We start from the raw sequence: 56,151 nt of genomic DNA on the forward strand, positions 1-56,151 counted from the left end.
TTGCTCCCACTCGTGCTTAAAGCACCGCGGACTCACAGCTTGCCATTCACCCCTCTCACCCCAGAGTCTATTCCCTTACCTAGACACAAGCGGGCTTGCCCGCGATTAGATCTGTCAGGCGCTGCCACTCTCCGGCTGAATCAGCGCCACCAGCGTCCACCCCGGCCCCGGCTTTAGCACGGTTTCCGGCGACACCACATGCACCCAGCCGCTGTCATCGCGCATGAACAGCAGCGTTGCGCGGTTGCCATGTAACGCACGGTAATCGTCCCAGCCAAACCCGTCCGTCAACGTCGTGCTGTACAGGTCGGCACCCTGACCCAATTGGCTGGCGAGTCTGGCGTAAGTCAGCGCCTCGCTCCCCAGTTGATTGCCGCGATGTTCGAGGCTGGCGCGGTGCTTGTCGCTGCGCCGGCTTTCCTGACCGCTGGCCAGCCCGAACAACCGCTGATGGCCAAAGTCATGACGAAAGCGCATGGCTGCCAGCGTATTGAGTTCGCCCGACGGTGACAGCGCCAGCAAATGCCCCAGTCCGACCAGGTCCAGATGCGCGTCGGCGTGCTGCGATGCCGGATTGCCGAAGTAGGTCGGCAAGCCATCCATGCGCGCCGCGCGGATGTTTTCCCAACTTGAATCTGTAAGCAGCACCCGGCTGCCCAGCTGTTGCAGCGACTTGCCGAGCAAGCGTGCAGGCCCGTTCGCCCCGACGATCAGGAAGCCACTGGGCGCCGGCTCTGCTACTTTCAACAGACGCGCCAGTGGCCGGGCAGTAGCGCTTTGCAGCACGACGGTGCCGATGATCACCGCGAAAGTCAGCGGCACCAGCAACAGCGCACCTTCATGGCCCGCTTCATCCAGGCGAATCGCAAAGATCGCCGAGACCGCCGCCGCGACGATCCCGCGCGGGGCAATCCAGCACAACAATGCGCGCTCACGCCAACTCAGACTCGAACCGGCGGTACTCAACACCACGTTCAGCGGTCTCGCAATCAACTGGATCACCAGCAACAGAATCAGTACCAGTGGTCCGAGACCGATCAACGCGTTCAGATCCAGTCGCGCCGCCAGCAAAATGAACAGCCCGGAAATCAGCAGCACGCTGAGATTTTCCTTGAAGTGCAGGATGTGCCGCACGTCCACGCCCTTCATGTTCGCCAGCCACATGCCCATCAGCGTCACCGCCAGCAGACCGGATTCGTGCATGACCTGGTTGGCGGCGATGAATATTCCCAGCACCGCGGCGAGCGATGCCAGATTGTGCAAATACTCCGGCAGCCATTGGCGCCGGATGATCGTACCGAGCAACCAGCCACCGGCGACACCGAACGCACTGCCGCAGACAATCACCCCGCCAAACGTCAGCAGGCTCTGTTCCAGGCCATGGCCTTCGGCCCGAGCGATGATGAAGCTGTAGACCACCACCGCGAGCAGCGCGCCGATCGGGTCGATCACAATGCCTTCCCAGCGCAGGATGTTGGCGATCGAAGCCTTTGGCCGCACCACCCGTAGCATCGGCACGATCACGGTCGGCCCGGTGACCAGGGTCAGGCTGCCAAAGAGGATGGCGAGCAGCCAGTCGAAGCCCAGTAGCCAGTGGGTCGCGACAGCAATCACGACCCAGGTCGAGAGCGCTCCGATGGTGACCAGGCGATGCACGACGCTGCCAATCTCGCGCCATTCCGACAGGTGCAGGGTCAGGCTGCCTTCAAACAAAATCAGCGCTACCGCCAGCGACACCAGTGGCATCAGCAACGGACCGAACATTTCCTGCGGGTCGAGCCATCCCAGCACGGGGCCCGCCAGAATGCCGGTCAGCAGCAGAAACAGAATCGCCGGCAGCTTCAGGCGCCAGGCGAGCCATTGGCAGCCCAGCGCGGCGGCACCGATACCACCGAAAGCCAACAGAATTTGCTGCTCGTTCATTGAAGCTCCCTGTTCCTTGAAATAGCGGGCTATGAAAGACTAGCGGCCATTTCAACCGTTCACTCTTTATTTGCGCGCAGTGCCAAGCCTGCGTGTCTCGAGCGCCCATGCCTGCCATCGACCACCCACTGATCGACCAGTTTCTCGACGCCCTCTGGCTGGAAAAAGGTCTCTCCGACAACACTCGCGATGCCTACCGCAGCGATCTCGCGCTGTTCAACGGCTGGTTGCAGGACAAAGGTCTCGAGCTGATCAATGCCGGTCGCGAACTGATCCTCGATCACCTGGCCTGGCGTCTGGAACAGAACTACAAACCCCGTTCCACTGCGCGATTTCTCTCCGGTGTGCGTGGCTTTTATCGCTACCTGCTGCGGGAAAAACTGATTTCGGTCGATCCGACCTTGCGCGTGGATATGCCGCAACTCGGTCGGCCGCTGCCCAAATCCTTGTCGGAAGCCGATGTTGAAGCACTGCTGAAGGCGCCAGACCTCAGCGAAGCCATCGGCCAGCGCGACCGCGCCATGCTCGAAGTCCTCTACGCCTGCGGCCTGCGTGTCACCGAGCTGATCAGCCTCACCTTGGAGCAGGTCAACCTGCGCCAGGGCGTGTTACGGGTGATGGGCAAGGGCAGCAAGGAACGGCTGGTGCCGATGGGTGAGGAAGCGATCGTCTGGGTCGAGCGCTACCTGCGCGACGGTCGTGGCGAGCTGCTGGGCGGGCGCCCCAGCGATGTGCTGTTTCCCAGCCAGCGCGGCGAGCAGATGACCCGCCAGACCTTCTGGCACCGTATCAAGCATCAGGCCAAGGTCGCCGGGATCGGCAAGTCGCTGTCGCCGCACACCCTGCGTCACGCGTTTGCCACACACTTGCTCAACCATGGCGCCGACTTGCGGGTGGTGCAGATGCTGTTGGGCCACAGCGACCTGTCGACCACGCAGATCTACACTCACGTCGCCCGGGCACGTTTGCAGGATCTGCATGCCAAACATCACCCGCGCGGCTGAGCGCCATTTGTCTTGCGACAGGCGCATTCGGCCACGGGAGCCTTATGTGGTAGGCTTTGCCGGTTTGCACGATGGGCGGTTATGACCCGGTGTTCCGGCACGGGCGTTCTGATCGTTCCATTTGCCCGCCTTCAGGAGTTCTCATGCGTCTGACCCAGATTTTCGCCGCCGCAGCCATTGCGTTGGTCAGCACCTTTGCCGTCGCCGATGACGCGGCCGACAAAGCGATTCGCCAAAGCCTGGAAAACCTCCAGCTCGATGTGCCGGTGGACACCATCACCGCCAGCCCGCTGCCGGGCCTGTATGAAGTCAAGCTCAAGGGCAGCCGCGTGCTCTACGCCAGCGCCGACGGCCAGTACATCGTTCAGGGCTACATGTTCCAGCTCAAGGACGGCAAACCGGTCAACCTGACCGAGAAGACCGAGCGCCTGGGCATTTCCAAACTGATCAATGCGATCCCGGTGGCCGAGACCGTGGTTTACCCGGCCGTGGGCGAAACCAAATCGCACATCACCGTTTTCACCGACACCACGTGCCCGTACTGCCACAAGCTGCACGCCGAAGTGCCCGAGCTGAACAAGCGCGGCATCGAAGTGCGTTACGTGGCGTTCCCGCGTCAGGGCCTGGGCTCGCCGGGTGACGAGCAACTGCAAGCCGTGTGGTGCTCGAAAGACAAGAAAGCCGCCATGGACAAAATGGTCGATGGCAAGGAAATCAAGGCCGCCAAGTGCGAGAACCCGGTTTCCAAGCAGTTCGCCCTCGGTCAGTCGATCGGCGTGAACGGCACACCGGCCATCGTTTTGGCCGACGGACAAGTCATTCCGGGCTACCAGCCTGCGCCACAAGTCGCCAAACTGGCGCTGGGCGCGAAGTAATTCGCATCGTCACGCTCAGGCGTTGACGAGCGTGGTCCGGCGGCAGGATTGCCGGGCCATCAACAGAGAGCCGCGAACCTGCGGTTGTTTTCACGGCCGGCCTCGTGTCGGCCGTTTTATGGGGAGTTCACAGTGAAACCGGTCAAAGTAGGCATCTGTGGGTTAGGGACCGTCGGTGGCGGAACCTTCAACGTACTTCAGCGCAACGCCGAGGAAATTGCTCGTCGTGCCGGGCGTGGAATCGAAGTGGCACAAATTGCCATGCGCACGCCAAAGCCTCAGTTCCAGACGACCGGTATTGCGATTACCAACGATGTCTTCGAAGTGGCCACGAACCCTGAGATCGACATCGTCATAGAGCTGATGGGCGGCTACACCGTTGCCCGCGAGCTGGTACTCAAGGCCATCGAGAATGGCAAGCATGTGGTCACCGCGAACAAGGCTCTGATTGCCGTTCACGGTAATGAAATTTTCGCCAAGGCACGCGAGAAAGGCGTGATCGTGGCATTCGAAGCGGCGGTAGCCGGCGGCATTCCGGTGATCAAGGCGATCCGTGAAGGCCTGTCCGCCAACCGTATCAACTGGGTCGCCGGGATCATCAACGGCACCGGTAACTTCATCCTCACCGAAATGCGCGAGAAGGGTCGCACCTTCGAAGACGTGCTGGCCGAGGCTCAAGCGCTGGGCTACGCCGAAGCCGATCCGACGTTCGACGTCGAAGGTATCGACGCCGCGCACAAGCTGACGATCCTGGCTTCGATCGCATTCGGTATACCGCTGCAGTTCGACAAGGCTTACACCGAGGGCATCACCAAGCTGACCACCGCCGACGTGAACTACGCTGAAGCGCTGGGCTACCGCATCAAGCACCTGGGCGTGGCACGCAGCACCGCCGCCGGTATCGAGCTGCGCGTACACCCGACGCTGATCCCGGCTGATCGTCTGATTGCCAACGTCAACGGCGTGATGAACGCGGTGATGGTCAACGGTGACGCTGCCGGTTCGACCCTGTTCTACGGCGCCGGCGCCGGCATGGAGCCAACTGCTTCGTCGGTGATCGCGGATCTGGTGGACGTGGTTCGCGCCATGACCTCCGACCCGGAGAACCGCGTGCCGCACCTGGCCTTCCAGCCGGACTCGCTGTCGGCCCATCCGATCCTGCCGATCGAAGCCTGCGAAAGCGCCTACTACCTGCGCATCCAGGCCAAGGACCACCCGGGCGTACTCGCTCAGGTGGCGAGCATCCTCTCGGAGCGCGGTATCAACATCGAGTCGATCATGCAGAAGGAAGTCGAGGAACACGACGGCCTGGTGCCGATGATCCTGCTGACCCACCGCGTGCTGGAACAGCACATCAACGATGCGATCGCCGCCCTCGAAGCGCTGGCGGGCGTGGTCGGTCCGGTTGTGCGGATCCGCGTCGAGCACTTGAACTAAGCCGATCTCCTTCACCGGTCCCGCCAGCGGGGCCGGTGTCGTGAACACTGTCCATTGGAGTCAGTCATGCGTTACATCAGTACCCGCGGCCAGGCACCGGCCCTGAATTTCGAAGACGTCCTGCTGGCCGGTCTCGCGACCGACGGCGGTCTGTACGTCCCGGAAAACCTGCCACGTTTCACCCAGGAAGAAATCGCTTCCTGGGCCGGCCTGCCGTACCACGAGCTGGCTTTTCGCGTCATGCGCCCGTTCGTCACCGGCAGCATTCCGGACGCCGATTTCAAAAAGATTCTTGAAGAAACCTACGGTGTGTTCGCCCACAACGCCGTGGCGCCGCTGCGTCAGCTGAACGGCAACGAATGGGTGCTGGAGCTGTTCCACGGCCCGACCCTGGCGTTCAAGGACTTCGCCCTGCAACTGCTCGGTCGCCTGCTCGACTACGTGCTGGAAAAGCGCGGCGAGCGCGTTGTCATCGTCGGCGCCACCTCCGGTGACACCGGTTCGGCCGCCATCGAAGGCTGCAAGCACTGCGAAAACGTCGACATCTTCATCCTGCACCCGCACAACCGTGTGTCCGAAGTGCAGCGTCGGCAGATGACCACCATCCTCGGTGAGAACATCCACAACATCGCCATCGAAGGCAACTTCGATGACTGCCAGGAAATGGTCAAGGCCAGCTTCGCCGACCAGAGCTTCCTCAAGGGCACCCGTCTGGTGGCAGTGAACTCGATCAACTGGGCGCGGATCATGGCCCAGATCGTTTACTACTTCCACGCAGCGCTGCAATTGGGCGGCCCCGCGCGTTCGGTGTCGTTCTCGGTGCCGACCGGCAACTTCGGCGACATCTTCGCCGGTTACCTGGCGCGCAACATGGGCCTGCCGATCAACCAGTTGATCGTCGCCACCAACCGCAACGACATCCTGCACCGCTTCATGAGCGGCAACCAGTACGTCAAGGAAACCCTGCACGCCACGCTGTCGCCGTCGATGGACATCATGGTCTCGTCGAACTTCGAACGCCTGCTGTTCGACCTGCACGGTCGCAACGGCGCGGCGATTGCCGGCCTGATGGATTCGTTCAAGCAGGGCGGCGGCTTCAGCGTCGAACAGGAACGCTGGACCGAGGCACGCAAACTGTTCGACTCGCTGGCTGTGGACGATGCGCAAACCTGCGAAACCATCGCCGAAGTCTACGAGCAGACCGGTGAAGTGCTGGATCCGCACACCGCCATCGGCGTCAAAGCCGCTCGCGAATGCCGCCGCAGCCTGGACATCCCGATGGTGATTCTGGGCACGGCGCATCCAGTCAAGTTCCCGGACGCGGTGGAGAAAGCCGGTGTAGGAAAAGCTCTCGAACTACCTGCACATCTTTCTGATTTGTTTGAGAGAGAAGAGCGCTGCACTGTGCTGGCGAACGAGCTCAAAGCCGTGCAAGCCTTTGTCAGCCAGCATGGCAACCGCGGCAAGCCTCTTTAAGCCCGCAAAGCTGTCACATTTTGAAGCCCGTCTCCTGACGGGCTTTCTTGTTTTTGCATGCCACACTGCGCGCGTTTCGCCCACCAAGGACGGGCGAGTCGATGACGAAGGATGTGGCAATGCGGTTTTTTTCAGGATTGAAACCAGCTCTGTGCTGGTTGTTTTTATTGGGTTGCTTCGGGTTGTCGCAGTGGATCGAAGCAGCCCATCTGACGAAGCATTCCGATGCGCTGGAGGCGGTTCAGCCCATCGAGCTGAATGAGCATGAGCGTCAGTGGATTCGAGATAACCCACGGGTGACCGTCGCCTCGGTGCAATACCCGTTGTATCTGTTTCAGGACGAGCATGGCCAGTGGAGCGGCTTGAACAACGATGTACTCAAGCACATCAGCGCCATGACCGGATTGCAGTTCGTCCATCAGGAGTCGTTTTCCACCGACCACATGCTGGAACGACTCCAGAGTGGCGTGGCCGACATCAGCACGACGTTGGCAATGAACGACGAGCGCAAGGCGTTTCTGGAGTTCAGTCACGCGTTTGGCGGTGCCGGGTGGGTGTTCGTCGGTCATTCGGGCGAGCCGGCAATACGGTCGCTCGAGATGCTGGCCAAGCGAGTCCTGGTGCTGCCGGCCCGACATGCGCTGGAGGACAGCATTCGACGTGACTACCCGTCGATCGAGATCCGCTCGGTCAAGACCTATGCCGAGGCTCGGGCGCTGGTCGAAAGTGGCGAGGCTTACGCCACCATCGAAAACGAGATCGGCGCTCAGCTGTTTCCCTCCGGCCTGCTCAGGGTCGGTGGTCTCGTCGAGGGCAAGTGGGAGGCCGACCATCTGGCGGTACGTAAGGGGCTACCCGAGCTTGTGAGCATCCTCAACAAAGCCTTGGGCGCTTTCTCGGCGGCCGAACTGCGTGCCATGCGCCTGAAGTGGCTGGACGGAGTCTCACCTGCGCCGGCACCGTCGTTCCGCGCTCGGCTGATCGAGTGGGGATGCTGGGGGATGGGTGCACTCGGGGTGTTAGGCCTGCTTTCGCTGCTGTGGAATCGTCGACTCGCTACCGAAATAAAACAGCGCAGGGAGGCTGAAAAGGGCCTGGGTGATCAACTGGCCTTTCAACACGCATTGATCGATGCGATGCCTGACCCTGTGTTCGTTCGCGATCTGCAGGGCCGGTTGATCATGTGCAACCGCAGTTATGAAGATGCGCTGTCGGTCCGGCTGGAGCAGGTGCAGGGCCGGATGCTGTTCGAATTCGATGCACTGCCACAGGCCACGGCATTGATGCTGCATGACGAATTCATGGCGCAACTGGGTACGCGTAAAACACGCTTCAGCAAGCGGCAACTGATGTTCAAGAGCGGGCCCCGTCAGATCTATCAATGGACGGTGCCGTTTTACAGTGTCGATGGAAAACTGCGCGGCCTGCTCGGGGGCTGGACGGACATCACCGAGCGGCGGAAGGAGAGCGGGTGTCGATGTCTGCATTAAAGATGGGAAAAGTCCTATAAAACGCGGCTACTTTTCTGATGGGAGGCTTAGGACGAACACCCTAGAGTGACAAGCCACTGCGGCGTGAATCCGCGATTGTCGTTCCAGAGGTCGTCCCATGCGCTCGCTCAAGATCCTGATTCTCGAACCCAACCCGTTCCAGTTGATGGCGTTGCACCAGATGCTCAACGCCATCGGTATCTACGATGTGCTGACCGCACCGTCGCTGGGTTCGGCAAAGCGTTCACTGGAGCGCCGCGGGGCCGTCGACATCGCCGTGTGTAATCCACAGTTGCAGAGCGGCGACGGGTTGGCGCTGATCCGGCATCTGGCCGACCGGCAAGCAACGCGGGCACTGATTATGGTGGGGGCTGTGGCGCCCGCCATGCTGGATGATCTGGAAGCCTTGCTGGGCGAGCACCGGATCACCTTGCTGGGCCGCCTTCACACGCCGGTCTCGGCGGTGTTGATGAGGGCGTTGCTGGACACCTACATGACCATCCCCCGGCATTCCGTCGACGCTTGAGCCCCATGGTTATTTTTCTGTCATCTTCACCATGCATGCTCCGATAGGCCGGTGACGCTCCGGGAGAGGCCGGCGACGAGCAGAACTTTCCTCTCGGGCCGGTGGTCATTTACTGTGAACACGCCCCAGACACTGTGTTTTCGGACTATTGAGTGGAGATCGAGATGGAAAGTATCAGTCTATTGCTCGGTGAGGCTCTGAGCCCGTATCAGGTGACGTTGACCCCTCGCGGTCGCCACGGCGAATGCCTGGTGACCTTGAAGAACGGCAGCGGCGCGATCGTGGTGGAGCGCGAATTCAATCAGGCGCAATTGAGCGACAAGCGCCAACTGACGGATGTGGTCGACGGCCTGCACCGTGACATCCTGATTGCAGAAGGCCGGCTGGAACCCTGTGTGATCGCCGCGTTGCGAAACGCAGCCCTCGACAAGCACCCGTCCCTCTGAAAACTGATTTTTCAATTGTGGGAACCTTCCTGCATCCCGATCAGTCAGACCCCGTAACAGCAGGATCAAGCATTGTGCTCCGGTGCTTGTCGCTTGCTGCTACGGGTCTTTGATACAGACCACGTTTAACCCCGAGTCGTCTCCCCACTTCTCGGGGTTTCTTTTTGCCCGGATTTCACTGCGCGGCTTGCTGCTCGAAGAAAATCCGTGCCTGTTCCAGATAGTCCTGGCGCCGCTCGGGGTCGAGCCAGTCGGCGTAGAGCTGGTTGAGGTGGTCGTGGGGCAGGGTGCGCAACAGTTGGTTGATCTCCGTGATCGCCTGCCGGCCCGCCGTGGTGTCGGTGCAGCCGACATGGCCCGAGAGGTACTTGCCCGTGCCGCGAATCGGGAAGAACAGCAGTTCGTCTTCGGCGATCTCGGCCTGGCGCGCCTGGTAACGGATTTCCGGCCAGTAACCCAACACCACCTGCAAACGCCCCAGACGCTGCATCGACAGCAGGCTGCTGAGCGCATCGTTGCCGTAGTGGGGCGTCAGCGCGCCGGTTGGTGCCTTATGCAGCAATGTATCGATGTACTCGCCATAACTGCGTTCCGCCACCACTCCGACTTTTCGCTCGCCGTTGGCCAGAAACGCCGACAGATCGACTTCATCCTCGACCAGAAACGGCTCCAGCACTTCGCGATCTCTCTGACGCACCACCAGACCATTGCTGACCGCGCGAAACGCAGGGATGGAGAACGCGATCCACTGTGCCCGCTCCTTGTTCCAGATCAGCGACGGATCGCAGGCGAAGGGATGCTCATGAAGCATTTGAATGCCACGGGCGCGATTGACCCGCATCAAGGTGTGATCGTATTGCGGCATGCCGGCAATCAGCATCGGCATCAATTGATCGATAACGCCCTGGCCCTTTTTCGGGCCTTCGAAGATCGTCAGTGGCGGCAGGTCGCGAAGCAGCCAGATCAACGTCGGTTTGGCCTGCGCCCACGCCGGCAGCACCAGCAGAAATAGCAGGCCGAACAACCGCCAGGTCCACCAATGGTGGGCGCGGTTCGAGGCCGAGGGCATCAGGCGCTTCAGCTCAGATGGCTCCGTCTTCGCGCAGCCGGGCGATCTGCTTCTCGTCGTAGCCAAGATCGTGGAGTACCTGCGCATTGTGTTCACCGAGCTGCGGTCCGACCCATTCGGACGTGCCGGGTGTATCAGAGAGTTTCGGCACGATGCCCGGCATCTTGAAGGGTTTGCCGTCCGGCAGTTTGGCGTGCAGAAACATTTCCCGGGCCAGGTACTGCGGATCGTTGAACATGTCTTCGGCACTGAAGATCCGGCTGGCGGGCACTTCGGCCTGGTTCAGCAGATCCAGCACGGTTTGCAGCGGCAGCGAATTCACCCAGCGGTCGATCACCCCATACAACTCGTCACGACGGCTGTCGCGCCCGTCATTGCTGGCCAGCGCCGGGTCATTGGCCAGATCTTCACGGCCGATGATCAGCATGAAGCGCTTGAAGATCGCATCGCCGTTGGCGCCGATCTGCACGTGTTTGCCGTCGGCGCTGGTGTGGATCGAGGAGGGCGTGATGCCCGGCATGATGTTGCCGGTACGCTCGCGAATGAAGCCGAACACATCGAACTCCGGCACCATGCTTTCCATCATGGCGAAGATCGCTTCGTACAGCGCGACATCGACCACCTGACCGAGACCGCCGTTGACCTCGCGATGACGCAGGGCCATCAACGCACCGATCACCCCCCACAAAGCCGCAATCGAATCGCCAATGGAAATCCCGGTGCGCACCGGCGGCCGGTCTTCGAAACCGGTGATGTAACGCAGGCCGCCCATGGATTCGCCGACTGCGCCGAACCCAGGCTGATCCTTCATCGGACCGGTCTGGCCGAAACCGGACAGGCGCACCATCACCAGTTTCGGGTTCAGCGCGTGTAGGGTTTCCCAGCTCAGGCCGAGTTTTTCCAGGACGCCGGGGCGGAAGTTCTCGATCAGGATGTCGGCTTCGCCCAGCAGTTTTTTCAGGATCGCCAGGCCATCGGGGTGTTTCAGGTTCAGCGTCAGGGACTTTTTGTTGCGTGCCTGGACGAACCACCACAGCGAGGTGCCTTCGTACAACTTGCGCCATTTGCGCAGCGGATCCCCGCCGTCCGGCGACTCGATCTTGATCACTTCGGCGCCGAATTCGCCGCAGATGCGCGAAGCAAACGGCCCGGCAATCAAAGTACCCAATTCAATGACTTTCAGACCGCTGAGCGGTTTGTTGGCGAACGGCATGCGAGATCCTGTAGGACAAGGCTGAGCAGATACAGCGTTTTAACATAGCCGGCTGTCAGTCGCGCAAGGTTGATCGCCATCAATTCGTGGATTGCCTACAGCATCGGTTAGACTTGCCGACTTTCCTCGTATCAAGAAGCCCGTTCATGGCCCAGCCGTCCACTACCTACAAATTCGAACTGAACCTCACCGATCTCGACCGCAGCGTCTACGAGAACGTGAAGCAGACCATCGCCCGTCACCCTTCGGAAACCGAAGAACGCATGACCGTACGCCTGTTGGCCTACGCGCTCTGGTACAACGAGCAACTGTCGTTCGGTCGTGGTCTGTCGGACGTGGATGAACCTGCGCTATGGGAAAAGAGCCTGGATGACCGCGTTCTGCACTGGATCGAAGTCGGCCAGCCAGATGCGGATCGCCTGACCTGGTGCTCCCGTCGCACGGAACGCACCAGCCTGCTGGCCTACGGCAGCCTGCGTGTCTGGGAAGGCAAGGTGATCCCGGCGATCAAGAACCTGAAGAACGTCAATATTGCCGCTGTTCCTCAGGAAGTGCTGGAAACCCTGGCCAAGGACATGCCTCGCGTCATCAAGTGGGACGTGATGATCAGCGAAGGCACGATCTTCGTCACCGACGATCGTGGCCAGCACGAAGTCCAGCTCACCTGGCTGCAAGGCGAGCGCGGCTAAGTCCGCGTTACTCCCGAAAAATCCCACGTATTCAAGAGAAGCTTCTGTCACCCCATGCGTATCGATCCTCGCCCGTTGCCCGCCACTCTGCCGTTTCTCGGTGAACTGCCACCGCTGCTGACCCGCCTGTATGCGGCGCGGGGCGTGCAGTCCGAGGCGGAGCTGGACAAGAGCCTGGCACGGCTGATTCCGTTCCAGCAGCTCAAAGGGATCGATGCGGCGGTGGACCTGCTGGTGACGGCGCTGGAGCAGCGTCAGCGGATCCTGATCGTCGGCGACTTCGACGCCGACGGCGCGACGGCCAGCACCGTGGGCGTGCTCGGTTTGCGCCTGTTGGGCGCGGCGCACGTTGATTATCTGGTGCCGAACCGCTTCGAATACGGCTACGGCCTGACCCCGGAAATCGTCGAAGTCGCGATGACCCGCGAGCCGCAACTGTTGATCACCGTCGACAACGGTATTTCCAGCGTCGAAGGTGTAGCGGCCGCGAAGCGCCACGGTTTGAAGGTTTTGATCACCGACCACCACTTGCCCGGTGATGAACTGCCGCAAGCCGATGCGCTGGTCAATCCGAACCAGCCCGGCTGCGAGTTCCCGAGCAAGGCGCTGGCCGGGGTCGGGGTGATTTTCTACGTGTTGATGGCCTTGCGCGCGCGCCTGCGCAGCCTCGGCTGGTACGAGAGCAAACCACAGCCGAACATCGGCGAACTGCTGGATCTGGTGGCGCTGGGCAGCGTTGCCGACGTGGTGCCGCTGGATGCCAACAACCGGATCCTGGTGCACCAGGGGCTGGAACGAATTCGCGCCGGGCGTGCGCGGCCGGGGATCAAGGCGATCCTTGAAGTGGCCAAGCGTGAAGCTTCGCGCATCACGTCCACCGACCTCGGCTTTATCGTCGGCCCGCGCCTGAACGCGGCGGGGCGTCTGGATGACATGAGCCTGGGGATCGAATGCCTGCTGACTCACGATGCTGCGCTGGCCCGGGAAATGGCCGCGCAACTGGACGGCATGAACCAGGATCGCAAATCCATCGAGCAGGGCATGCAGCGTGAGGCGCTGGCCCAGCTCAAGGACTTGCCGGTCGAGTCGATGCCGTTCGGGTTGTGTCTGTTCGATCCGGAATGGCACCAGGGTGTCATTGGTATTCTGGCGTCGCGGATGAAGGAGCGGTATTTCCGCCCGACCATCGCCTTCGCCGATGCTGGCGACGGTTTGCTAAAGGGCTCGGGGCGTTCGGTTCAGGGCTTTCATATCCGTGATGCGTTGAGCGTGGTGGCGGCGCAGCATCCGGATCTGATCAGCAAGTACGGCGGCCACGCGATGGCGGCCGGTCTGACCTTGCCGCAGGAGAATTTTCCGTTGTTCGCCGAGGCATTTGACGCCGAAGTGCGTAGGCAGCTTCGCGAAGAGGATCTGACCGGGCGCCTGCTGTCGGACGGCACCTTGGCTGTTGAAGAGTTTCATCTGGAGCTGGCCCGCGCCCTGCGGCATGCCGGGCCGTGGGGCCAGCACTTTCCGGAGCCGCTGTTTCATGGCGTGTTCCAGTTGGTCGAGCAGCGGGTGGTCGGCGAGCGGCACCTGAAAGTGGTGCTGAAGACCGAGTGCGGTTCGGTGAAGCTTGATGGCATCGCCTTCGGGATTGATCGCGATATCTGGCCGAACCCGACGATCAAATGGGTCGAACTGGCCTACAAACTCGATCTCAACGAGTTTCGCGGCAATGAGACCGTGCAACTGATGATCGCCCACATCGAACCTCGCTAAAGGTCGTTGCGCCCCTTGCTCAAGGGGTGCAGGCATCTTCAATTGTGCTGTTTCATTTCTGAACCCTCCCTCATCCCCGGATGTCGACTAGGCTCTAAGCACTGCTTGATTGGCCTTGTGACGTCTTGTCGAATTTTTTGCCCGCGGGGGCGGGTGCTGCACCTTTTTCCTGTCACTCGTCGACTTTTCAAACAGAACCCTGGAGCCTGCCCACTGATTTGAGAGGTGCCCCATGAGTCTGCTGCTTGAACCCTTTACCCTTCGCCAACTGACCCTGTCCAACCGCATCGCCGTGTCGCCCATGTGCCAGTACTCCAGCGTCGATGGCCTGGCCAACGACTGGCATCTGGTGCACCTCGGCAGTCGTGCCGTGGGGGGCGCTGGCCTGGTATTTACCGAAGCCACGGCGATCACGGCCGACGGGCGGATCACCGCCGAAGACCTGGGCCTGTGGAACGACGAACAGATCGCACCGCTGCAACGCATCACCCGTTTCATCAACGCGCAGGGCGCAGTGGCCGGCATTCAACTGGCCCACGCCGGGCGCAAGGCCAGCACCCATCGGCCGTGGATCGGCAAACATGGCAGCGTCAAACCGGATGACGGCGGCTGGACGCCGGTGGGGCCTTCGCCGATTGCCTTCGACCCGCAACATACCCAACCGAAACAACTTGATGAGAGTCAGATCGCCCAGGTCATTCAGGACTTCGTGGCAGCAGCCAAACGTGCTCTGACCGCCGGTTTCAGTGTGGTCGAGGTGCATGCGGCGCACGGTTATCTGTTGCACCAGTTTCTGTCGCCGCTGAGCAATCAGCGCCGCGATCAATACGGCGGTTCGTTCGAAAACCGCATTCGACTGGTGCTGCAAGTGACCGAGGCGGTACGCGCGGTGTGGCCGGAAGAACTGCCGGTGTTTGTGCGCCTGTCGGCTACCGACTGGGTCGAGGACGGCTGGAACCCCGATGAAACTGTGGAGCTGGCGCGACGCCTGAAAGCCTTGGGGGCCGACCTGATCGACGTGTCATCGGGCGGCACGGCGGTCAACGCCGAAATCCCTGTGGGGCCGGGTTATCAGACACGCTTCGCCGAACGGGTACGCAAGGAGTCAGGCATTGCCACCGGCACCGTGGGCATGATTACCGAGCCGGCCCAGGCCGAGCACATCCTGCGGACCTGTCAGGCCGACATCATCTTCCTCGCCCGTGAACTGCTGCGTGATCCGTACTGGCCGCTGCATGCCGACGATGACCTGGGCGGACGCAAAGCGGTGTGGCCGGCGCAGTATCAACGTGCGACTCATCGGGATCAGCCGATTCACGAGTCTGATCTGCGGGATTGATTCCGACCGCTCGCAAAGCCTATAAAACCCGCCATTGAACCGGCGGGTTTTTTCTTGCCTGTCGTTTGGAATCGCAAAGGAATGGACCGCAATGTTGATCGAACGTGAACTGACTGAATCGGACTTGCCGCGGCTGGCGCTGATCGACCGCAGTGAGTTGGTCGAAGAGTGTTATCGCGTGGAAAACGGTGAGCTGGTTCTGTATCCGGCGCGTTTCGACATGCGCGGATGGCCCGAAGGGGAGGCGGAGGAGAATGCGCAGGTACTGGAAAAATGCTGGCGCAGCGGCGGTTGGCTACACGGACTTTTCGATGGAGATTTATTGGTCGCGGCGGTGGTTGTGGATAACCGGGTTATACACAATCAGGGCCTGAAGATGCGGCAGTTGAAGTTTTTGCACATCAGCCGTGCCTGGCGCGGGCAGGGATTGGGCGGGCGATTGTTTGCACTGGCTTGCGAGCATGGCCGAGAGGTCGGCGCCGGGGCGTTGTACGTGTCGGCGACCGAGTCGCGCAATACCGTGGAGTTCTATCAGCGCCAGGGTTGCCGGTTGGTTGATCACCCGGATCCTGAGTTGATTGATCAAGAGCCCAAAGACATTCATCTGTATTGCCCACTGACCTGACGCAGTACCTTCAATTTCCGATGTTGAATATTCCGACGCTTTCGCGAGCAAGCCCGCTCCCACCCTGGCTCCGTGTCGGTCACAAACTGTGTGATCGAACCAGATCCAATGTGGGAGCGGGCTTGCTCGCGAAGAGGCCCGCGCAGGCGCCTCAAAACATCAAGGGTATTTGCGCTTGTCCGGCGCTGGCGGGAAGTACTGGTACAGCCAGGTCTCGCTCAGCGTGCGGTCGTTGGTGCGGATGAACAGTCGTAGCTCAACTGGCTCAACGCTGTCATTGGTCGGGTACCAGTCGAACAGGATCCGGTAGCCCTTGATGTCATCCAGCACCAGCACGCTGAAATCCTGCACCTTACCGTTGGAGCAAGTCACCACCGGTTCGATCCCGGTGCCCTGCGGCAGGCGATCCAGACCGCCACCCGTGAAGTCCACGGCAAAACGACGGGCCCAGACCGGCGGGTAATGCTCGCCAGGTGCCCAGCCTTCAACAAATCCACCCATGCCCGAACGGGTCGCATGCACCCGCGCCAGCGGCGTGCCGACCGGCGGCAGGGCGCTCCAGTAGAGCTTGTAGCCATATTTCAGCGAATCACCGGCAGCCACTGGCTTTTTCGGCGTCCAGAACGCAACGATGTTGTCGAGGGTCTCGCCGGTTGTAGGAATTTCCAGCAGATCGATAGAGCCTTCGCCCCAGGCGGTTGTAGGTTCTACCCACAGGCTCGGACGCTTGCTGTACCAGTCGACGGTGTCCTGATAGTTGGCGAATTCGTGGTCGGTCTGCACCAGACCGAAACCTTTCGGATCGGTGTCGGCGAAGGCGTTGAATTGCAGGGTCGCCGGGTTGTTCAGCGGGCGGCAGATCCACTCGCCGTTGCCGCGCCACATGGCCAGACGATCCGAGTCATGGATTTGCGGGTGAATGGTGTCGCACATCCGGCGCTCGTGGGTGCCGCAACTGAACATGCTGGTCATCGGGGCGATGCCCAGTTGTTCGATGGCGGTGCGGGCGTTGATGTGAGCATCGACTTCCATCACCACGCGCTCGGCCTGGCAGTCGATGTCGAAGCGATAAGCGCCTGTCGCGCTCGGCGAGTCGAGCAGGGCGTAGACCACAAAGCGGGTCGCGTTCTGATCCGGAGTTTCGAACCAGAACTTGGTGAAATCAGGGAATTCTTCGCGTTTCTTGGCGTAGGTGTCGACGGCCAGGCCACGGGCGGAGAGGCCATATTGGCCAGTGGCATCCACCGCGCGGAAGTAGCTGGCGCCGAGGAACGACACCACGTCATGCCGATCCAGTTCCGGTGCCTTGAACAGCTTGAAGCCGGCAAAACCCAGGTCGCCCTTGAGCTGCTGGGTGTCGACCGAAGTGTTTTCATAGTTGAACAGCTGAGGGCGGAAATGCACCTCGCGGGCCGTGCGGGTCTTGGGATCGACGCTGTACATGCGCACCGGCTGACGGAAACCCATGCCGACGTGGAAGAACTGCACATCGAGCTGACCCTTGTTCTCCTTCCACAGCGAATGCTCGCCGTCGTAGCGGATCGCGTTGAAGTTCTGCGGGGTCATGGTCGCCAGGGTCGGCGGCAGCACCTGTTTGGTGTCCTGATACGCGCTGCCGGCCAGTTGCTTGGCCTGGCGCTTCAGCGTCTCGAAGTCGAAGGCCTGGGCTTCACCGTCGGCGGCACCGCCAGAGGCGGCCCAGGCGCGTGCGGCAAGCAGGCCGGAAGCGGAAAGGCCGGTGTAAGCCGCAATGGCCATGGACGCTTTGAGCAAATTCCTGCGGTGCATAGATACAACCTGTCGTGGACAATCCCGCGCCGTTCCTGGCACGTACTGGATCAGAAATTACGGTTCGGACAAGCCTTCGGCCAAACGCTAAGGACTAGTAACAGATGCCCGCTAGCTTAATCCGTTCGCTGATTTTGCAAAATTCATTGATAGCACCGCGACAGCGTCTCAATGAAACAAGACGTTACGGTTACTTATCCCACAGCCTTTTCTGATTTATAGGGCATATCTGCTTTTTTCGACTAATTACTCTAAAAACAGCTTTTCAGCGCCGATTTAATTTCTATTCTATGGGCATCGCCGGTCACGACCCATCCGACCGGCAGGGCTCAAATCGCTGCTTAAAGGAGCAGGGCGATGCGGTTTTCGAAAATTTCTGACGTACTGGAAAAGGACATCGTCCATGACAAAAGGACAAGGCATCACCGAAATGTTGGGCATCTTTCCCTGCCTCACCAACGTCCGGCGAAGACGCCGGCTCAGTCCTGACGAACTGAAACTGGTGGAGCGTTACCGGGAGTTGTCGGAAAGCGACCGGATTGCGATGCGGTATCTGGTGGATGCGATGAGGAGTGTTTCGCGGTTTTGAAACAGGAGGTTCACCGTGAAAGCCATTTGGCTTTCACGGTGGCCAGATCAATCAACTTACCCGCGTCAGCATCGGCGATGCCGACATGGATTGCGTCCAGATGCTTGGCGACCGCGCATTGTTTGACGAATTTTTGCAGGTAGTCTTCAGCAAAACCCTCGTCGCTCGGGATGATTTCGAGAATGGGCGGCAGTGCAGGGATGGCGTTGTGCATCTGTTAGGGACTCGGTCAGAAATTGGTCGAGGTAGATGGTGAACATTGAAGGGGCGGGCTCTGGAGTCCGCCCCTTTTTCATTGGGCCAAGTGAGGCCGTCAGCTACATGTCCCCGATACCTGATAGGGCTGCTGACCGAGCACCAACTCCGGCATATCACGCCATTTCACCCAAGCCTGTTGTTGCCAGTGCAGCAGCGGCACGGTGACGCCCGCCCAATGCATCGAGCTCAGGCTCGGGCAGTTTTCCGCTGTTGCTGAGCTGGTTTCTCGCAAAATGGGAATCACCTCATTGCTCAGCCATTGGCGCAGATTGCGGTTTTCCGGGATGAAATGGTGGACGAGCAGCGCGTACATGCCGGATTCGCTGACCATCGGTGTCTCGACAACTTTGCCGTACTTGCGCAGGCGGACGATGCGGCGTTGGTCGGGGTCGAGTTTCAGGGTGACGCGTAGGTTCAAGGGATGGCCCATCATGCGGCCGAGATCCTGAGCGCAGAACCAGGCTTGGTGATCGAGCAGGAGAGCATGGAGGAAGCGGTTGTGGCGGGTGAAGACCGTAGGGGTGAAGTGCGTCTGGGTCTCAGGTGAATTTTGCGCGTGCATAGTCAATTTCTACTCCATGTTGAAATGAGAGCCGCCACTAATCCTTCGACAGATTTGGGTGGCGAACCGCGCGGCGTTCGAAGTCGGAACATTCTCGATCAACATGGAAGCCGAGAGGCCCGCGCCACACGGTCCGCCATAACGCGAATCCGAAAGGCAAAAAAGCCTCGGTTTCTATGGAGGACGCAGTTGCGCCATGTTGATGATGTACCGGCTTCGACCCCGGGCCGCTGATTGGGCAGCGACGGGACAAAGCCTATCGGTCAGGCGCTAGCGGCGCCAAGTCTACGCTGTGGACGCGTAGCGTAGGAAATGTGGCTTCTTCTTGAAGCCTGCATCTGTAGGAAATTCCTGTTTTTGTATGGCGGTCAGCCAGACTGCACCTGAAGCGTGATTTTTCCTTTATTTATTTGAATCTCAGGCATCCCCCGGGTGCTCGGCCCTTGGTCTCAGGGCTTAAAGGATTTTTGTGAATAATGGAGAATTCAATGAAGGTGTCCCTCAAACAGATCAACGGCCCATGGGATCAGGGATGGGTGCTGGACAAGCACATGGTAAGTAGTACCTTTCTCGCCAACGATGATCGCGGACACCCCTGTTTCGATAATCAGCGCACAGAGATTGGTGAGGCGACATACCAGCTCAAATACCAGAAAGACTGGAATCAGGTCGGCCCGCTGGCCCAAGCGGTAGCGACAAATGTGTTCCCTATGTTGGATCAAGTAGGGTTTGTGCTGCCCATGCCAGCTTCAAATGTCCGGCAGCGACAACCGGTTACTGAGGTCGCTCTGGAGTTGGGACGAATTGTCGGGCGGCCGGTTTTCTCGGATTTGCTTCGAAAAGCGACTACGGGAAAGTCGCTCAAGGATCTGCACTCCAAAGCAGAAAAGGTTGCTGCGATTGGAAACAGTTTCAGCGTCAATGACGAAATTACGACAGAGGGATGCTGGAATGTTTTGGTCGTAGACGATTTGTTTGACAGCGGAGCGTCGATGGACGCGGCTTGTGCTGTCTTGCGTGAATATCCGAAGGTGGGGAAGATCTACGTAGCGGCGCTAACCTGGAAGTGAATTCAATGACGACTGTATTTATTGCTGGCTCTATCAACATCAAGAACCTTGATCCTAAGGTTAAGGAGCGTATCAGTAATATCGTTGCGTCTGAATTCGAGGTGGTCGTTGGTGATGCGGGTGGCGCCGATACCTCCATTCAGGAATATCTGCTGAGTCTCGAACGATCCAGAACCACTGTGTTCTGTAGCGGTCCAGCGCCGCGGAACAACCTCGGACAGTGGCCCGCCAGAACAGTGGACTCCAAACACTCCAAAGGATCGAGGGCCTTCTTCACCGAGAAAGACGTGGTGATGGCCGAAGCTGCTGACTACGGCTTGATGATATGGGATGCGAAGAGCACCGGTACGCTCAGCAACGTCATAGAACTGCTGTCGAGAAAGAAGAAGTCCCTTGTCTTCGTCAACAAGGAGAAGGAATTCAAAGTGGTGGGAGACGTCAATCAGCTCGAAGAGTTGATTGCATTCATGTCTGACCACGCCAAGCAAAAAGCCAACGAAAAAATCAAACTGTTCGATCGTATTTCCTCACTGAAATACGATCAGTCCGAGCTTTTCTTTTGATGTTTTGCGTCGGCTTTCTTGAACCCCGGCACTCTATCGGTGCCGGGGTCAAACGCTTTTAGCGACTAACTTTCCACGCATCCCCAGCCGGCGCCTTCCCATGGTCATACGGCTTGCCAATCCACATGTAAATCAACCCCAGCCCAATCACGATCGCCGTGCTCAGCACCATCGCGTAGTTGATGTACCACGCTGCATCCGGCGTGCGTGGCCAGGCCATGTTGATGATTGCGCCGACGCCGTACACCAGCGCGCCGATGTTCACCGGCCAGCCCCAGGCGCCGAGGGTGAATTTGCCGCTCGGTTTCCAGCCTTTGCTGCGGGCGTACAGGGCGGCGAGGACGATCATTTGAAACGCGAGGTAGATGCCGATGGCGGCGAAGCTGACGATGGTGGCCACGGCGTCTTGCAGGAAGAAGCCGAGGGCGATGATCAGGCCGGGCAGGACGCCGGACACGAACAGCGCAGCAACTGGCACTTGGGTCGTAGGAGAAATCTTTTTCAGCAGTCGGCTGCCGATGACCATTTCATCTCGAGCGTAGGAATACAGCAGACGACTCGCCGCCGCTTGCAGGCTGATGACGCAGGAGATGAAGGAAATCATTACCACACCCATCACCACTTTCGAACCGACCGGGCCGAACGCGTTGTTGAGGATGGTGGTGACTGGGTCCTTGTCGGTGCCGTTGATCACCGCTTGCATGTCCGGCACGGCGAGGATCAGTGCCAGGCAGGCGAACATCGCCGCGATGCCGCCGATGTAGATGGTCATGCGCATGGCCACCGGGATTTTCTTGCTCGGGTTCGGGGTTTCTTCGGCCACGTCGCCGCAGGCTTCGAAGCCGTAGTAGAGGAACATCCCCGCCAGCGAAGCGGTGAGGAATGCCGGCAGGTAGGAGCCGTCGACGCTGATGTCGAAGGTGTTGAACAGCACGCTGATTGGCTGGTGACGCTCGAAAATCAGCAGGTACACGCCGACGATCACCGCGCCCACCAGTTCGCAGAGGAAGCCGAACATAGCGATCCGCGCCAGCACTTTGGTGCCGCTGAGGTTCACCAGCGTGGCGAACAGCGTCAGCACCAGGGCGATGACGATGTTGGTGTTGTTGCTCGGCTCAAAACCCAGCATAGCCGCGAGGTACGGGCCGGCGCCGACCGCAACAGCGGCGATGGTCACGCACAGGGCGATGGAGTAGATCCAGCCGACCATCCACGCCCATTTCTTGCCCACCAGGCGACGTGCCCAAGGATAAACGCCACCGGAAATCGGGAACTGCGAAACCACTTCGCCGAAGATCAGGCACACCAGCAATTGCCCGCAACCGACCAGCAAATAGGCCCAGAACATCGGTGGCCCGCCGGCGGCCAGGCACAGGCCGAACAGGGTATAAACCCCTACGACCGGTGACAGATAAGTGAAGCCCAGCGCGAAGTTTTCCCACAGGCTCATGCTGCGGTTGAAGTTGGAGGTGTAGCCCAGTTGGCGCAGTTGTTCGGCATCGCTGTCGGCAACGGCGGCTGAGAGATCGGGTGATGCACTCATGTGTGTTTGCTCCGTGAAATCGGCAGATTTCGGATGGCCGAAGCCGTGGCGGTGCTTGGTGAGCGCCGCCCGGATCGGTAGTTATTGTTTTGAATGCCTGGTGATGCGGATGACCGGTTTCTGCCTTGAAGCCGGGGGATGCCTTTAGTGCTTGAACATCACATGCCGAACCGTGGTGTAGTCCTCCAGCCCGTACATGGACATGTCCTTGCCGTAGCCGGACAGTTTCTGACCGCCATGAGGCATTTCGCTGACGAGCATGAAATGTGTATTCACCCAGGTGCAGCCGTACTGCAACCGAGCGGACAGTCGATGCGCACGTCCTACATCCGCCGTCCACACAGAGGACGCCAGGCCGTAGTCCGAATCGTTGGCCCACTCCAGCGCCTGGGCTTCATCGGTGAACTTGGTCACCGACACCACCGGCCCGAACACTTCGCGGCGGACGATTTCGTCGTCCTGCTGGGCGTCGGCCAGCACGGTCGGCTCGAAGAAGAAACCGTTGCCGTCCACCGCCTTGCCGCCAGTGATCAAGCGAATGTGCGGTTGCGCCACAGCGCGTTCGACAAACCCGGCCACGCGGTCGCGATGCTGGGCGGTGATCAGCGGCCCGAGTTCCGTGGACGGATCATCTTGCAACCCGTACTTGATGCTGCTGACCGCCGCGCCGAGCTTCTCGACGAACTTGTCGTAGATGCCTTGCTGGGCGTAGATCCGGCAGGCGGCGGTGCAGTCCTGGCCGGCGTTGTAGAAACCGAAGGTACGAATGCCTTCGACTGCCGCGTCGATGTCGGCGTCGTCGAAGATGATTACCGGCGCCTTGCCGCCCAGTTCCATGTGCATGCGTTTGACGCTGTCGGCGGTGCTGGAAATGATGTTCGAACCAGTGGCGATGGAGCCGGTCAGCGACACCATGCGCACTTTCGGATGGGTCACCAGCGGACTGCCCACGCTCGGCCCACGACCGAACACCAGATTGAGTACGCCGGCCGGGAAAATATCCGACGCGAGTTCGGCCAGGCGCAACGCGGTCAGCGGGGTTTGTTCCGACGGCTTGAGCACCACGGTATTACCGGCGGCGAGGGCCGGGGCGATTTTCCAGGCGACCATCATCAGCGGGTAGTTCCACGGCGCGATAGAGGCGATTACGCCCACCGGGTCGCGGCGGATCATTGAGGTGTGGCCGGGCAGGTATTCGCCGCCGGCCGAACCGCTCATGCAACGGCTGGCGCCAGCGAAGAAACGGAACACGTCGGCAATCGCCGGGATCTCGTCATTCAGCGCGGCGCTGTAGGGTTTGCCGCAGTTGTCCGATTCCAGTTTCGCCAGCTCTTCGCCATGTGCTTCGATGGCGTCGGCGAGTTTGAGCAGCAGCAGCGAACGGTCTTTTGGCGTGGTCTGCGACCATTCGGCGAAGGCACTGTCGGCGGCGCGCACGGCGGCATCGACCTGGGCCTCGGTGGCCTCGTTGATTTCCACCAGCACTTCGCCACGCGCCGGGTTGAGCACCGGTTGCGCCGGGCCTTCGCCGTTGACCAGTTGGCCGTTGATCAAGAGTTTGGTTTGCATGTTGTTGTCCTCTTTCTACTGCAAATTCAGGGTGGGGAAGGTCAGGGAAATCATTTGCCGCCGCTGCCGGCCACGCTCTCGCCACCCCGGGTCAGGTAGTAGGCGCCGAGGATCGGCAGCATGGTCACCAGCATCACGAGCATCGCCACGACGTTGGTCACCGGCACGTCCCGTGGGCGGCTCAGTTGATTGAGCAACCACAGCGGCAAGGTGCGTTCATGGCCGGCGGTGAAAGTGGTGACGATGATTTCGTCGAACGACAGCGCAAATGCGAGCATGCCGCCGGCGAGCAACGCCGAGCCGAGGTTCGGCAGGATGATGTAGCGGAAGGTCTGCCAGCCGTCGGCGCCGAGGTCCATCGACGCCTCGATCAGGCTGTGCGAGGTACGGCGCAAACGGGCGATGACGTTGTTGTAGACGATCACCACGCAGAAGGTCGCGTGGCCGACGATGATGGTGAACATCCCCGGCTCGATCCCCAGCGTCTTGAAGGTCGCCAGCAGCGCGATCCCGGTGATGATCCCCGGCAGTGCGATGGGCAGGATCAGCATCAGCGAAATGCCCTGTTTGCCGAAGAAGTCCCGGCGGTACAGCGCCGCCGAAGCGAGGGTGCCGAGCACCATCGCAATCAACGTGGCGATGGCCGCAATCTGCAACGACAGCTTGATCGCTTCCAGCACATCCGGCCGGGAAAACGCCACGCTGAACCAGTGCAGCGTGAAGCCTTTCGGTGGAAAGCTGAACGCCGCGTCTTCGGTGTTGAAGGCGTAGAGGAAGATGATCAGGATCGGGAAGTGCAGAAACACCAGCCCGCCCCAGGCTGCGATGCGCAGACCGATAGAAGCACGCCCTTGTGATGAAGAGTCAGAGTGCATCGAAGGCCCCCAGTCGTTTGACGATGGACAGGTAGATGGCGATCAGCACGATCGGCACCAGCGTGAACGCCGCAGCCATGGGCATGTTGCCGATCGCACCCTGTTGCGCGTAAACCATGCTGCCGACGAAGTAGCCCGGCGGGCCCACCAGTTGCGGCACGATGAAGTCGCCCAACGTCAGCGAGAACGTGAAGATCGAACCGGCCGCAATCCCCGGCACCGACAGCGGCAGAATCACCTGCATGAAGGTCTGGCGCGGCTTGGCCCCGAGGTCGGCGGAGGCTTGCAGCAACGACGGCGGAAGGCGTTCCAGCGAGGCCTGGATCGGCAGGATCATGAACGGCAGCCAGATGTAGACGAACACCATGAACCGCCCCAGATGCGAGGTCGACAAGGTGCTGCCGCCGACCCCGGGAATCCCCAGAATGAACTGCAGAACCGGCTCCAGCCCCAGGTGCTGAACGAACCACTGCGCCACGCCGCCCTTGGCCAGCAGCAGCGTCCAGGCGTAGGCCTTGACGATGTAACTGGCCCACATCGGCATCATCACCGCGATGTAGAAAAACGCCTTGGTCTTGCCGGTGGTGTAGCGCGCCATGTAGTAGGCAATCGGGAACGCGACGATGGCGCTGGCGATCGACACCACGACGGCCATGCTCAGGGTGCGCAGGATGATGTCGGAATTCGACGGCTGAAACAGCGCGGCGAAATTGGCCAGGGTCAGGTCCGGGGTGACTGCCATCGTGAAATCGTCGAAGGTGTAGAAACCTTGCCACAGCAACATCAACAGCGAGCCGAGATAGATCGCGCCGAACCACAGCAGCGGCGGTATCAGCAGCATCGACAGATACAGGTTCGGCTTGCGATAGAGCAGGTTGGAAAACCTGCGCAACGGCGCCGATTGAGGGAGGGCGAGGGCGGTCATGTCACACCCCGCTCGCAACGGTGTCGTGCAGCGGAATCATCGCTTCCCGCGCCCAGCGCGCACTGATGCGCTGACCGGTCTGGTGCTGCGCGCTGCTGTCGATCCACTGATTATTGGCCTGGCTGATGCTCAGGGTCTGGCCGTTTTCCAGGGTCAGTTCATAGCGCGTGGCGCTGCCCTGGTACTGGATGTCGTGGAGCAGGCCGCTGACTTCGATTTCATGACTGGCCAGCGGGCCTTCGGCGAAACGCACGTGTTCCGGGCGGATCGAAAACGGCTGCGGATGGCCGCTGAGCTGACGCGCCAGATCGCCGCGAATCACGTTCGAAGTGCCGACGAATTCAGCGACGAACGTTGTGGTGGGTTTCATGTACAGATTGCGCGGGGTGTCGACCTGTTCGATACGACCCTTGTTGAACACCGCCACGCGGTCGGACATCGACAACGCTTCAGTCTGGTCGTGGGTGACGAAGATGAAGGTGATGCCGAGCTGGCGTTGCAGCTTCTTCAGTTCGCTCTGCATCTGTTCCCGCAACTTCAGGTCGAGGGCGCCCAGCGGCTCGTCGAGCAACAGCACTCGCGGGCGATTGACCAGCGCGCGGGCGAGGGCGACACGTTGGCGCTGACCGCCGGACAACTGCACCGGTTTACGGGCGCCGTAGCCGCCGAGGGCGACCATGTCCAATGCTTCTTCGGCGCGTTTGTGGCGCTCGGTTTTGCTTACGCCTTTGACCTTCAGGCCGTAGGCAACGTTGTCCAGCACGTTCATGTGCGGGAACAGCGCGTAATCCTGAAACACCGTGTTTACGTCGCGTTGATAGGGCGGCAGTCCGGCGGCTTCGGCGCCGTGAATGCGGATCGAGCCGGCGCTCGGTTGTTCGAACCCGGCGATCAGGCGCAGACACGTGGTCTTGCCCGAACCGGAAGGGCCGAGCATGGAAAAGAACTCGCCGTCCTGGATGTCGATGGAAACCCGGTCAACGGCTTTCACTTCGCCGAACTGCCGGGAAACGTTGGTGAACTGGACTGCAAGCGTCATGGTGCGGTGCTCCAAAAAGACGAGGGCCGTCGCAGCGGCCCTGCCTGGACTTCTGAAAAACAGTATTCGAATTGATCGTTCCCACGCTCTGCGTGGGAATGCAGCCCGTGACGCTCTGCGTCAGCTCTTGCGAATGGACGCGGAGCGTCCGGTGATGCATTCCCACGCGGACGGTTCGACGCCTCGACGTGGGAACGATCGGGCTAGAGCGGCGTGTCAGCGGCCGCCCATAATCGCAATGTAGTCCTGCGTCCACCGGCTATACGGCACAAACTTTCCACCCTCAGCCTGCGGTGTTTTCCAGAAGGCGATCTTGTCGAACTGATCGAACCCGTTGGTCTTGCAGCCTTCAGCGCCGAGCAATTCACTGCCCTGACACGCCGCCGGAACCGCCGGCAACGAGCCAAACCACGCCGCCACATCACCCTGGACTTTCGGCTGCAGCGACCAGTCCATCCACTTGTACGCGCAGTTCGGGTGCTTGGCCTCGGCGTGCAGCATGGTGGTGTCGGCCCAACCGGTGGCGCCTTCTTTCGGCACGGTCGAAGCGATCGGCTGTTTCTCGTTGATCAGGCCGTTGACCTGATACGGCCAGGCGCTGGACGCGACCACGCCTTCGTTCTTGAAGTCGCTCATCTGAACGGTGGTGTCGTGCCAGTAGCGGTGGATCAGCTTCTGCTGGGCGCGCAACAGTTCCAGCACAGCCTTGTACTGATCTTCGGTGAGTTGATACGGATCCTTGATCCCCAGCTCAGGCTTGGTGGATTTCAGATAGAGCGCCGCGTCGGCAATGTAGATCGGGCCGTCATAGGCCTGCACGCGGCCCTTGTTCGGCTTGCCATCGGGCAGGTTCTGCGCGTCGAACACCACGTTCCAGCTGGTCGGCGCAGTCTTGAACACGTTGGTGTTGTACATCAACACGTTCGGGCCCCACTGGTACGGGGTGCCGTAGGTCTGGTTGTTGACCACGTACCACGGCGCGTCTTTCAGGCGCGGGTCGAGAGATTTCCAGTTCGGGATCAACGCGGTGTTGATCGGCTGCACACGCTTGCCGACGATCAACCGCAACGAGGCATCGCCCGACGCTGTCACCAGGTCGTAACCGCCCTTGGCCATCAGACTGACCATTTCGTCAGAGGTGGCGGCAGTTTTCACATTGACCTTGCAGCCGGTTTCCTTCTCGAAACCGGTCACCCAGTCGTAGGCCTTGTCGCTTTCACCGCGTTCGATGTAGCCGGGCCAGGCGACGATATCCAGCTGGCCTTCGCCGGCGCCGACGGCTTTCAGCGGCTCGGCGGCCTGCAGGCTGGCGCTGGCCAGCAGGGCCGTGGTTATTGCACTGAGCAGTGCGGTCTTGTGCACGAACATGGTGAACCCTCTTCTTTAAATTATGGTCGGGGCAGTTGTGAACGCGGTGAAGCATGGCCGTGGTCGGCTTGTTATTAGCGTAGTCAGAGATGCTGGCCGTGGCGGGCCATGATGTGCCGCACCACGCTGTAGTCCTGTAGCGAATCGCTGGATAAGTCTTTGCCGTAACCGGAGCGTTTCAGCCCGCCGTGGGGCATTTCGCTGACCAGCATGAAATGGCTGTTGATCCAGGTGCATCCGTATTGCAGGCGTGCGGCGACCTGCATCGCCTTGTCCAGATTCTGGGTCCACACCGACGAGGCGAGGCCGTATTCCGAGTCGTTGGCCCAGTCCACCGCTTGCGCGAGTTCGTCGAAGCGAGTCACGGTCACCACCGGGCCGAACACTTCGCGCTGGACGATTTCATCGCTCTGTTTGCAACCGGCCAGCAACGTTGGCTGATAGAAGAACCCGGCGCCGGAATGCACCGCCGCGCCGGTCACCCGCTCGATATGCGGCTGGCCGAGGGCGCGCTCGACGAAACTGGCCACGCGGTCGCGCTGACGAGTGCTGATCAGCGGCCCGATTTCGTTGTCGGCATCGCGTTTGCCGGCGAAGCGTAGGCTGCTGACCGCCGCACCGAGCTCGGCGACCAATTTGTCGTGAATCCCCGCCTGGGCGTAGATCCGGCAGGCCGCCGTGCAATCCTGCCCGGCGTTGTAATAGCCATAAGTGCGAACGCCCTCGACCACGGCTTTAATGTCGGCATCGTTGCACACGATCACCGGGGCCTTGCCGCCGAGTTCGAGGTGCGTGCGTTTGAGGGTTTTGGCCGCGGCCTGAAGGATTTTCTGGCCGGTGACGATATCGCCGGTCAGCGACACCATGCGTACTTTCGGGTGGCCGACCAGATGACTGCCAACCCCTTCGCCGCCACCGCAGACGATGTTGATCACCCCACGCGGCAGGATTTCGGCCAGCGCTGGCGCCAGCGCCAGAATCGACAGCGGCGTGTGCTCGGACGGCTTGAACACCAGTGTATTGCCGGCGGCGAGGGCCGGGGCGATCTTCCACGCGGCCATCATGATCGGGTAGTTCCACGGCGCAATTGAGGCGACGACGCCAATCGGGTCGCGGCGCACCATGCTCGTGTAGCCCGGCACGTATTCGCCGCTGAGCTGGCCGGTCTGGCAGCGCACGGCGCCGGCGAAGAAGCGGAATACATCGACGGTGGCGGTCAAATCGTCCTGACGCGCCAGGTGCAGCGGCTTGCCGCAGTTCAGGGCTTCGAGGCGGGCGAGGTGGTCGGCGTGTTTTTCGACGGCGTTGGCGATTTCCAGCAGCAGGTTCGAGCGTTGTTGCGGGGTGGTGCGCGACCACTCGGCAAAGGCGCGGTGGGCGGCGAGGATGGCGGCTTCGACTTGCTCGGTGCTGGCTTCGGCGATCTGGGTCAGGACTTCGCCGGTGGCCGGGTTGAGGATCGGCTCGACAAAACCCTGACCGGCGACCAGTTCGCCGTCGATCAGCAACGCGGTGTGCATGTGGGTTTGCGCGCCAGCCATTTTCCGTGATCTCTTTTCTTGTATGGCCATGTTGCTCCCTGTTCCGGGAGCCGACCGTCTTATAGATGCAGCAAGACTAGTGCGCGGCTCCGGGGTCGACAAATTCTAAATACTGAAGGTGGCATTCGATTAAATAGATGGCTTGCGTCCGCCGTGCGGCTGTTCGCGAGCAACGGTCAGGAAGGGATCGACCAGCGCGGGGCGGGCGGTGCCGCGACGCCAGGCCAGGCCGACGTCGAGGGTCTGGTTGAGGTCGGCAATCGGCCGGGCTTCGATGATGTCGCCTTCCAATGACCATGGGCGGTAGGTCATGTCGGGCTGGATTGAGACGCCGAGACCCGCCGCTACCAGGCTTCGCACTGCCTCGGTGGACGCGGTTCTTAGGGTGATCTTCGGTTGCAGTCCCGCGCCGCGCCACAGGCGTTGGGCGTTGCGATCCATCTCGTCGACGTTCAGTTGAATCAGCGGCTCCCGGGCGACATCGGCGAGGTTGATGCTGTCGTGTTCCAGCAGCGGATGTTGGGCCGGCAACCACAGCCGGTGCGGCGAGTGGGTCAGCACTTCGGTCTGCAGGGCGTGGCGGTCTTCGAGGTTGGAGAGGATCAGCACACCGACATCGATCTCGCCGCTGACCAGCAGATGCTCGATGTACGGCCGTTCATCCTCCATCACGCGGATCTCGACATTGGGGTAGGCGCGCTGGAAACGGGTGAGCAAATCCGCCAGGTAATAACCGGCCACCAGACTGGTCACCCCGACGATCAACTGCCCGGCGACCTGATCGGTGCTCTGTTGCAGGCTGCGTTTGGCGTTGTCCACGGTCGCCAGAATCAGGTGCGCCTGGCGCAGGAACTGGTGTCCCTGATGGGTAAGCGTCATGCCCTTGGCGTGGCGATTGAACAGGCTGACGCCGATTTCTTCCTCCAGTTGCTGGATAGCCAGGGTCAGGGTCGATTGGGAAATGAACGCGGTTTGCGCGGCGGCGGAGATCGAGCCGGTCTCGGCCACGGCGATGAAATGGCGGATCTGACGCAAGGTCATCATGGAAGGATTACCCGGTGGGCGGTTTTTATAGATTGCCTCGAGTGTATATCTATTTTCGCGAAGGGCTGCGGTGGGCCAGGCAACATCTGGAAGCACACTCGCACCCAGGTGACGGGCACTTTCGAACTAGGCTGAAGGCCTTATTGATCCGGATAACCCCTGTTTGGAGACGGAACATGAACACCCGTGGATTGCTCGATCAACTCCTCAAGTCCGGCCAGGATCTGCTGCAGAACAAGGCGGGCGGGGCGCAGAACAAACCGGCTGCCGGTGGTTTGGGCGGCTTGCTGGGCGGATCTTCCAGTAATGGCGCACTCGGCGGTTTGCTGTCAGGCGCAGGCGGCGGTGCTTTGGCGGCCGGCGCCATGGGCCTGCTGCTGGGCAGCAAAAAGGCCCGCAAGGTTGGCGGTAAAGTCGCCCTCTACGGTGGCCTCGCCGCACTGGGCGTGATCGCCTACAAAGCCTACGGCAACTGGAACGCCCAGAAAGGCACCGCCCCACAAAGCGAGCCGCAAACCCTTGATCGCCTGCCACCCGCCCAGGTCGAACAACACAGCCAGGCCATCCTCAAGGCCCTGGTCGCCGCCGCCAAGGCCGACGGCCACATCGACGACCGCGAACGCCAATTGATCGAAGGCGAATTCACCAGACTCGACAACGATCAGGAGCTCAAACACTGGCTCCACGCCGAACTCAACAAACCCCTCGACCCCACCGACGTCGCCCGCGCGGCGAGCACGCCGGAAATGGCCGCCGAAATGTACGTGGCGAGCGTGATGATGGTGGATGAGGAAAACTTCATGGAGAAGAGCTATCTGGATGAACTGGCGCGGCAGTTGAAGCTGGAGCCGGGGTTGAAGGTGGAGCTGGAGAAGCAGGTCCGTGTAGCTACCCAGTGAAGCCGCTGTCAGCGATATCAGAACCCGCGATCCCGCACAGGATGGCGGGTTCTTTCGTTGCAGCAGCTGAAATGGCCAATCCATCGCCCCTTTTTGCCATTGCGTCACTGGTACGCCGACCGCTGATTGCCGGAAAGTCCCAGTCCAGAGCCCATCGCGTTTCATGACCGAAAGGCCTGAGCGCGGCAAACCGTCTTATAAATGAAACACCGCCCTCAGCTATACTCCCCCGCATTTCGACCCGCCCCGAGGACTGACTGTGAAGAACTGGACGTTGCGCCAACGCATTTTGGCGAGCTTTGCGGTGATTATCGCCATCATGCTGCTGATGGTGGTCGTCTCGTATTCGCGGCTGTTGAAGATCGAAGCCAGTGAAAACAGCGTCCGTGACGACGCGATTCCCGGCGTCTATTACAGCTCGATGATTCGTGGCGCGTGGGTCGACAGTTATCTGCAGACCCAGGAGTTGCTCGGCCTCAAGCAGGGCGAGGGCATCAGCACTGAAGATGCGGCGGACTACAAGGCGTTCGAAACCCGCTTGCAGGAGCAGATGGCCAACTACCGCAGCACTATGGCGACGGATGAAGACCGTAACGAATTCGCTGCTTTCGAGAAGTATCACGACGCTTACATGCAGATCCAGAACTCGGTTCTGGACCTGCACAAGCGCAATCTGGAAGCCGATGCGGTCAAGCTGTTCAATGAGAAACTGACGCCGACCTGGTACAGCGGCCGGATGAAACTCAACGACATCATTGGCGAGAACAAGAAAGTCGCCGATCAGGCCATGGCCAACATTGACGAAGCGGTATCGGCGGCCAAGGTCAGCATGTTCATCTCGTTGCTGATCGCCGTGCTGGCGGCCGGCCTCTGCGGTCTGCTGCTGATGCGCGCGATCATGGCGCCGATGAACCGCATCGTGCAGATCCTCGACATCATGCGCACCGGCGATCTGAGCAGCCGCCTGAACCTCGACCGCAAGGACGAGTTCGGCGCCGTGGAAACCGGCTTCAACGACATGATGACCGAGCTCACTTCGCTGGTGTCCCAGGCCCAGCGCTCGTCGGTGCAGGTCACCACGTCGGTGACCGAGATCGCCGCTACGTCCAAGCAACAACAGGCGACCGCCACCGAAACCGCCGCCACCACGACTGAAATCGGCGCGACGTCCCGCGAGATCGCGGCGACCTCCCGTGATCTGGTGCGTACCATGACCGAAGTCTCCACCGCCGCCGATCAGGCCTCGGTGCTGGCCGGTTCCGGGCAGCAAGGCCTGGCGCGCATGGAAGACACCATGCACTCGGTGATGGGCGCGGCGGATCTGGTGAACGCCAAACTGGCGATCCTCAACGAGAAGGCCGGCAACATCAATCAGGTGGTCGTGACCATCGTCAAGGTCGCCGACCAGACCAACCTGCTGTCCCTGAACGCCGCGATCGAAGCGGAGAAGGCCGGTGAATACGGTCGCGGTTTCGCCGTGGTCGCCACTGAAGTTCGGCGTCTGGCGGATCAGACCGCTGTCGCGACTTACGACATCGAACAGATGGTCCGCGAGATCCAGTCGGCGGTGTCCGCCGGGGTGATGGGCATGGACAAGTTCTCCGAGGAAGTGCGTCGCGGCATGGCCGAAGTGCAGCAGGTCGGCGAGCAGCTGTCGCAGATCATCCATCAAGTGCAGGCGCTGGCGCCGCGGGTGTTGATGGTCAACGAAGGCATGCAGGCTCAGGCCACCGGTGCCGAGCAGATCAACCACGCGCTGGTGCAGCTGGGTGATGCCAGCAGCCAGACGGTCGAGTCGTTGCGTCAGGCCAGTTTCGCCATCGACGAACTGAGCCAGGTGGCCGTGGGCCTGCGCAGCGGCGTTTCGCGATTCAAAGTCTGATGAGCGAAATCACCGCCAAACGCAGCGCTGCACCGGTGGCGAAGCAGGCGTTGTTCCTGCTGTTTCGCATCGGCAGCGAACGCTACGCCTTGCGCGCCACGGAAGTGGCCGAAGTGCTGCCGCGCCTGCCGTTGAAGCCGATTGCCCGGGCGCCGCACTGGGTGGCGGGGGTGTTTGCCTATCGCGGCACGGTGGTGCCGGTGATCGACCTCAGTGCCCTGACGTTCGGCCATCCTGCCGAAGCGCGCACCAGCACGCGGCTGGTGCTGGTGCATTACCGCGCGGATGACTCGCAACCCTCGCAATGGCTGGGCCTGATCCTCGAACAGGCCACCGATACCCTGCGTTGCAACCCGGATGATTTCCGGCCGTACGGCCTCGACAATCGTCAGGCGCCATACCTCGGCCCGGTACGTGAAGATGCCCAAGGGCTGGTGCAGTGGGTGCGGGTCAACGACTTGCTGGACGAGTCGGTGCGTACGCTGTTGTTCCCGACACCGCCGCTGGATCCGGCGCGGCTTGAGGAGCAGCCATGAGCAGCGACCAGCGCTTCTTCGATTTCCTCAAGGAACGCATCGGCCTCGACGTTGCCTCGGTCGGGCCGGCGATCATCGAGCGGGCCGTGCGCCAGCGCATCACCCTGTCGCAAACCGTGAATGCCGATGAGTACTGGCAGACGCTGCAAGGCTCGCGGGATGAACAGCAGGCGCTGATCGAAGCGGTGATCGTCCCCGAGACCTGGTTTTTCCGTTACCCGGAATCCTTCGCCACCCTCGGCAAACTGGCGCGCAAACGTCTGGGCGAACTGAACAACATGCGTGCGCTGCGCATCCTCAGCCTGCCGTGCTCCACCGGTGAAGAACCCTATTCGATTGCCATGGCGTTGCTCGATGCGGGCCTCAAGCCCCATCAGTTCAAGGTCGATGGCATGGACGTCAGCCCCTTGTCAGTGGACAAGGCGCGGCGCGCGCTGTACGGCAAGAACTCGTTTCGCGGCCAGGAGCTGGACTTTCGCGAGCGGCATTTTTTCGCCGAGAACGAGGGCTATCAGGTAAATGAAATCGTCCGCGAGCAGGTGCGCCTGCATGTCGGCAACGTGCTTGATCCTTCATTGCTGGTCAACGAGCCGCCGTTCGATTTCGTGTTCTGCCGCAACCTGCTGATCTATTTCGATCAGCCGACCCAGCAGCAGGTGTTCGCGGTGCTGAAGCGCCTGACCCATGTCGATGGCGTGCTGTTTATCGGCCCGGCCGAGGGCAGTCTGCTCGGGCGGCTGGGCATGCGCTCGATCGGGATTCCGCAGTCCTTTGCCTTCAGTCGTCACAGCGAACCGCAGCCCGAACCGTTGCCGATGCCGACCGCAATTCCGGTGCCGTTGCCTGTGCGCCACCCGGTGCGCAGCACGCCACCGCCGCCGGTGCGCAATCGTCCGTTTGCTGGCGTGACGCCAATGCCGGCGACGGCTAAAAGCACCAATCCCGACGCCGCGACCCTGCTGGCCAACATCGCCGCCCTGGCCAACGAAGGCAAAAGTGCGGAGGCCCGGGCCGCGTGCGAACAGTATTTGCGCAGCCATGAGCCGGTGGCCCAGGTGTTTTACTGGCTCGGCCTGCTGAGCGATGTCTCCGGCAGCGCCCTCGAAGCCCAGGGCTTTTACCGCAAGGCGCTGTACCTCGAACCGCAACACCCCGAAGCCTTGATGCACCTGGCTGCGTTGCTGCAGGCCCAGGGCGACACGGCCGGCGCCAGACGATTGCAGGAGCGCGCCGCCCGCAGCGACCGCACCGCCGACAGTGAGCGTAAACGATGATCCCGTCCGACACCTTGAACGTCACCCACGAAGACGCCCGGGCCATCGACGATTGCTGGAACCGCATCGGCATCCACGGCGACAAGTCCTGTCCGCTGCTGGACGAGCACATCCATTGCCGCAATTGCTCGGTGTATTCCGCCGCCGCCACGCGCCTGCTCGACCGATATGCGTTGCAGCAGGACGAGCGCGATCCGGTGGCGACCCAAGTCGAGACCGAGCTGAAGACCCGTTCGCTGCTGATGTTCCGCCTCGGCGAAGAATGGCTCGGCCTGGCCACGCGCAGTCTGGTGGAGGTCGCGCCGTTGCAGGCGATTCACTCGCTGCCGCATCAGCGCTCCCGAGCCTTGCTCGGCGTGGCGAACGTGCGCGGTGCGCTGGTGGCGTGCCTGTCGCTGGTCGAACTGCTCGACCTCGACAGCAACGCTGCCCCGGCGACCGGCGTGCGAATCATGCCGCGCATGCTGATCATCTCTGCCCAGGGCGGGCCAGTGGTGGTGCCGGTGGACGAAGTCGACGGGATTCACGCCATCGATGAGCGAATCCTCGATGCCGCATCACGTTCCGGCGCACAGGCCAGCGCCAAATACACCCGAGGCGTGCTGCCTTTCAAAGGTCGCAGCCTGCGTTGGCTGGATGAAGAACAGCTGTTGTCCGCCGTGTCCCGGAGCCTTACATGACCCCCGAGCAAATGCGCGACGCCTCTTTGCTCGAGCTGTTCAGCCTCGAAGCCGAAGCCCAGACCCAGGTGCTCAGCGCCGGGCTGCTGGCGCTGGAGCGCAACCCGACCCAGGCCGATCAGCTCGAGTCGTGCATGCGTGCGGCGCACTCGCTGAAAGGCGCGGCGCGGATTGTCGGCATCGACAGCGGCGTCAGCGTCGCTCATGTGATGGAAGATTGCCTGGTCAGCGCCCAGGAAGGCCGGTTGTTCCTGCGCCCGGAGCATATCGACGCGTTGTTGCAGGGCACCGATTTGCTGATGCGCATCGCCACCCCGGCCAACGGCCCACAACCGGCGGACATCGAGGCTTACGTGGCGTTGATGGGCGGGTTGCTCGATCCGACGGCACCGGCCGTGGTGCCCGCCGCTCCGAGTGCTCCAGTGATGGCGGAGTTGCAACTTCAGCCACCGCCAGTGGTTGAATCGACCTCAGTTGAAATCCCGGTCGAGGTTGCCGAGCCGGAGCCGGCGCCTCGCAAGAGCAAACGCACCACTGAAGGCGGCGAGCGGGTGCTGCGGGTCACGGCAGAACGCCTGAACAGCCTGCTCGATCTGTCGAGCAAATCCCTGGTAGAAACTCAGCGCCTCAAGCCGCACCTGGCCACGATGCAGCGCCTCAAACGCATGCAGAACAACGGCCTGCGGGCGCTGGAAAGTCTCAACGTTCATCTCAAGGAACACGCCCTGAGCCTCGAAGCTCAAGAGGCACTGGAAGACGCGCGCCGTTTGCTCGCCGAATCCCAGCAACTGCTGGCCGAGAAAAACGCCGAACTCGACGAGTTCGCCTGGCAAGCGAGTCAGCGCGCGCAAGTGCTCTATGACACCGCGCTGGCCTGCCGCATGCGACCGTTCGCCGATGTGCTGTCCGGGCAGGTGCGGATGGTGCGCGACCTCGGTCGCAGCCTCGGCAAACAGGTGCGGCTGGAGATCGAGGGCGAGAAGACTCAGGTCGACCGTGATGTGCTGGAAAAACTCGAAGCACCGCTGACGCACCTGCTGCGCAACGCGGTTGATCACGGCATCGAAACCCCGGAAGAGCGCCTGCTCAAAGGCAAGTCCGAAGAAGGCCTGATCCGTCTGCGTGCTTCGCATCAGGCCGGTCTGCTAGTGCTGGAATTGAGCGACGACGGCAACGGTGTGGATCTGGAGAAGGTCCGCCGCAGCATCGTTGAACGCCAGTTGTCGCCAGCGGAAACCGCCGCTCAGTTGAGTGAAGAAGAACTGCTGACTTTCCTTTTCCTGCCGGGTTTCAGCCTGCGCGACAAAGTCACCGAAGTGTCCGGCCGTGGCGTCGGCCTCGACGCCGTTCAGCACATGGTCCGCCAGTTGCGCGGTGCGGTGGTGCTGGAGCAGACGGCGGGCGAGGGCAGTCGCTTCCATCTGGAAGTGCCGCTGACCCTGTCGGTGGTACGTAGCCTGGTGGTGGAAGTCGGCGACGAGGCCTACGCGTTCCCGCTGGCGCACATCGAGCGCATGTGCGATCTGGCGCCGGAGGACATCGTGCAGGTCGAAGGGCGCCAGCATTTCTGGCACGAAGGCCGACATGTCGGTCTGGTCGCGGCCAGTCAGTTGTTGCAACGTCCGGCCAGTCAGAACAGCGGCGATACGCTGAAAGTCGTGGTGATCCGCGAGCGCGATGCAATCTACGGCGTGGCGGTCGAGCGCTTCATCGGCGAGCGCACGCTGGTGGTGCTGCCGCTGGACGAGCGGCTGGGCAAGGTGCAGGACATTTCCGCCGGTGCCTTGCTCGACGATGGCTCGGTGGTGCTGATCGTCGACGTCGAAGACATGCTGCGTTCGGTGGACAAACTGCTCAACACCGGGCGTCTGGAGCGCATCGCGCGTCACGGCCATCAGGCCGCAGAAGCCGCGCGCAAACGGATTCTGGTGGTCGACGATTCGCTGACCGTGCGCGAGTTGCAACGCAAGCTGCTGCTCAATCGCGGCTACGACGTGGCCGTCGCGGTGGACGGCATGGACGGCTGGAACGCCCTGCGCTCAGAGAACTTCGATCTGCTGATCACCGACATCGACATGCCGCGCATGGACGGCATCGAACTGGTCTCGCTGCTGCGCCGCGACAACCGTCTGCAATCGCTGCCGGTGATGGTGGTGTCGTACAAGGATCGCGAGGAAGATCGCCGCCGTGGACTGGACGCCGGCGCCGACTATTATCTGGCCAAGGCCAGTTTTCATGACGACGCCCTGCTCGACGCGGTGGTTGAGCTCATCGGAGGAGCGCGGGCATGAAGATCGCAATCGTCAACGACATGCCTCTGGCGGTGGAGGCCCTGCGCCGCGCACTCGCTTTCGAGCCGGCGCATCAGGTGGTGTGGGTCGCCAACAACGGCGCCGAAGCGGTGCGCCTGTGCGCGGAAAACACCCCGGACCTGATCCTGATGGACCTGATCATGCCGGTGATGGATGGCGTCGAGGCCACCCGCCGGATCATGGCCGAGAGCCCGTGCGCGATCGTCATCGTCACCGTGGACCGCCAGCAGAACGTGCACCGGGTGTTCGAAGCCATGGGCCACGGCGCGCTGGACGTGGTCGACACCCCGGCCATCGGCGGTGGCAATCCCCAGGAAGCGGCGGCACCGCTGCTGCGCAAAATCCTCAACATCGGCTGGCTGATCGGCGAGAAAACCGCCCGCTCGCGCCCGGCGCCTGCGACACCACGCAGTACCGCCTCGCGCCAGCGACTGGTGGCGATCGGTTCTTCGGCCGGTGGCCCGGCGGCGCTGGAGGTCTTGCTCAAAGGCCTGCCACGCCACTTTTCGGCGGCCATCGTGCTGGTGCAGCATGTCGATCAGGTGTTTGCCGCCGGCATGGCCGAATGGCTGGCCAGCGCCAGTGGCCTCGACGTGCGTCTGGCCCGCGAAGGCGAACCGCCGCAGGCCGGCGCGGTGCTGCTGGCTGGCACCAACCACCATATTCGCTTGCTCAAGAACGGCACGCTGGCCTACACCGCCGAGCCGGTCAACGAGATCTACCGCCCCTCGATCGACGTGTTTTTCGAAAGCGTTGCCAATTACTGGAACGGTGACGCAGTAGGGGTTTTATTGACAGGGATGGGACGCGATGGGGCTCAAGGGCTTAAGCTCATGCGCCAACAGGGTTACCTGACCATCGCGCAGGATCAGCAGAGCAGTGCGGTGTACGGCATGCCCAAGGCTGCCGCAGCCATCGACGCGGCCGTAGAAATCCGTCCACTGGAAAAGATAGCGCCACGATTGCTGGAGATTTTCCCCAAATGAACACATCCATCCGCAATCCTGGCCCCCGCAGCACTCAGGTGACCGCCCATGAATGACTTACAGATCGATGACATCAAAACCGACGAGAACGCCGCCATGGTGTTGTTGGTGGACGATCAGGCGATGATCGGCGAAGCCGTGCGCCGTGGGCTGTCGAATGAAGAGAACATCGACTTCCACTTCTGCTCCGACCCGCATCAGGCCGTGGCCCACGCGGTGCGGATCAAGCCGACCGTGATCCTGCAGGATCTGGTGATGCCCGGCCTCGACGGCCTGAGCCTGGTGCGCGAGTACCGCAATCACCCGGCGACCAAGGACATTCCGATCATCGTTCTGTCGACCAAGGAAGACCCGCTGATCAAGAGCGCGGCGTTCTCCGCCGGGGCCAACGATTACCTGGTGAAACTGCCGGACAACATCGAGCTGGTGGCGCGCATCCGCTATCACTCACGCTCCTACATGACGTTGCTGCAACGGGACGCGGCCTACCGCGCGTTGCGGGTCAGCCAGCAGCAATTGCTCGACACCAATCTGGTGTTGCAACGCCTGATGAACTCCGACGGCCTGACCGGATTGTCCAACCGCCGGCACTTCGACGAATACCTGGAACTGGAATGGCGCCGCTCGCTGCGCGACCAGAGCCAGTTGTCGCTGCTGATGATCGACGTCGATTACTTCAAGTCCTACAACGACACCTTCGGCCACGTCGAAGGCGACGAGGCCTTGCGCAAGGTCGCCACGGCGATCCGCGAGGCCAGTGCCCGGCCGTCCGATCTGCCGGCGCGTTATGGCGGCGAAGAATTTGCGCTGGTGCTGCCCAACACCTCGCCGGGCGGGGCCCGACTGGTGGCGGAAAAGCTGCGCCAGACGGTCGCGGCGCTGAAGATTCCGCACAATGCCCCCGCTGAAGGCTCGAGCCTGACCATCAGCATCGGCCTGGCAACCATGGTGCCGGAGTCGGGCAGCGACTGCCGGCTGCTGATCTCGGCGGCGGACCGCGGCCTGTACCTGGCCAAGAACAACGGGCGCAATCAGGTCGGCATCGAATAGGTACGCGATACCCTTGTGGGAGCGGGCTTGCTCGCGAATGCGGTGGGTCATTCAGCAATGATGTCGACTGATACTCCGCCTTCGCGAGCAAGCCCGCTCCCACAGGGGATCTGCGTCAGGCCCTGTCAAGTGAATCGCCTTAACAGCCGCCAGACGGGCTGCCGTGACAGCTTGATTACGTTATACTCGCCGGCTTTCAAAAGTTCGCCAACGAGTGCTGCCCGTCATGGAAATCAACCCGATCCTGAACACCATCAAGGACCTGTCCGAGCGCTCCGAAACTATTCGGGGGTATCTTTGACTACGATCAAAAGCATGAGCGTCTGATCGAAGTCAATCGCGAGCTTGAAGATCCTGCAGTCTGGAACAAACCTGAATACGCCCAGGAACTGGGCCGCGAGCGCGCTGCGCTGGCGCAGATCGTCGACACCCTCGACGAACTGAACGGTGGCCTGGCCGATTGCCGCGAGCTGCTGGACATGGCTGTTGAAGAAAACGACGAGGGCGCGGTCAACGACGTCGTCGAAGTCCTTCAAGGTCTCGAAGAGTCCCTGTCCAAGCTCGAATTCCGCCGTATGTTCAGCCACGAGATGGACCCGAACAACGCCTACCTGGACATCCAGGCCGGTTCCGGCGGCACCGAAGCCCAGGACTGGGCCAACATCCTGCTGCGCATGTACCTGCGCTGGGCCGACAAACGCGGTTTCGACGCGACCATCATGGAGCTGTCGGCCGGTGAAGTCGCCGGGATCAAGGGTGCGACCGTGCACATCAAGGGCGAATACGCCTTTGGCTGGCTGCGTACCGAGATCGGCGTGCACCGTCTGGTGCGCAAGAGCCCGTTCGACTCCGGCAACCGTCGCCACACCTCGTTCTCCGCGGTTTTCGTCTCGCCAGAGATCGACGACAAGGTGGAAATCGAAATCAACCCGGCAGACCTGCGGATCGACACCTATCGTTCCTCCGGTGCCGGTGGTCAGCACGTAAACACCACCGACTCGGCCGTACGTATCACCCACGTACCGACCAACACCGTGGTGAGCTGCCAGAACGAACGTTCCCAGCACGCCAACAAGGACACCGCCATGAAAATGCTGCGGGCCAAGTTGTACGAGCAGGAAATGCAGAAGCGCAACGCGGCGTCCCAGGCGCTGGAAGACACCAAGTCGGATATCGGCTGGGGTCACCAGATCCGTTCGTACGTGCTCGATGCGTCGCGGATCAAGGATCTGCGCACCAACATCGAACGCAGTGACTGCGACAAGGTGCTCGACGGCGACATCGACGAATACCTGGAAGCCAGCCTGAAATCGGGCCTGTAAGCTTTCACCCGACCTCAAGTCCCCCGTCATCGGCGGGGGCAACGAACCTGTGATGGAATATTTAAAGACATGAGCGACCAACAACTCGACCCGCAAGCCCTGCAACAGGAAGAAAACTCCCTGATCGCCCTGCGCAAGGAAAAGCTTGCTGCCGAGCGCGCCAAGGGCAATGCCTTCCCGAACGACTTCCGCCGCGAAAACTACTGCGAAGCACTGCAGAAACAGTACGCGGACAAGACCAAGGAAGAGCTGGCAGAGGCTGCGATCCCGGTCAAGGTTGCAGGTCGCATCATGCTCAACCGTGGCTCGTTCATGGTGATCCAGGACATGACCGGTCGCATCCAGGTCTACGTCAACCGAAAGACCCTGTCCGAAGAAACCCTGGCCGCGGTGAAAACCTGGGACATGGGCGACATCATCGCCGCCGAAGGCACCCTGGCCCGTTCCGGCAAGGGCGACCTGTACGTCGAGATGACCAGCGTGCGCCTGCTGACCAAATCCCTGCGCCCGCTGCCGGACAAGCACCACGGCCTGACCGACACCGAACAGCGCTACCGTCAGCGCTACGTTGACCTGATCGTCAACGAAGACGTGCGTCAGACTTTCCGCGTCCGTTCGCAAGTGATCGCGCACATCCGCAGCTTCCTGATGAAGCGCGACTTCCTCGAAGTCGAAACGCCGATGCTGCAGACCATTCCTGGCGGCGCCGCAGCCAAACCGTTCGAAACCCACCACAACGCGCTGGACATGGAAATGTTCCTGCGTATCGCGCCGGAGCTGTACCTCAAGCGTCTGGTGGTTGGCGGCTTCGAAAAAGTGTTCGAGATCAACCGCAACTTCCGTAACGAAGGCGTTTCGACTCGTCACAACCCTGAATTCACCATGTTGGAGTTCTACCAGGCTTACGCCGACTACGAAGACAACATGGACCTGACCGAAGAACTGTTCCGCGAACTGGCGCAGCTGGTTCTGGGCAGCACCGACGTGCCGTACGGCGACAAGGTGTTCCACTTCGGCGAGCCGTTCGTGCGCCTGTCGGTGTTCGACTCGATCCTCAAGTACAACCCTGAGCTGACCGCCGATGACCTGAACGACATCGACAAGGCGCGCGCCATCGCCAAGAAGGCCGGCGCCAAGGTGCTGGGCTTCGAAGGTCTGGGCAAGCTGCAGGTGATGATTTTCGAAGAGCTGGTCGAGCACAAGCTGGAACAGCCGCACTTCATTACCCAGTACCCGTTCGAAGTGTCGCCGCTGGCCCGTCGCAACGACGACAACCCGAACGTCACCGACCGCTTCGAGCTGTTCATCGGCGGCCGTGAAATCGCCAACGCCTACTCCGAGTTGAACGACGCGGAAGACCAGGCCGAGCGTTTCATGGCGCAGGTGGCCGACAAGGACGCCGGCGACGACGAAGCCATGCACTACGACGCCGACTTCGTTCGCGCGCTGGAGTACGGCATGCCGCCAACGGCCGGCGAAGGTATCGGCATCGACCGTCTGGTGATGCTGCTGACCAACTCCCCGTCGATCCGCGACGTGATCCTGTTCCCGCACATGCGGCCACAAGCGTAAGTGTTTCAATAAAAAAGCCGCCTGAAATGGGCGGCTTTTTATTGCCTGTCTGGTACAAACGTATCAAATGGTTAATTTTGAAGAAAACAACAGAGGTATGCCTGTCGTGATCGGTGCAATGGCTCAAGAGGGTGCAGCGGGAATCGCCACTGCGGTCGCTGAAAGTGTTCAGTACCAGGGCCGCAAGGCCAGCCGGCAGGGCAGTGAACAGCGTCGACAGGACATTCTCGATGCGGCGATGCGCATTGTCGTGCGCGACGGTGTGCGGGCCGTGCGTCACCGTGCGGTGGCGGCCGAGGCCGGTGTGCCACTGTCGGCCACCACGTATTACTTCAAGGACATCGATGACCTGCTCACCGATACCTTCGCCCAGTACGTCGAACGCAGTGCGGCCTACATGGCCAAGCTGTGGATCAACAACGAAGGCCTGCTGCGCGAAATGGTGGTCAGCGGTGACGGCAGCCCGGAGTCGCGGTCGCAACTGGCCGACGATATCGCGCGGTTGATGGCCGACTACGTGCACCGGCAACTGGTCAACCGGCGCGAGCATTTGATGGCCGAGCAGGCGTTCCGTCAGGAAGCACTGCTCAACCCGCGTCTGGCGGTATTGGTACGCTCCCATCAGCAGATTCTGTTGCAGGGCACCTGCCAGTTGTTCCAGGTATTGGGCTCGCGCGAGCCGCAGCAGGATGCCAAGGTGTTGACGGCGATTATCGGACGGATGGAATATCAGGGCCTGCTCAACGACGCCGAGCCTTTGGCCGAAGAGGACATGCTCGGCATTCTGACGCGCTATATGCACCTGGTACTCGCGTCGGTGTAATTCTCGACCCTGATCGTTCCCACGCTCCGCGTGCGAATGCCGCCATGGACGCTCCGCGTCCACTGTGACGCAGAGCGTCACTGTATGCATTCCCACGCGGAGCGTAGGAACGATCAGAAGAAACGGGTGTTCAAGGGAGTGTCGAATGAAAGCCTGGCGTGGCGTGCTGATCGCCTTGTCGTTCCTGCTGCTCAGCGGTTGTCTGGTGACCTTCCGCGAGCCGCTGCCCGCCAGTGAACCGGCGCCCAAGGGCCTGCTCGGCAAATGGTCGAGCACCAATGCCTGGGGCGAGCCGATGAATCTGGAGCTGACGCGCCTGGGCAACGATCGCTATCAGGCGGTTGCGTACTTCAAAGCCAAACCCCGCGAGCGTGAAGCCTATCCGTTCACAGTGTCGCGCCACGGCAACCGCTGGTACCTGTCGGCGAAGGTGCCGGCGCAATACGGCGGGCACTTCACCATTGCCGGTTTCGAGATCACCGACAAGCGCGAACTGGTGATCTACAACCTCGACCTCGAACAGATCAACCAGGCCATCGCCCAGAAGACCCTCGACGGCCAAGGCTTCCAGACCGATGACGGCGAGGGCGTGCAGGTCGACAGCCCGCTTGAAAAGGTCTTTGCTTACCTCGACGACCCGGCCAATTCCGACGTTTTCGTCGAAGCGGCGCGCTATCAGCATCAGGCCAAGGCCAAATAATTCAGTTCGTCACGTTTTCTACAGGAGTTTCGGGTGGACGATTACCAGCAGACGATACGCATTCTGTCCGATCGCATAGTGCTGGCGCAGACGCCGATCCGCGTGCTCGACGCGGTCAAGTGGGACGAGAACATCCGCAAGGGTTTCCTCAAGGCCAAGGGCAAGGAATTGCCGGCGGTGGATCGCGACTACTACCTCAACCGGCCGCTGTCCTTCGATTCGAGCAAGGTCAAACTGGAATTCCAGAACATCGAGCGCGACATCACCCGTCAGCTCGGCCAGTTCAATCCGGTCGGCCAGATCATGCGTCGCATGTGCAAGGAATACCGGATGGTGGTGCGCATGCTCGAAGCGCGCGGCACCGAGGATTTCGGCCTGATTTCCCAGGAACTGTACGGCGCCGCGTCCGACGCGTTCCACGCCGGTGACCCGACCCTGGCCGACCTTGGCCTAATGATGTCCGACTACCTGAACAACATCGACGGCCGTGGCGACCTGAAGGACGAACCGAAGATCCTCACCGCCAAGGACGCCGTGCACCTGCTGCAAACTCGCCTGAACAAGGTGTTCGGCGAGGCCGAGGAAACCATTCGCGTGTTCGAGTCCGACGGCATCGTCGCCGACGCGGCGGCGGGCGCCGACTACATCAAGATTCGCACCGACGCGATGTTCAACGACCGCGACGTGCGCGCGCTGGAAGTCCACGAAGGCCTGGTGCACGTCGGCACAACGCTCAACGGTTTGAACCAGCCGATCTGCACCTTCCTGTCCAAGGGCCCGCCCTCGTCGACGGTGACGCAGGAAGGTCTGGCGATCCTGATGGAAATCATCACCTTCGCCTCCTACCCGAGCCGATTGCGCAAACTGACTAACCGCACCCGCGCCATTCATATGGTCGAGGAGGGCGCGGACTTCCTGCAGATCTTCGAGTTCTTCCGCGAGCAGGGTTTCGAGATGGCGGAAAGCTACGGCAACGCCAGTCGGGTTTTCCGTGGATCGACGCCGACCGGTCTGCCATTCACCAAAGACTTGTCCTACCTCAAGGGCTTCATCATGGTTTACAACTACATTCAGTTGGCCGTGCGCAAGGGCAAGCTCGAACAGATCCCGTTGCTGTTCTGCGGCAAGACCACGCTTGAGGACATGCGAACCCTGCGTCAGCTGGTGGACGAAGGCCTGGTGGTGCCGCCCAAGTACCTGCCGGATCAGTTCCGCGACATGAACGCGTTGTCGGCGTGGATGTGCTTCTCCAACTTCCTCAATCACCTGAGCCTGGACCGGATCGAGGCGGATTACTCGAATATCCTGTAACCACACCGATCACCGTTGATCGTTCCCACGCTCTGCGTGGGAATGCCGCCATGGACGCTCCGCGTCCACTGTGACGCGGAGCGTCACGGGATGCATTCCCACGCAGAGCGTGGGAACGATCTAAACCCGAATCTTTCGCGAGGTTTCACCGGATGAGAATCCTCGGCATCCTTTGCCTGCTCCTGACCCTCGGCGGTTGCAGCTCCTTGCTGTTCTATCCCGAGCCCGGTCAGATCTTCACCCCGGAAAAGGCCAAACTCGAATACCGCACCGTCACCCTGACCACCGCGGACGGCCTCAAGCTGAACACCTGGTGGCTGCCGGCCAAGCCCGGGGTCGAGGTCAAGGGCACGGTGCTGCATCTGCACGGCAACGGCGGCAATCTGCCGATGCACCTGGGCGGAAGCTGGTGGCTGCCGAAAAACGGCTATCAAGTGCTGCTGGTGGACTATCGCGGTTACGGCTTGTCCGAGGGCGAACCGAGCCTGCCGGCGATCTATCAGGACATCGATGCCGCCTTCGCCTGGCTGGACAAGGCGCCTGAGGTCAAAGGCAAACCGCTGATCCTGCTCGGCCAGAGCTTGGGTGGTGCCATGGCCGTGCATTGGCTGGTGCAACATCCGGAAAGACAAAAACAGCTCAAGGCCCTGGTGCTCGACGGTGTGCCTGCCAGTTACCGCAGCGTCGGCCAATACGCCCTCAGCACTTCGTGGCTGACCTGGCCGTTTCAGGTGCCGCTGTCGTGGCTGGTGCCGGATGGCGACAGTGCGATCAACGCGATGCCGCAGCTCAACGGCGTGCCGAAACTGATCTTCCACAGCCTTGACGATCCTCTGGTGCCCCTTTCCAACGGCATCCGTCTGTATCAAGCTGCGCCGCCACCGCGCGTGCTGCAACTGACTCGCGGCGGCCATGTGCAGACCTTCGGCGATCCGGTCTGGCGTCAGGTGATGCTGCGCTACCTTGACGATCCCGAACACTTCAACGGCCTGCGCCGCCTCGGCGAGATCCCGAATTATCCGACACCCCCGAATTCTGAAGACGAACCACCAGAGAGTCCGCAATGAGTGAAGAACGTAACGCCATCCCGCTGATCATCACCGGCATCTGCAGCATCCTCGGCACCGTCGGCGCCCTGTGGTACTACGGCTACCTGCACTTCGCCAAACCCGAGGATGCGTTGCTGCTCAACGAATTCACCATGCTCAAGACCATTCCCGGCGAAGACTACAAAGTCTCCCTGACCCCGGCGCCGCAAGTGGCGCAGTGCATCGATGGCGTGCTGGTGCTGTTCGACACCGAACAGAAAGGCCTGACCGGGGTGCTGGTCAACAGCCAGAAAAAGGCCGTGCGCTGCATGGGCCAGGAGACGCCGCAGAAGCTCGAAGAGTAAATCTGCGTCAGACAAAAAAGCCCCGCCTGATCACTCAGGCGGGGCTTTTCATTTACAGCTCAGCGAATCAGTGCGTGGTCGAGCTCACGGCCGAACGCGGTACCACTGGCTGGTTGTCGTTGGAAATGGTCACTTCCACCCGACGGTTCATGGCACGGCCCGAGACGGAGGTGTTATCCGCTACCGGGTATTCCTTGCCGTAACCCTGGGCAACGATGCGCGACGGATCGACGCCCATCTTGATCAGTGCAACCTGCACCGAAGTCGCGCGACGCTCGGACAGCGACTGGTTGTAGTTCGCGGTGCCGGTGCTGTCGGTGTAGCCCTCGACGATCACTTTGCGATCAGGGTTTTCCTGGAGGAACTGCGCCAGTTTGTTGATGTTCACCAGACCGCTGGATTTCAGGTCGGCCTTGTTGGTGGCGAACAGCACGTCACCGAAGGTCACCAAAGTACCGCGATCGGTCTGCTTGGCGTTGAGGCTGTCCTGCAGCTGCTTGATCTGCTGATCGCGAGCGTCCAGACGGGCCTGGGCACGTTGGGCGGCGGCGTTCTTCAGATTGGCTTCAGCGGTACGCAGGGCGATGGTCTGCTTGGCCACTTCCACGCGCTGGTTGGTCAGATAGGCCAGTTGGTCGACCTTGTGCTGGTCTTCCTTGTCCAGATAAGCCTTGTCGGCCTTGTCCAGGTAATCACTGGCATCCTTGGTTTCCAGCGCTGCCACTTTGCTGGCCTGCGGGTTGGCCTGCAGGCCGGCGTAGTTGGTGCGCGCCTGTTCCAGGTTCGGGTTCGGCGGCGTCGAGCAGGCAGCCAAGGCAACGCTTGCGGCCAGGAGAGCGGGGATCATCAGTTGTTTACGCATAATCGTTCGTCCTTTCTATCGATAAGAGTTTCAGCCTTGCGGTCGGGATGCGCGCTTACTGCACGGTGCGCTGACTTTCCTGACGCAGTTCCTGAACACCTTTCTGGGAATCCTTCACCGCTTGTTCGGCTTTCATCGCCTGAGCCTTGCGTTCAGCGACGCGGGCGTCCCACTCGGCCTGTTCGGACAATGTGCGAGCCTCGTCATACTTCTTGTCGTGCATGGCGATTTCGGCTTGTTTGAGTTTGTCCTGCGCCTGCTTCATTTCCACGGCGGCGAATTCGGTACCGCCGGCGCTCACCGCACTGTTGACCGCCGATTGAGTCACGGCGTACTGCTCGGTCGGTGGATTGCCGGCGCAACCGGCCAGCACGAAGCTGGTGCCGATGGCGAGAGCGGCCAGTTTCAGACCGCGCAGGTGGGAAAACGAGGTTTGGGTCTTCATGGTCTTCAACTCCATTGGTTAACTCCTTGAGAGCTTCGAAATCCATCCTGGTAGCGGAGCCGCAACCGTCATGTGCAAGTGCGTTTTGAAACGCTCGTTCCAGGCGTGGTTACCTGTTCCGACCGAAGGCATTTTTCAAAAGTTCAGAAAAGATGGCTCATCGCCAAAAAATATTCTGACCAATTGGACAAGACTCTAAACCGGGAACTTTGACGGGGGAGAGTGGTACGCGCGGGGTGATAAAGCGTGCGTTTTTTGAGTCTGAACACAGTCAATGTGGGAGCGAGCTTGCTCGCGATAGCGATGGATCAGTCACCACTACAGTGCCTGACATACCGCTTTCGCGAGCAAGCTCGCTCCCACGTTTCGATTTTTGTTGTGTCAGTGTTTCTGCTTGCCGGCAGCAGCCGACAAGTCGTGCAGATGACGCCGCGACAATGCGAGAAAACGCGGGGTCGGGCCGACATCTTCATACAACGGATCGCCTTCCTCGTCGGTGGCGACCACGGTCGAACCTTTCACATACGGCAGGCTCGCTTCGAACTCTTCGAGGGCGGCGCCGATCAACTCACCGAGCAGCTCTTCGGCGTGGCGTTTGGGGTACATCTCGGCGATCGCCGCCAGCCGTGCGGCAGCTTCCACATCCAGATGAATCGTGTAGCCGGTATCGGTCAGGCGACCCTTGGCGGTTTCTTCCCAATGCTGGGCGAGTTCACGGATTTTCATAAAAACCTCATGTCGCACCTGCTCATGGCAGGTCTTGGTGAGTGTCCGGCGTCAGCCGGCGGCAAGCCGTTGTGCGGCTTACTGTTGAGACTAGCTTCAACCCTCAAGGTTTAAAGTCCCTTCGTCGTCTGCTTGTAAGAAGCGTCCCAGAGCGGCACTCTCTGTTCATCCACTCACTTGCGATCCGTCACCGATTACTGCTGGAGAGATGCTGATGACCGATATTGATGCACGCTTGCGCGAAGACGTTCACCTGCTCGGTGAGCTGTTGGGCAACACCATCCGTGACCAGTACGGCGAGGCGTTTCTCGACAAGATCGAGCAGATTCGCAAGGGCGCCAAGGCCGACCGGCGCGGCTCGATGGACGCCGAACTCAGCGCCAGCCTCAATCAATTGAGCGAAGACGAACTGCTGCCGGTGGCGCGGGCCTTCAACCAGTTTCTCAATCTGGCGAACATCGCCGAGCAGTACCAGCTCATCCACCGCCGGGAAGAGACCCAGGCCGCGCCGTTCGAATCCCGCGTGCTGCCGGAACTGCTCGCCCGCCTGCGCAACGAAGGGCACAGCGCCGAATCCCTGGCCCGGCAATTGGCGCGGCTGGAAATCGAACTGGTACTGACCGCGCACCCGACCGAAGTAGCCCGCCGCACACTGATCCAGAAGTACGACGCGATTGCCGCGCAACTGGCAGCCCAGGATCATCGCGACTTGACCACGGCCGAACGCGAGCAGATCCAAAACACCCTGCAACGTTTGATCGCCGAAGCCTGGCACACCGAAGAAATCCGCCGCACCCGGCCGACTCCGGTGGACGAAGCCAAGTGGGGTTTTGCGGTGATCGAACACTCGCTGTGGCAGGCGATTCCCAATCATATGCGCAAGGCCGATCAGGCGCTGTTTGCGGCCACCGGTTTGCGCTTGCCACTGGAAGCTGCGCCGATCCGCTTCGCTTCGTGGATGGGCGGCGACCGTGACGGCAACCCGAATGTGACAGCTGCCGTGACCCGCGAAGTGCTGTTGCTGGCGCGCTGGATGGCGGCGGATCTGTACCTGCGTGACGTCGATCACCTGGCGGCCGAACTGTCGATGCAGCAGGCCAGCGAAGCGCTCAAGGCTCGGGCCGGCGACAGTGCCGAGCCGTATCGTGCGGTGCTCAAGCAATTGCGCGAACGCCTGCGCGCCACGCGTAACTGGGCCCATGCGTCGCTGACCGCTACTACGCCGGCCCCGGCGGATGTGCTGCACAACAATCGCGACCTGCTCGATCCGCTGGAGCTGTGTTTCAACTCGCTGCATGAATGCGGCATGGGCGTGATCGCCGATGGGCCGTTGCTCGATTGCCTGCGTCGGGCCGTGACGTTCGGGCTGTTCCTGGTGCGCCTTGATGTGCGTCAGGATTCGTCCCGCCACAGCGCGGCCATGACCGAAATCACCGATTACCTCGGCCTCGGCAAGTACGAAGAGTGGGACGAAGAACAGCGCATCAGCTTCCTGACCCGCGAACTGCAAAACCGTCGGCCATTGCTGCCGGCGCATTTCAAACCCTCGGCCGACACCGCCGAAGTGCTCGCCACCTGCAAGGAAATCGCCGCCGCGCCGGGCGCTTCGTTGGGCTCCTACGTGATCTCGATGGCCGGCGCCGCTTCCGATGTGCTGGCGGTGCAATTGCTGCTCAAGGAGTCTGGCGTCCTGCGGCCGATGCGCGTGGTGCCGCTGTTCGAAACTCTCGCCGACCTCGACAACGCAGGACCTGTGATCGAACGTCTGTTGCTGCTGCCGGGTTACCGCGCGCGGCTGCAAGGCCCGCAGGAAGTGATGATCGGCTATTCCGACTCGGCCAAGGACGCCGGCACCACTGCGGCGGCCTGGGCGCAATACCGGGCGCAGGAGCGGCTGGTGGAAATCTGCCGCGAGCAGCAAGTCGAACTGCTGCTGTTCCACGGTCGCGGTGGCACCGTGGGCCGTGGCGGCGGCCCGGCGCACGCGGCGATTCTGTCGCAGCCGCCGGGGTCGGTGGCCGGACGTTTCCGCACCACCGAGCAGGGGGAAATGATTCGATTCAAATTCGGCCTGCCGGACATCGCTGAACAAAACCTCAATCTGTATCTGGCTGCCGTGCTCGAAGCGACCCTGTTGCCACCGCCGCCACCGACGCCTGAATGGCGGCATCTGATGGATGAACTGGCCGCCGACGGTGTCGCCGCTTACCGTGCGGTGGTGCGGGAAAATCCGCAGTTCGTCGAGTATTTCCGCCAGTCGACGCCGGAGCAGGAGTTGGGCCGCTTGCCATTGGGCAGCCGTCCGGCCAAGCGCCGTGCGGGGGGCATCGAGAGCCTGCGGGCGATTCCGTGGATCTTCGGCTGGACCCAGACTCGCCTGATGCTGCCAGCCTGGCTTGGTTGGGAAACCGCGTTGAGCAAGGCGTTGGAGCGCGGCGAAGGCGAATTGCTCGGGCAGATGCGGGAGCAGTGGCCGTTCTTCCGCACCCGTATTGACATGCTGGAGATGGTGCTGGCCAAGGCCGACGCCGACATTGCGCTGTCCTACGACGAGCGTCTGGTGGAGTCGGACTTGCTGCCTTTGGGTGCGCACTTACGCGACCTATTGTCGCAGGCCTGTTCCGTTGTCCTCGGCCTGACCGGTCAGTCGCAGCTACTGGCACATAGCCCAGACACCCTGGAATTCATCCGCCTGCGCAACACCTACCTCGACCCGCTGCATCTATTGCAGGCCGAGTTGCTGGCGCGTTCACGGCAGCAGAATGTCGAGCAGGGCAGCCCGGTGGAACAGGCGTTGCTGGTGTCTGTGGCGGGGATTGCCGCCGGTTTGCGAAATACCGGCTAAGGTTTTCTGCGTGGGGCGGGGCACCCCGGGCGAACCTCGGGTGCCGTTTATTGGCCGTGGGAAAAATGCGGTCAGGCGACAGTTAATGATGGGGTTGCGACTTGGGGAACCGCGTCGCAAGGTCGCGGCGGGCGCCGGTTTCTCCGACTTTTGGCGTCTTGTGTGGGCGCAGCCTGCTGTGTATCTTGATCAGCCTTTGGCCGTTTGGGCGGCCACGACCCGTTTTATGAGATTGGCCCCACGAGGCGAATCCGTTGTTTTTTATATAAAAAATTGAGGAGCACATCGATGCGCGTCATTCTGCTGGGAGCTCCCGGGGCCGGTAAAGGTACTCAGGCTAAGTTCATCACCGAGAAATTCGGCATTCCGCAAATCTCCACCGGCGACATGCTGCGTGCTGCGGTCAAGGCCGGCACCGAGCTGGGCATCAAGGCCAAGAGCATCATGGATGCCGGCGGCCTGGTGTCGGATGACCTGATCATCGCGCTGGTCAAGGACCGTATCGCTCAGGCTGACTGCGCCAACGGTTTCCTGTTCGATGGCTTCCCGCGCACCATTCCTCAGGCTGAAGCGCTGGTGACTGCCGGTGTCGAGCTGGACGCCGTGGTCGAAATCGCCGTTGAAGACGAAGAAATCGTTCAGCGTATCGCCGGTCGTCGCGTTCACGAGGCCAGCGGCCGCGTTTACCACATCGTCTACAACCCGCCGAAACTGGCCGGCAAAGACGACATCACCGGCGAAGAGCTGGTACAGCGCAAGGACGACACCGAAGAAACCGTGCGTCATCGCCTGTCGGTCTACCATTCGCAGACCAAGCCGCTGGTGGAGTTCTACCAGAACCTGTCCGCAAAAAACGGTGGCAAGCCGAAGTACAGCCATATCCCTGGCGTCGGTTCGGTTGAAGCGATCACCGCCAAGGTGCTTGAAGCGCTGAGCTGAAAAACCTGATCCGCTGCATCATCCACGGCCCGCTTGCGGGCCGTAGTTGTTTATACTGGCGCACTTTTTCCCCACCTGATTTACGGACACATCGATGAGCACCTTGCTGGCCCTGGACACCGCGACTGAAGCTTGCTCCGTTGCCTTGCTGCATGACGGCAAGGTCACGAGCCATTACGAGGTGATCCCGCGCCTGCATGCGCAGAAACTGCTGCCGATGATCCAGCAACTGCTGGCCGACGCCGGCACCACCCTGCAAGCGGTGGACGCCATCGCTTTCGGCCGTGGCCCGGGCGCTTTCACCGGCGTGCGGATTGCCATCGGCGTGGTGCAAGGCCTGGCCTTTGCGCTGGATCGCCCAGTGTTGCCGGTGTCGAACCTGGCCGTGCTGGCGCAACGGGCTTATCGCGAGCATGGCGTGAGCCAGGTCGCGGCTGCCATCGATGCGCGGATGGATGAGGTGTATTGGGGCTGCTACCGCGAGACGGCCGGGGAGATGCGTCTGGTCGGCGCCGAGGCGGTGCTGCCGCCGGAAGTCGCCGCATTGCCGGACGATGCTTCGGGTGACTGGTTCGGTGCCGGCACTGGCTGGGGTTATGGCGAACGCATCGCTGTAAACCTGAGCGGGTCCGATGCCGGCATGCTGCCCCATGCCGAAGACCTGCTGACCCTCGCGCGATTTGCCTGGGAGCGTGGCGAAGCGATTCCGGCAGACGATGCCCAGCCGGTTTACCTGCGTGACAAAGTGGCCACCCCGAAAGCCCGCTGATCCATGTGAGATCCTGTGGGAGCGAGCTTGCTCGCGAATGCGGTGGGTCAGTCACCATCAATGGTGACCATATCCATGTTTTCGCGAGCAAGCTCGCTCCCACAAGTTCAGTGATTGCCTCAACAAAGCCAATCGTCCGTTTCTAACCCCGCGCTTTAAACCTTTTGTCTTTTATGTGTTCTAGTTATCACTCGGCGATTTGCTAAGTCGGTCAGGTGCCGCTAAATTGCCATCATCGATACCGAGCATGACTTTATGCGTATAGACGGCGTTTCCACTCATTCCTACCCCATCAAGCGCAAGCCTCGCAAAGGCAATCCGGCGCTCGATGAGTCCGTCGACGATATCGACGGCGAGCTGGAATTCCCGACCGAAGAGCAACTGGCTGCCCGTGCCGCCAAAGCCACCGCGCAACGCCTGAGCAATCTGCCCGCCCGCCAACAAGACATGATTTATCACCGCGCGATGAAGAAAAGCGTGGCCATGGCCCTGGCCAGCTACCTGAGCACCGCCGGTTTTGTCGATTGGGATGCAGACGTGCTGGGCCTCGATCTGTACATCTGATGGATCTGCCTTACTACCTCGGTTGCCCGTCCTGGAGCGAAAACGCCTGGCGCGAGTATCTGTATCCGGTAGACGCCAAGACCTCGGATTTCCTCGGACTCTATTCCCAAGTATTCAATGCTGTTGAAGGCAACACGACCTTCTACGCCAGCCCGTCGCCGGCCACCGTGCAGCGCTGGGCCGAGGTGATGCCGGAGCACTTTCGCTTCACCGCCAAGTTTCCCGGTGACATCAGCCACAGCGGCGACTTGCGCGATCAGCTGACTGCCGCCGAAACTTTCCTCCAGTTACTCAAGCCGCTCGGTGAGCGCGTTTCGCCAATGTGGCTGCAACTGTCGAAAAGCTTCACGCCGCACCGCTTGCCGGAGCTTGCCGCGTTCATCGATGCGCTGGATTGTCCGCTGGCGGTGGAAGTGCGCCACGAACAGTTTTTCGCCAAGGGTGAGAGTGAGCGTCTGCTCAACCGGCTATTGCTGGATCGTGGCGTGGAGCGCATCTGTCTCGATCCGCGCGCCTTGTTCAGTTGCCTGTCGACCGAGTCGTCGGTGATCCACGCCCAATCGAAAAAGCCCCGCGTACCGACGCGTCCGGCAGCGTTCACTCAATTCCCGCAGGTGCGCTTCATCGGCCATCCGGAGCTTGAGGCCAACGATCCGTTCCTGGTGCCGTGGGTGGCGAAAATCGCCGAGTGGATCGAAGAGGGCCGCACGCCGTACATCTTCCTGCACACCGCCGACAACCTCCTCGCGGCGAAGCTGGCGCAACGTTTTCACGCACAACTGATGCAACGTTTGCCTGGCCTGCGACCCTTGCCTGAGCTATACAGAGAACCCGCCGCCGAGCAACTTGGCCTGCTCTGAGGCGGATTTCTTTCCTGCCCAGGAGCCTGCCGATGGACGCTCAAGCCCGTCAACAACAAGCCCGTAAAGCCGAAACCTTCAAAGCCCTGCACGAACGCCCCGGGATTTTCGTGATTCCCAATCCGTGGGATGCCGGTTCCGCGAAGATGCTCGCCAGTCTCGGCTATCAGGCGCTGGCGACCACCAGCGCCGGTTATGCGTTCTCCCAGGGCAAGCCCGATGGCGGCCTGAGTCTCGACGATACGCTGGCCAATGTCCGGGCGATTGTTGCGGCCACCGATCTGCCGGTGGCGGTGGATCTGGAAAACGGCTTCGCCGACGCCCCGGCCGAATCGGCGCAAAGTCTGATCCGCGCAGCCGAGGCGGGCGCCGTGGGTGGTTCGATCGAAGATGCCACCGGCCGGGAAGACTCGCCGATCTACTGCTTCGAACACGCGGTGGCGCGGATCGAAGCCGCTGTCGCTGCGGTGCGCACCTTGCCGTTTCCCTTCATGCTGACGGCCCGTGCGGAAAACTACCTGCACGGCAATCCCGATATCAACGACACCATCCGCCGCTTGCAGGCCTTTGCCGAAGCCGGCGCCGACGTGCTGTACGCGCCGGGCCTGCGCACCGCCGAAGAAGTTCTGGCGGTGGTGCGCGCGGTGGCGCCGAAACCGGTCAATGTGTTGATGTCCGGCGGCTTGAAACTGACCGTGCAGCAGCTCGAAGAAATGGGCGTGAAGCGGATCAGCACCGGTTCGGCGCTGGCACTGGCGGCGTTCGGCGAGTTTTTCCGCGCGGCTGAAGAA

At 61.2% G+C, this 56,151-nt stretch carries 52 protein-coding genes and 1 pseudogene (1 of these 53 only partly in view); 35 read left to right on the forward strand and 18 right to left on the reverse strand.

Annotated elements, in window-relative coordinates; translation table 11 throughout:
• Window positions 1-114 precede the first annotated feature (114 nt).
• The gene (locus CAF90_RS27810; RefSeq protein WP_085609145.1) at window positions 115-1,923 is read right to left on the reverse strand and encodes a sodium:proton antiporter; all 1,809 of its coding nucleotides are present in this window, start codon (window positions 1,921-1,923) and stop codon (window positions 115-117) included.
• A gap of 107 nt (window positions 1,924-2,030) precedes the next feature.
• On the opposite strand from CAF90_RS27810, the gene xerD reads away from it, so the two are divergent.
• The 7 genes from xerD to CAF90_RS27845 all read left to right on the forward strand — a co-directional run bounded on the left by xerD (window position 2,031) and on the right by CAF90_RS27845 (window position 9,177).
• Window positions 2,031-2,927: a site-specific tyrosine recombinase XerD gene (gene xerD / locus CAF90_RS27815; RefSeq protein ID WP_085609146.1), complete on the forward strand. Its 897-nt coding sequence runs from the start codon at window positions 2,031-2,033 to the stop codon at window positions 2,925-2,927.
• Window positions 2,928-3,070: 143 nt separating this feature from the next.
• Complete coding sequence (gene dsbC / locus CAF90_RS27820) at window positions 3,071-3,802, forward strand: bifunctional protein-disulfide isomerase/oxidoreductase DsbC (protein WP_007954633.1); 732 nt, start codon at window positions 3,071-3,073, stop codon at window positions 3,800-3,802.
• A 132-nt stretch (window positions 3,803-3,934) separates the two neighbouring features.
• The gene (locus CAF90_RS27825) at window positions 3,935-5,239 is read left to right on the forward strand and encodes a homoserine dehydrogenase (RefSeq protein ID WP_018926703.1); all 1,305 of its coding nucleotides are present in this window, start codon (window positions 3,935-3,937) and stop codon (window positions 5,237-5,239) included.
• A 66-nt stretch (window positions 5,240-5,305) separates the two neighbouring features.
• Complete coding sequence (gene thrC, locus CAF90_RS27830; protein WP_007954636.1) at window positions 5,306-6,715, forward strand: threonine synthase; 1,410 nt, start codon at window positions 5,306-5,308, stop codon at window positions 6,713-6,715.
• Window positions 6,716-6,834: 119 nt separating this feature from the next.
• On the forward strand, window positions 6,835-8,205 hold the full coding sequence (locus CAF90_RS27835; RefSeq protein ID WP_085609147.1) for a transporter substrate-binding domain-containing protein: 1,371 nt from the start codon (window positions 6,835-6,837) through the stop codon (window positions 8,203-8,205).
• 118 nt (window positions 8,206-8,323) lie between these two features.
• Window positions 8,324-8,731 (forward strand): response regulator, encoded by a 408-nt coding sequence (locus CAF90_RS27840; protein WP_085609148.1) that lies wholly within the window; start codon window positions 8,324-8,326, stop codon window positions 8,729-8,731.
• Between the two features lie 164 nt (window positions 8,732-8,895).
• Window positions 8,896-9,177: a DUF3509 domain-containing protein gene (locus tag CAF90_RS27845; RefSeq protein ID WP_007954641.1), complete on the forward strand. Its 282-nt coding sequence runs from the start codon at window positions 8,896-8,898 to the stop codon at window positions 9,175-9,177.
• A gap of 175 nt (window positions 9,178-9,352) precedes the next feature.
• Here the strand turns inward: CAF90_RS27845 and CAF90_RS27850 are convergent, their stop codons facing one another.
• Entirely contained in the window at window positions 9,353-10,246 is an 894-nt protein-coding gene (locus tag CAF90_RS27850; protein ID WP_256578537.1) for a TIGR02285 family protein, read from the reverse strand.
• A 13-nt stretch (window positions 10,247-10,259) separates the two neighbouring features.
• Window positions 10,260-11,459, reverse strand: a complete 1,200-nt coding sequence (locus CAF90_RS27855) for a CaiB/BaiF CoA-transferase family protein (protein WP_085609149.1) — start codon at window positions 11,457-11,459, stop codon at window positions 10,260-10,262.
• Between the two features lie 146 nt (window positions 11,460-11,605).
• Between CAF90_RS27855 and CAF90_RS27860 the strand changes: the two genes are divergently transcribed.
• From CAF90_RS27860 to CAF90_RS27875, 4 genes are all read left to right on the forward strand, one after another.
• Window positions 11,606-12,148 carry a YaeQ family protein gene (locus CAF90_RS27860; RefSeq protein WP_011332624.1) on the forward strand — a complete coding sequence of 181 codons (543 nt, stop codon included), beginning with the start codon at window positions 11,606-11,608 and terminating at the stop codon, window positions 12,146-12,148.
• Window positions 12,149-12,202: 54 nt separating this feature from the next.
• On the forward strand, window positions 12,203-13,912 hold the full coding sequence (recJ, locus tag CAF90_RS27865) for a single-stranded-DNA-specific exonuclease RecJ (RefSeq protein WP_085609150.1): 1,710 nt from the start codon (window positions 12,203-12,205) through the stop codon (window positions 13,910-13,912).
• A 232-nt stretch (window positions 13,913-14,144) separates the two neighbouring features.
• A complete protein-coding gene (locus CAF90_RS27870; protein WP_085609151.1) occupies window positions 14,145-15,251 on the forward strand; it encodes an NADH:flavin oxidoreductase/NADH oxidase in 1,107 nt (368 codons plus the stop codon).
• Between the two features lie 91 nt (window positions 15,252-15,342).
• On the forward strand, window positions 15,343-15,876 hold the full coding sequence (locus tag CAF90_RS27875; protein ID WP_085609152.1) for a GNAT family N-acetyltransferase: 534 nt from the start codon (window positions 15,343-15,345) through the stop codon (window positions 15,874-15,876).
• A gap of 159 nt (window positions 15,877-16,035) precedes the next feature.
• Here CAF90_RS27875 and CAF90_RS27880 read toward each other — a convergent pair whose 3' ends face one another.
• Window positions 16,036-17,664, reverse strand: a complete 1,629-nt coding sequence (locus CAF90_RS27880) for a glucan biosynthesis protein D (RefSeq protein ID WP_085609153.1) — start codon at window positions 17,662-17,664, stop codon at window positions 16,036-16,038.
• 403 nt (window positions 17,665-18,067) lie between these two features.
• Between CAF90_RS27880 and CAF90_RS27885 the strand changes: the two genes are divergently transcribed.
• Window positions 18,068-18,253 carry a hypothetical protein gene (locus tag CAF90_RS27885; protein ID WP_007954656.1) on the forward strand — a complete coding sequence of 62 codons (186 nt, stop codon included), beginning with the start codon at window positions 18,068-18,070 and terminating at the stop codon, window positions 18,251-18,253.
• Window positions 18,254-18,263: 10 nt separating this feature from the next.
• Here CAF90_RS27885 and CAF90_RS27890 read toward each other — a convergent pair whose 3' ends face one another.
• Both CAF90_RS27890 and CAF90_RS27895 read right to left on the reverse strand, forming a co-directional pair.
• The gene (locus CAF90_RS27890; RefSeq protein ID WP_085609154.1) at window positions 18,264-18,467 is read right to left on the reverse strand and encodes a hypothetical protein; all 204 of its coding nucleotides are present in this window, start codon (window positions 18,465-18,467) and stop codon (window positions 18,264-18,266) included.
• Window positions 18,468-18,566: 99 nt separating this feature from the next.
• Window positions 18,567-19,073, reverse strand: a complete 507-nt coding sequence (locus tag CAF90_RS27895) for a Bro-N domain-containing protein (RefSeq protein ID WP_085609155.1) — start codon at window positions 19,071-19,073, stop codon at window positions 18,567-18,569.
• Window positions 19,074-19,561: 488 nt separating this feature from the next.
• On the opposite strand from CAF90_RS27895, the gene CAF90_RS27900 reads away from it, so the two are divergent.
• A complete protein-coding gene (locus tag CAF90_RS27900) occupies window positions 19,562-20,143 on the forward strand; it encodes a ComF family protein (protein WP_085609156.1) in 582 nt (193 codons plus the stop codon).
• A 5-nt stretch (window positions 20,144-20,148) separates the two neighbouring features.
• Window positions 20,149-20,706 carry a hypothetical protein gene (locus CAF90_RS27905; RefSeq protein ID WP_085609157.1) on the forward strand — a complete coding sequence of 186 codons (558 nt, stop codon included), beginning with the start codon at window positions 20,149-20,151 and terminating at the stop codon, window positions 20,704-20,706.
• Window positions 20,707-20,764: 58 nt separating this feature from the next.
• On the opposite strand, the gene CAF90_RS27910 is transcribed toward CAF90_RS27905, so the two are convergent.
• The 8 genes from CAF90_RS27910 to CAF90_RS27945 all read right to left on the reverse strand — a co-directional run bounded on the left by CAF90_RS27910 (window position 20,765) and on the right by CAF90_RS27945 (window position 30,610).
• Window positions 20,765-22,249 (reverse strand): APC family permease, encoded by a 1,485-nt coding sequence (locus tag CAF90_RS27910; RefSeq protein WP_085609158.1) that lies wholly within the window; start codon window positions 22,247-22,249, stop codon window positions 20,765-20,767.
• 144 nt (window positions 22,250-22,393) lie between these two features.
• Window positions 22,394-23,818 (reverse strand): gamma-aminobutyraldehyde dehydrogenase, encoded by a 1,425-nt coding sequence (locus CAF90_RS27915; RefSeq protein WP_007954662.1) that lies wholly within the window; start codon window positions 23,816-23,818, stop codon window positions 22,394-22,396.
• Between the two features lie 50 nt (window positions 23,819-23,868).
• Window positions 23,869-24,693 (reverse strand): ABC transporter permease, encoded by an 825-nt coding sequence (locus CAF90_RS27920; protein ID WP_085609159.1) that lies wholly within the window; start codon window positions 24,691-24,693, stop codon window positions 23,869-23,871.
• Complete coding sequence (locus CAF90_RS27925; protein ID WP_085609160.1) at window positions 24,683-25,618, reverse strand: ABC transporter permease; 936 nt, start codon at window positions 25,616-25,618, stop codon at window positions 24,683-24,685. Before CAF90_RS27925 ends, CAF90_RS27920 begins: the two co-directional genes overlap by 11 nt.
• Before the next feature lies 1 nt (window position 25,619).
• On the reverse strand, window positions 25,620-26,657 hold the full coding sequence (locus CAF90_RS27930) for an ABC transporter ATP-binding protein (protein ID WP_085609161.1): 1,038 nt from the start codon (window positions 26,655-26,657) through the stop codon (window positions 25,620-25,622).
• Between the two features lie 216 nt (window positions 26,658-26,873).
• Complete coding sequence (gene ydcS, locus CAF90_RS27935; RefSeq protein ID WP_085609162.1) at window positions 26,874-28,025, reverse strand: putative ABC transporter substrate-binding protein YdcS; 1,152 nt, start codon at window positions 28,023-28,025, stop codon at window positions 26,874-26,876.
• An 83-nt stretch (window positions 28,026-28,108) separates the two neighbouring features.
• Window positions 28,109-29,596 carry a gamma-aminobutyraldehyde dehydrogenase gene (locus tag CAF90_RS27940; RefSeq protein ID WP_085609163.1) on the reverse strand — a complete coding sequence of 496 codons (1,488 nt, stop codon included), beginning with the start codon at window positions 29,594-29,596 and terminating at the stop codon, window positions 28,109-28,111.
• 99 nt (window positions 29,597-29,695) lie between these two features.
• On the reverse strand, window positions 29,696-30,610 hold the full coding sequence (locus tag CAF90_RS27945) for a LysR family transcriptional regulator (RefSeq protein ID WP_007954670.1): 915 nt from the start codon (window positions 30,608-30,610) through the stop codon (window positions 29,696-29,698).
• Window positions 30,611-30,786: 176 nt separating this feature from the next.
• Here CAF90_RS27945 and CAF90_RS27950 point away from each other — a divergent pair, with 176 nt between their 5' ends.
• From CAF90_RS27950 to CAF90_RS27985, 8 genes are all read left to right on the forward strand, one after another.
• Window positions 30,787-31,509, forward strand: a complete 723-nt coding sequence (locus tag CAF90_RS27950; protein ID WP_085609164.1) for a tellurite resistance TerB family protein — start codon at window positions 30,787-30,789, stop codon at window positions 31,507-31,509.
• 259 nt (window positions 31,510-31,768) lie between these two features.
• Window positions 31,769-33,391, forward strand: a complete 1,623-nt coding sequence (locus tag CAF90_RS27955; protein WP_085609165.1) for a methyl-accepting chemotaxis protein — start codon at window positions 31,769-31,771, stop codon at window positions 33,389-33,391.
• Window positions 33,391-33,927, forward strand: a complete 537-nt coding sequence (locus CAF90_RS27960; RefSeq protein WP_085609166.1) for a chemotaxis protein CheW — start codon at window positions 33,391-33,393, stop codon at window positions 33,925-33,927. The genes CAF90_RS27955 and CAF90_RS27960 overlap by 1 nt, the downstream gene beginning before the upstream one ends.
• Window positions 33,924-35,201 carry a protein-glutamate O-methyltransferase CheR gene (locus tag CAF90_RS27965; protein WP_085609167.1) on the forward strand — a complete coding sequence of 426 codons (1,278 nt, stop codon included), beginning with the start codon at window positions 33,924-33,926 and terminating at the stop codon, window positions 35,199-35,201. The genes CAF90_RS27960 and CAF90_RS27965 overlap by 4 nt, the downstream gene beginning before the upstream one ends.
• Window positions 35,198-35,881, forward strand: coding sequence for a chemotaxis protein CheW (locus tag CAF90_RS27970; RefSeq protein ID WP_085609168.1), 684 nt, complete (start codon window positions 35,198-35,200; stop codon window positions 35,879-35,881). The genes CAF90_RS27965 and CAF90_RS27970 overlap by 4 nt, the downstream gene beginning before the upstream one ends.
• The gene (locus CAF90_RS27975; protein ID WP_085609169.1) at window positions 35,878-38,172 is read left to right on the forward strand and encodes a hybrid sensor histidine kinase/response regulator; all 2,295 of its coding nucleotides are present in this window, start codon (window positions 35,878-35,880) and stop codon (window positions 38,170-38,172) included. The genes CAF90_RS27970 and CAF90_RS27975 overlap by 4 nt, the downstream gene beginning before the upstream one ends.
• The gene (locus CAF90_RS27980) at window positions 38,169-39,179 is read left to right on the forward strand and encodes a chemotaxis response regulator protein-glutamate methylesterase (RefSeq protein ID WP_085609170.1); all 1,011 of its coding nucleotides are present in this window, start codon (window positions 38,169-38,171) and stop codon (window positions 39,177-39,179) included. Before CAF90_RS27975 ends, CAF90_RS27980 begins: the two co-directional genes overlap by 4 nt.
• 48 nt (window positions 39,180-39,227) lie before the next feature.
• Window positions 39,228-40,229, forward strand: a complete 1,002-nt coding sequence (locus CAF90_RS27985) for a PleD family two-component system response regulator (protein WP_039769610.1) — start codon at window positions 39,228-39,230, stop codon at window positions 40,227-40,229.
• 13 nt (window positions 40,230-40,242) lie between these two features.
• On the opposite strand, the pseudogene CAF90_RS29780 reads toward CAF90_RS27985, so the two are convergent.
• Window positions 40,243-40,332 (reverse strand): annotated as a pseudogene (locus tag CAF90_RS29780) (metal ABC transporter ATP-binding protein); the annotation flags it as partial.
• A 123-nt stretch (window positions 40,333-40,455) separates the two neighbouring features.
• Here CAF90_RS29780 and prfB point away from each other — a divergent pair.
• From prfB to CAF90_RS28020, 7 genes are all read left to right on the forward strand, one after another.
• Window positions 40,456-41,551 (forward strand): peptide chain release factor 2 gene (gene prfB / locus CAF90_RS27990; protein WP_102621447.1). Its coding sequence is split into 2 segments (ribosomal slippage): window positions 40,456-40,527 and window positions 40,529-41,551, totalling 1,095 coding nucleotides; the frame shifts between segments, so codons are not numbered across the junction.
• A gap of 69 nt (window positions 41,552-41,620) precedes the next feature.
• Complete coding sequence (gene lysS / locus CAF90_RS27995) at window positions 41,621-43,123, forward strand: lysine--tRNA ligase (RefSeq protein ID WP_007954693.1); 1,503 nt, start codon at window positions 41,621-41,623, stop codon at window positions 43,121-43,123.
• Window positions 43,124-43,241: 118 nt separating this feature from the next.
• A complete protein-coding gene (locus tag CAF90_RS28000; protein WP_045121751.1) occupies window positions 43,242-43,946 on the forward strand; it encodes a TetR/AcrR family transcriptional regulator in 705 nt (234 codons plus the stop codon).
• 145 nt (window positions 43,947-44,091) lie between these two features.
• A complete protein-coding gene (locus tag CAF90_RS28005; RefSeq protein WP_011332648.1) occupies window positions 44,092-44,646 on the forward strand; it encodes a hypothetical protein in 555 nt (184 codons plus the stop codon).
• 33 nt (window positions 44,647-44,679) lie between these two features.
• Window positions 44,680-45,957, forward strand: coding sequence for a flavohemoglobin expression-modulating QEGLA motif protein (locus CAF90_RS28010; protein WP_064593712.1), 1,278 nt, complete (start codon window positions 44,680-44,682; stop codon window positions 45,955-45,957).
• 152 nt (window positions 45,958-46,109) lie between these two features.
• A complete protein-coding gene (locus tag CAF90_RS28015; RefSeq protein ID WP_085609171.1) occupies window positions 46,110-47,024 on the forward strand; it encodes an alpha/beta hydrolase in 915 nt (304 codons plus the stop codon).
• Window positions 47,021-47,350 carry a hypothetical protein gene (locus CAF90_RS28020; protein ID WP_085609172.1) on the forward strand — a complete coding sequence of 110 codons (330 nt, stop codon included), beginning with the start codon at window positions 47,021-47,023 and terminating at the stop codon, window positions 47,348-47,350. Before CAF90_RS28015 ends, CAF90_RS28020 begins: the two co-directional genes overlap by 4 nt.
• Before the next feature lie 67 nt (window positions 47,351-47,417).
• On the opposite strand, the gene CAF90_RS28025 is transcribed toward CAF90_RS28020, so the two are convergent.
• From CAF90_RS28025 to CAF90_RS28035, 3 genes are all read right to left on the reverse strand, one after another.
• Window positions 47,418-48,212, reverse strand: a complete 795-nt coding sequence (locus CAF90_RS28025; protein ID WP_085609173.1) for an OmpA family protein — start codon at window positions 48,210-48,212, stop codon at window positions 47,418-47,420.
• A gap of 55 nt (window positions 48,213-48,267) precedes the next feature.
• Window positions 48,268-48,672 (reverse strand): DUF4398 domain-containing protein, encoded by a 405-nt coding sequence (locus CAF90_RS28030; RefSeq protein ID WP_007954708.1) that lies wholly within the window; start codon window positions 48,670-48,672, stop codon window positions 48,268-48,270.
• Between the two features lie 366 nt (window positions 48,673-49,038).
• The gene (locus CAF90_RS28035; protein ID WP_011332654.1) at window positions 49,039-49,383 is read right to left on the reverse strand and encodes a hypothetical protein; all 345 of its coding nucleotides are present in this window, start codon (window positions 49,381-49,383) and stop codon (window positions 49,039-49,041) included.
• A gap of 214 nt (window positions 49,384-49,597) precedes the next feature.
• Here CAF90_RS28035 and ppc point away from each other — a divergent pair, with 214 nt between their 5' ends.
• The 6 genes from ppc to CAF90_RS28065 all read left to right on the forward strand — a co-directional run.
• A complete protein-coding gene (gene ppc / locus CAF90_RS28040) occupies window positions 49,598-52,228 on the forward strand; it encodes a phosphoenolpyruvate carboxylase (protein ID WP_085609180.1) in 2,631 nt (876 codons plus the stop codon).
• 288 nt (window positions 52,229-52,516) lie between these two features.
• Window positions 52,517-53,167: an adenylate kinase gene (gene adk, locus CAF90_RS28045; RefSeq protein ID WP_085609174.1), complete on the forward strand. Its 651-nt coding sequence runs from the start codon at window positions 52,517-52,519 to the stop codon at window positions 53,165-53,167.
• 94 nt (window positions 53,168-53,261) lie between these two features.
• Window positions 53,262-53,936, forward strand: a complete 675-nt coding sequence (gene tsaB / locus CAF90_RS28050) for a tRNA (adenosine(37)-N6)-threonylcarbamoyltransferase complex dimerization subunit type 1 TsaB (RefSeq protein WP_007954718.1) — start codon at window positions 53,262-53,264, stop codon at window positions 53,934-53,936.
• 255 nt (window positions 53,937-54,191) lie between these two features.
• Window positions 54,192-54,500 carry a hypothetical protein gene (locus CAF90_RS28055; RefSeq protein ID WP_007954720.1) on the forward strand — a complete coding sequence of 103 codons (309 nt, stop codon included), beginning with the start codon at window positions 54,192-54,194 and terminating at the stop codon, window positions 54,498-54,500.
• A complete protein-coding gene (locus tag CAF90_RS28060; RefSeq protein WP_085609175.1) occupies window positions 54,500-55,360 on the forward strand; it encodes a DUF72 domain-containing protein in 861 nt (286 codons plus the stop codon). Before CAF90_RS28055 ends, CAF90_RS28060 begins: the two co-directional genes overlap by 1 nt.
• Before the next feature lie 32 nt (window positions 55,361-55,392).
• Window positions 55,393-56,151, forward strand: partial view of an oxaloacetate decarboxylase gene (locus tag CAF90_RS28065; protein WP_085609176.1) — the 5' portion only. It continues 78 nt past the right edge of the window; the window shows 759 of its 837 coding nt (coding positions 1-759); the start codon lies at window positions 55,393-55,395; the stop codon falls past the right edge of the window.

This window comes from Pseudomonas sp. B37(2017) (assembly GCF_002112885.1).
GTDB classification, from domain to species: Bacteria; Pseudomonadota; Gammaproteobacteria; order Pseudomonadales; family Pseudomonadaceae; genus Aquipseudomonas; species Aquipseudomonas paraglycinae.

What these genes read in the sequence shown, in the direction of transcription:
- CAF90_RS27810 (WP_085609145.1), bottom strand. Translation starts at nt 1,923, where the DNA reads ATGAACGAGCAGCAAATTCTGTTGGCTTTCGGTGGTATCGGTGCCGCC.
- xerD (WP_085609146.1), top strand. Translation starts at nt 2,031, where the DNA reads ATGCCTGCCATCGACCACCCACTGATCGACCAGTTTCTCGACGCCCTC.
- dsbC (WP_007954633.1), top strand. Translation starts at nt 3,071, where the DNA reads ATGCGTCTGACCCAGATTTTCGCCGCCGCAGCCATTGCGTTGGTCAGC.
- thrC (WP_007954636.1), top strand. Translation starts at nt 5,306, where the DNA reads ATGCGTTACATCAGTACCCGCGGCCAGGCACCGGCCCTGAATTTCGAA.
- CAF90_RS27835 (WP_085609147.1), top strand. Translation starts at nt 6,835, where the DNA reads ATGCGGTTTTTTTCAGGATTGAAACCAGCTCTGTGCTGGTTGTTTTTA.
- CAF90_RS27840 (WP_085609148.1), top strand. Translation starts at nt 8,324, where the DNA reads ATGCGCTCGCTCAAGATCCTGATTCTCGAACCCAACCCGTTCCAGTTG.
- CAF90_RS27845 (WP_007954641.1), top strand. Translation starts at nt 8,896, where the DNA reads ATGGAAAGTATCAGTCTATTGCTCGGTGAGGCTCTGAGCCCGTATCAG.
- CAF90_RS27850 (WP_256578537.1), bottom strand. Translation starts at nt 10,246, where the DNA reads ATGCCCTCGGCCTCGAACCGCGCCCACCATTGGTGGACCTGGCGGTTG.
- CAF90_RS27855 (WP_085609149.1), bottom strand. Translation starts at nt 11,459, where the DNA reads ATGCCGTTCGCCAACAAACCGCTCAGCGGTCTGAAAGTCATTGAATTG.
- CAF90_RS27860 (WP_011332624.1), top strand. Translation starts at nt 11,606, where the DNA reads ATGGCCCAGCCGTCCACTACCTACAAATTCGAACTGAACCTCACCGAT.
- recJ (WP_085609150.1), top strand. Translation starts at nt 12,203, where the DNA reads ATGCGTATCGATCCTCGCCCGTTGCCCGCCACTCTGCCGTTTCTCGGT.
- CAF90_RS27870 (WP_085609151.1), top strand. Translation starts at nt 14,145, where the DNA reads ATGAGTCTGCTGCTTGAACCCTTTACCCTTCGCCAACTGACCCTGTCC.
- CAF90_RS27875 (WP_085609152.1), top strand. Translation starts at nt 15,343, where the DNA reads ATGTTGATCGAACGTGAACTGACTGAATCGGACTTGCCGCGGCTGGCG.
- CAF90_RS27880 (WP_085609153.1), bottom strand. Translation starts at nt 17,664, where the DNA reads ATGCACCGCAGGAATTTGCTCAAAGCGTCCATGGCCATTGCGGCTTAC.
- CAF90_RS27885 (WP_007954656.1), top strand. Translation starts at nt 18,068, where the DNA reads ATGACAAAAGGACAAGGCATCACCGAAATGTTGGGCATCTTTCCCTGC.
- CAF90_RS27890 (WP_085609154.1), bottom strand. Translation starts at nt 18,467, where the DNA reads ATGCACAACGCCATCCCTGCACTGCCGCCCATTCTCGAAATCATCCCG.
- CAF90_RS27895 (WP_085609155.1), bottom strand. Translation starts at nt 19,073, where the DNA reads ATGCACGCGCAAAATTCACCTGAGACCCAGACGCACTTCACCCCTACG.
- CAF90_RS27900 (WP_085609156.1), top strand. Translation starts at nt 19,562, where the DNA reads ATGAAGGTGTCCCTCAAACAGATCAACGGCCCATGGGATCAGGGATGG.
- CAF90_RS27905 (WP_085609157.1), top strand. Translation starts at nt 20,149, where the DNA reads ATGACGACTGTATTTATTGCTGGCTCTATCAACATCAAGAACCTTGAT.
- CAF90_RS27910 (WP_085609158.1), bottom strand. Translation starts at nt 22,249, where the DNA reads ATGAGTGCATCACCCGATCTCTCAGCCGCCGTTGCCGACAGCGATGCC.
- CAF90_RS27915 (WP_007954662.1), bottom strand. Translation starts at nt 23,818, where the DNA reads ATGCAAACCAAACTCTTGATCAACGGCCAACTGGTCAACGGCGAAGGC.
- CAF90_RS27920 (WP_085609159.1), bottom strand. Translation starts at nt 24,693, where the DNA reads ATGCACTCTGACTCTTCATCACAAGGGCGTGCTTCTATCGGTCTGCGC.
- CAF90_RS27925 (WP_085609160.1), bottom strand. Translation starts at nt 25,618, where the DNA reads ATGACCGCCCTCGCCCTCCCTCAATCGGCGCCGTTGCGCAGGTTTTCC.
- CAF90_RS27930 (WP_085609161.1), bottom strand. Translation starts at nt 26,657, where the DNA reads ATGACGCTTGCAGTCCAGTTCACCAACGTTTCCCGGCAGTTCGGCGAA.
- ydcS (WP_085609162.1), bottom strand. Translation starts at nt 28,025, where the DNA reads ATGTTCGTGCACAAGACCGCACTGCTCAGTGCAATAACCACGGCCCTG.
- CAF90_RS27940 (WP_085609163.1), bottom strand. Translation starts at nt 29,596, where the DNA reads ATGGCCATACAAGAAAAGAGATCACGGAAAATGGCTGGCGCGCAAACC.
- CAF90_RS27945 (WP_007954670.1), bottom strand. Translation starts at nt 30,610, where the DNA reads ATGATGACCTTGCGTCAGATCCGCCATTTCATCGCCGTGGCCGAGACC.
- CAF90_RS27950 (WP_085609164.1), top strand. Translation starts at nt 30,787, where the DNA reads ATGAACACCCGTGGATTGCTCGATCAACTCCTCAAGTCCGGCCAGGAT.
- CAF90_RS27960 (WP_085609166.1), top strand. Translation starts at nt 33,391, where the DNA reads ATGAGCGAAATCACCGCCAAACGCAGCGCTGCACCGGTGGCGAAGCAG.
- CAF90_RS27965 (WP_085609167.1), top strand. Translation starts at nt 33,924, where the DNA reads ATGAGCAGCGACCAGCGCTTCTTCGATTTCCTCAAGGAACGCATCGGC.
- CAF90_RS27970 (WP_085609168.1), top strand. Translation starts at nt 35,198, where the DNA reads ATGATCCCGTCCGACACCTTGAACGTCACCCACGAAGACGCCCGGGCC.
- CAF90_RS27975 (WP_085609169.1), top strand. Translation starts at nt 35,878, where the DNA reads ATGACCCCCGAGCAAATGCGCGACGCCTCTTTGCTCGAGCTGTTCAGC.
- CAF90_RS27980 (WP_085609170.1), top strand. Translation starts at nt 38,169, where the DNA reads ATGAAGATCGCAATCGTCAACGACATGCCTCTGGCGGTGGAGGCCCTG.
- CAF90_RS27985 (WP_039769610.1), top strand. Translation starts at nt 39,228, where the DNA reads ATGAATGACTTACAGATCGATGACATCAAAACCGACGAGAACGCCGCC.
- lysS (WP_007954693.1), top strand. Translation starts at nt 41,621, where the DNA reads ATGAGCGACCAACAACTCGACCCGCAAGCCCTGCAACAGGAAGAAAAC.
- CAF90_RS28000 (WP_045121751.1), top strand. Translation starts at nt 43,242, where the DNA reads ATGGCTCAAGAGGGTGCAGCGGGAATCGCCACTGCGGTCGCTGAAAGT.
- CAF90_RS28005 (WP_011332648.1), top strand. Translation starts at nt 44,092, where the DNA reads ATGAAAGCCTGGCGTGGCGTGCTGATCGCCTTGTCGTTCCTGCTGCTC.
- CAF90_RS28015 (WP_085609171.1), top strand. Translation starts at nt 46,110, where the DNA reads ATGAGAATCCTCGGCATCCTTTGCCTGCTCCTGACCCTCGGCGGTTGC.
- CAF90_RS28020 (WP_085609172.1), top strand. Translation starts at nt 47,021, where the DNA reads ATGAGTGAAGAACGTAACGCCATCCCGCTGATCATCACCGGCATCTGC.
- CAF90_RS28025 (WP_085609173.1), bottom strand. Translation starts at nt 48,212, where the DNA reads ATGCGTAAACAACTGATGATCCCCGCTCTCCTGGCCGCAAGCGTTGCC.
- CAF90_RS28030 (WP_007954708.1), bottom strand. Translation starts at nt 48,672, where the DNA reads ATGGAGTTGAAGACCATGAAGACCCAAACCTCGTTTTCCCACCTGCGC.
- CAF90_RS28035 (WP_011332654.1), bottom strand. Translation starts at nt 49,383, where the DNA reads ATGAAAATCCGTGAACTCGCCCAGCATTGGGAAGAAACCGCCAAGGGT.
- ppc (WP_085609180.1), top strand. Translation starts at nt 49,598, where the DNA reads ATGACCGATATTGATGCACGCTTGCGCGAAGACGTTCACCTGCTCGGT.
- adk (WP_085609174.1), top strand. Translation starts at nt 52,517, where the DNA reads ATGCGCGTCATTCTGCTGGGAGCTCCCGGGGCCGGTAAAGGTACTCAG.
- tsaB (WP_007954718.1), top strand. Translation starts at nt 53,262, where the DNA reads ATGAGCACCTTGCTGGCCCTGGACACCGCGACTGAAGCTTGCTCCGTT.
- CAF90_RS28055 (WP_007954720.1), top strand. Translation starts at nt 54,192, where the DNA reads ATGCGTATAGACGGCGTTTCCACTCATTCCTACCCCATCAAGCGCAAG.
- CAF90_RS28060 (WP_085609175.1), top strand. Translation starts at nt 54,500, where the DNA reads ATGGATCTGCCTTACTACCTCGGTTGCCCGTCCTGGAGCGAAAACGCC.